The organism is Oceanobacillus sp. AG (assembly GCF_009746545.1).
Lineage (GTDB): Bacteria > Bacillota > Bacilli > Bacillales > Amphibacillaceae > Oceanobacillus > Oceanobacillus indicireducens.
Map to the genome: position 1 here is coordinate 57,672 of NZ_WOWT01000008.1, position 57,671 is coordinate 115,342.

At 39.5% G+C, this 57,671-nt stretch carries 57 protein-coding genes; 9 read left to right on the top strand and 48 right to left on the bottom strand.

Going from position 1 to position 57,671, the window contains the following annotated elements; translation table 11 throughout:
* Positions 1-414: 414 nt before the first annotated feature.
* The 9 genes from cccB to GN217_RS05225 form a co-directional block, all read right to left on the bottom strand.
* Complete coding sequence (gene cccB, locus GN217_RS05185) at positions 415-777, bottom strand: cytochrome c551 (RefSeq protein WP_156855598.1); 363 nt, start codon at positions 775-777, stop codon at positions 415-417.
* 163 nt (positions 778-940) lie between these two features.
* Positions 941-2,042 (bottom strand): peptide chain release factor 2 gene (gene prfB / locus GN217_RS05190; protein WP_156855599.1). Its coding sequence is split into 2 segments (ribosomal slippage): positions 941-1,969 and positions 1,971-2,042, totalling 1,101 coding nucleotides; the frame shifts between segments, so codons are not numbered across the junction.
* 467 nt (positions 2,043-2,509) lie between these two features.
* Positions 2,510-5,026, bottom strand: a complete 2,517-nt coding sequence (gene secA / locus GN217_RS05195; RefSeq protein WP_156855600.1) for a preprotein translocase subunit SecA — start codon at positions 5,024-5,026, stop codon at positions 2,510-2,512.
* A 431-nt stretch (positions 5,027-5,457) separates the two neighbouring features.
* Positions 5,458-6,498: a BadF/BadG/BcrA/BcrD ATPase family protein gene (locus tag GN217_RS05200; RefSeq protein WP_156855671.1), complete on the bottom strand. Its 1,041-nt coding sequence runs from the start codon at positions 6,496-6,498 to the stop codon at positions 5,458-5,460.
* Positions 6,491-8,014, bottom strand: a complete 1,524-nt coding sequence (argH, locus tag GN217_RS05205; RefSeq protein ID WP_156855601.1) for an argininosuccinate lyase — start codon at positions 8,012-8,014, stop codon at positions 6,491-6,493. Before argH ends, GN217_RS05200 begins: the two co-directional genes overlap by 8 nt.
* A 26-nt stretch (positions 8,015-8,040) precedes the next feature.
* The gene (locus GN217_RS05210) at positions 8,041-9,777 is read right to left on the bottom strand and encodes an ABC transporter permease (RefSeq protein ID WP_156855602.1); all 1,737 of its coding nucleotides are present in this window, start codon (positions 9,775-9,777) and stop codon (positions 8,041-8,043) included.
* Between the two features lie 4 nt (positions 9,778-9,781).
* Entirely contained in the window at positions 9,782-10,858 is a 1,077-nt protein-coding gene (locus tag GN217_RS05215; protein ID WP_156855603.1) for an ABC transporter ATP-binding protein, read from the bottom strand.
* Positions 10,859-11,056: 198 nt separating this feature from the next.
* Complete coding sequence (locus GN217_RS05220) at positions 11,057-12,118, bottom strand: extracellular solute-binding protein (RefSeq protein WP_370459722.1); 1,062 nt, start codon at positions 12,116-12,118, stop codon at positions 11,057-11,059.
* Between the two features lie 24 nt (positions 12,119-12,142).
* The gene (locus GN217_RS05225) at positions 12,143-13,309 is read right to left on the bottom strand and encodes an ROK family transcriptional regulator (RefSeq protein ID WP_229782576.1); all 1,167 of its coding nucleotides are present in this window, start codon (positions 13,307-13,309) and stop codon (positions 12,143-12,145) included.
* Between the two features lie 410 nt (positions 13,310-13,719).
* On the opposite strand from GN217_RS05225, the gene GN217_RS05230 reads away from it, so the two are divergent.
* Positions 13,720-16,239, top strand: coding sequence for an NEW3 domain-containing protein (locus GN217_RS05230; RefSeq protein WP_232334335.1), 2,520 nt, complete (start codon positions 13,720-13,722; stop codon positions 16,237-16,239).
* Between the two features lie 97 nt (positions 16,240-16,336).
* Here the strand turns inward: GN217_RS05230 and hpf are convergent, their stop codons facing one another.
* The 14 genes from hpf to GN217_RS05300 form a co-directional block, all read right to left on the bottom strand.
* Positions 16,337-16,888 carry a ribosome hibernation-promoting factor, HPF/YfiA family gene (hpf, locus tag GN217_RS05235; protein WP_156855604.1) on the bottom strand — a complete coding sequence of 184 codons (552 nt, stop codon included), beginning with the start codon at positions 16,886-16,888 and terminating at the stop codon, positions 16,337-16,339.
* Between the two features lie 558 nt (positions 16,889-17,446).
* On the bottom strand, positions 17,447-17,800 hold the full coding sequence (gene fliT, locus GN217_RS05240; protein WP_156855605.1) for a flagellar protein FliT: 354 nt from the start codon (positions 17,798-17,800) through the stop codon (positions 17,447-17,449).
* The gene (fliS, locus tag GN217_RS05245; protein WP_156855606.1) at positions 17,800-18,195 is read right to left on the bottom strand and encodes a flagellar export chaperone FliS; all 396 of its coding nucleotides are present in this window, start codon (positions 18,193-18,195) and stop codon (positions 17,800-17,802) included. The genes fliT and fliS overlap by 1 nt, the downstream gene beginning before the upstream one ends.
* 13 nt (positions 18,196-18,208) lie before the next feature.
* Complete coding sequence (gene fliD / locus GN217_RS05250) at positions 18,209-19,741, bottom strand: flagellar filament capping protein FliD (protein WP_156855607.1); 1,533 nt, start codon at positions 19,739-19,741, stop codon at positions 18,209-18,211.
* 12 nt (positions 19,742-19,753) lie between these two features.
* Positions 19,754-20,128 carry a flagellar protein FlaG gene (gene flaG / locus GN217_RS05255; protein WP_156855608.1) on the bottom strand — a complete coding sequence of 125 codons (375 nt, stop codon included), beginning with the start codon at positions 20,126-20,128 and terminating at the stop codon, positions 19,754-19,756.
* 75 nt (positions 20,129-20,203) lie between these two features.
* Positions 20,204-20,434, bottom strand: coding sequence for a carbon storage regulator CsrA (gene csrA / locus GN217_RS05260; RefSeq protein ID WP_156855609.1), 231 nt, complete (start codon positions 20,432-20,434; stop codon positions 20,204-20,206).
* Entirely contained in the window at positions 20,428-20,874 is a 447-nt protein-coding gene (gene fliW, locus GN217_RS05265; protein WP_156855610.1) for a flagellar assembly protein FliW, read from the bottom strand. The genes csrA and fliW overlap by 7 nt, the downstream gene beginning before the upstream one ends.
* A gap of 107 nt (positions 20,875-20,981) precedes the next feature.
* The gene (gene flgL, locus GN217_RS05270; RefSeq protein WP_308425579.1) at positions 20,982-21,875 is read right to left on the bottom strand and encodes a flagellar hook-associated protein FlgL; all 894 of its coding nucleotides are present in this window, start codon (positions 21,873-21,875) and stop codon (positions 20,982-20,984) included.
* Between the two features lie 6 nt (positions 21,876-21,881).
* Entirely contained in the window at positions 21,882-23,366 is a 1,485-nt protein-coding gene (gene flgK / locus GN217_RS05275) for a flagellar hook-associated protein FlgK (RefSeq protein ID WP_156855611.1), read from the bottom strand.
* A 24-nt stretch (positions 23,367-23,390) separates the two neighbouring features.
* Positions 23,391-23,879 (bottom strand): flagellar protein FlgN, encoded by a 489-nt coding sequence (locus tag GN217_RS05280; RefSeq protein ID WP_156855612.1) that lies wholly within the window; start codon positions 23,877-23,879, stop codon positions 23,391-23,393.
* Between the two features lie 44 nt (positions 23,880-23,923).
* Positions 23,924-24,184, bottom strand: coding sequence for a flagellar biosynthesis anti-sigma factor FlgM (gene flgM, locus GN217_RS05285; protein WP_156855613.1), 261 nt, complete (start codon positions 24,182-24,184; stop codon positions 23,924-23,926).
* 95 nt (positions 24,185-24,279) lie between these two features.
* Positions 24,280-24,699, bottom strand: coding sequence for a TIGR03826 family flagellar region protein (locus tag GN217_RS05290; RefSeq protein WP_156855614.1), 420 nt, complete (start codon positions 24,697-24,699; stop codon positions 24,280-24,282).
* A 202-nt stretch (positions 24,700-24,901) separates the two neighbouring features.
* The gene (locus GN217_RS05295; protein WP_156855615.1) at positions 24,902-25,588 is read right to left on the bottom strand and encodes a ComF family protein; all 687 of its coding nucleotides are present in this window, start codon (positions 25,586-25,588) and stop codon (positions 24,902-24,904) included.
* Position 25,589: 1 nt separating this feature from the next.
* A complete protein-coding gene (locus tag GN217_RS05300; RefSeq protein WP_232334336.1) occupies positions 25,590-26,720 on the bottom strand; it encodes an ATP-dependent helicase ComFA in 1,131 nt (376 codons plus the stop codon).
* Between the two features lie 146 nt (positions 26,721-26,866).
* Between GN217_RS05300 and GN217_RS18900 the strand changes: the two genes are divergently transcribed.
* Entirely contained in the window at positions 26,867-27,028 is a 162-nt protein-coding gene (locus GN217_RS18900) for a hypothetical protein (RefSeq protein ID WP_232334337.1), read from the top strand.
* A 98-nt stretch (positions 27,029-27,126) separates the two neighbouring features.
* Here the strand turns inward: GN217_RS18900 and GN217_RS05305 are convergent, their stop codons facing one another.
* The 3 genes from GN217_RS05305 to GN217_RS05315 form a co-directional block, all read right to left on the bottom strand.
* Positions 27,127-27,969 carry a DegV family protein gene (locus tag GN217_RS05305; RefSeq protein ID WP_156855617.1) on the bottom strand — a complete coding sequence of 281 codons (843 nt, stop codon included), beginning with the start codon at positions 27,967-27,969 and terminating at the stop codon, positions 27,127-27,129.
* A gap of 222 nt (positions 27,970-28,191) precedes the next feature.
* Entirely contained in the window at positions 28,192-28,887 is a 696-nt protein-coding gene (locus tag GN217_RS05310) for a response regulator (protein WP_156855618.1), read from the bottom strand.
* A 63-nt stretch (positions 28,888-28,950) separates the two neighbouring features.
* Positions 28,951-30,090, bottom strand: coding sequence for a sensor histidine kinase (locus tag GN217_RS05315; protein ID WP_156855619.1), 1,140 nt, complete (start codon positions 30,088-30,090; stop codon positions 28,951-28,953).
* Between the two features lie 167 nt (positions 30,091-30,257).
* Here GN217_RS05315 and GN217_RS05320 point away from each other — a divergent pair, with 167 nt between their 5' ends.
* Positions 30,258-30,905, top strand: coding sequence for a YigZ family protein (locus GN217_RS05320; RefSeq protein WP_156855620.1), 648 nt, complete (start codon positions 30,258-30,260; stop codon positions 30,903-30,905).
* Positions 30,906-30,960: 55 nt separating this feature from the next.
* Here GN217_RS05320 and GN217_RS18675 read toward each other — a convergent pair whose 3' ends face one another.
* The 3 genes from GN217_RS18675 to GN217_RS05330 all read right to left on the bottom strand — a co-directional run bounded on the left by GN217_RS18675 (position 30,961) and on the right by GN217_RS05330 (position 32,493).
* Positions 30,961-31,116 (bottom strand): hypothetical protein, encoded by a 156-nt coding sequence (locus tag GN217_RS18675; protein WP_188856294.1) that lies wholly within the window; start codon positions 31,114-31,116, stop codon positions 30,961-30,963.
* A gap of 232 nt (positions 31,117-31,348) precedes the next feature.
* The gene (locus tag GN217_RS05325) at positions 31,349-31,837 is read right to left on the bottom strand and encodes a VanZ family protein (RefSeq protein WP_232334338.1); all 489 of its coding nucleotides are present in this window, start codon (positions 31,835-31,837) and stop codon (positions 31,349-31,351) included.
* 323 nt (positions 31,838-32,160) lie between these two features.
* Complete coding sequence (locus tag GN217_RS05330; RefSeq protein ID WP_156855621.1) at positions 32,161-32,493, bottom strand: helix-turn-helix domain-containing protein; 333 nt, start codon at positions 32,491-32,493, stop codon at positions 32,161-32,163.
* A 328-nt stretch (positions 32,494-32,821) separates the two neighbouring features.
* On the opposite strand from GN217_RS05330, the gene GN217_RS05335 reads away from it, so the two are divergent.
* The 3 genes from GN217_RS05335 to GN217_RS05345 all read left to right on the top strand — a co-directional run bounded on the left by GN217_RS05335 (position 32,822) and on the right by GN217_RS05345 (position 36,781).
* Positions 32,822-33,427 (top strand): class D sortase, encoded by a 606-nt coding sequence (locus GN217_RS05335; protein ID WP_156855622.1) that lies wholly within the window; start codon positions 32,822-32,824, stop codon positions 33,425-33,427.
* Positions 33,428-33,665: 238 nt separating this feature from the next.
* On the top strand, positions 33,666-34,595 hold the full coding sequence (locus GN217_RS05340; protein ID WP_156855677.1) for an LCP family glycopolymer transferase: 930 nt from the start codon (positions 33,666-33,668) through the stop codon (positions 34,593-34,595).
* 137 nt (positions 34,596-34,732) lie between these two features.
* Positions 34,733-36,781: a penicillin-binding transpeptidase domain-containing protein gene (locus tag GN217_RS05345; RefSeq protein ID WP_156855623.1), complete on the top strand. Its 2,049-nt coding sequence runs from the start codon at positions 34,733-34,735 to the stop codon at positions 36,779-36,781.
* Between the two features lie 154 nt (positions 36,782-36,935).
* Here GN217_RS05345 and GN217_RS05350 read toward each other — a convergent pair whose 3' ends face one another.
* The 6 genes from GN217_RS05350 to GN217_RS05375 form a co-directional block, all read right to left on the bottom strand.
* Positions 36,936-37,433: a DUF3278 domain-containing protein gene (locus GN217_RS05350; protein WP_156855624.1), complete on the bottom strand. Its 498-nt coding sequence runs from the start codon at positions 37,431-37,433 to the stop codon at positions 36,936-36,938.
* Positions 37,423-37,626 carry a helix-turn-helix transcriptional regulator gene (locus GN217_RS05355; protein WP_156855625.1) on the bottom strand — a complete coding sequence of 68 codons (204 nt, stop codon included), beginning with the start codon at positions 37,624-37,626 and terminating at the stop codon, positions 37,423-37,425. The genes GN217_RS05350 and GN217_RS05355 overlap by 11 nt, the downstream gene beginning before the upstream one ends.
* A 266-nt stretch (positions 37,627-37,892) precedes the next feature.
* Entirely contained in the window at positions 37,893-38,351 is a 459-nt protein-coding gene (locus tag GN217_RS05360; protein WP_156855626.1) for an IDEAL domain-containing protein, read from the bottom strand.
* Positions 38,352-38,501: 150 nt separating this feature from the next.
* The gene (locus tag GN217_RS05365; protein WP_156855627.1) at positions 38,502-40,019 is read right to left on the bottom strand and encodes an FAD-dependent oxidoreductase; all 1,518 of its coding nucleotides are present in this window, start codon (positions 40,017-40,019) and stop codon (positions 38,502-38,504) included.
* Positions 40,020-40,073: 54 nt separating this feature from the next.
* Positions 40,074-41,030 carry a hypothetical protein gene (locus GN217_RS05370; protein WP_156855628.1) on the bottom strand — a complete coding sequence of 319 codons (957 nt, stop codon included), beginning with the start codon at positions 41,028-41,030 and terminating at the stop codon, positions 40,074-40,076.
* A 70-nt stretch (positions 41,031-41,100) separates the two neighbouring features.
* On the bottom strand, positions 41,101-41,628 hold the full coding sequence (locus GN217_RS05375; RefSeq protein WP_156855629.1) for a folate family ECF transporter S component: 528 nt from the start codon (positions 41,626-41,628) through the stop codon (positions 41,101-41,103).
* A 186-nt stretch (positions 41,629-41,814) separates the two neighbouring features.
* Between GN217_RS05375 and GN217_RS05380 the strand changes: the two genes are divergently transcribed.
* Both GN217_RS05380 and GN217_RS05385 read left to right on the top strand, forming a co-directional pair.
* Complete coding sequence (locus tag GN217_RS05380) at positions 41,815-42,114, top strand: DUF2089 family protein (protein WP_156855630.1); 300 nt, start codon at positions 41,815-41,817, stop codon at positions 42,112-42,114.
* The gene (locus GN217_RS05385) at positions 42,114-42,404 is read left to right on the top strand and encodes a hypothetical protein (protein ID WP_156855631.1); all 291 of its coding nucleotides are present in this window, start codon (positions 42,114-42,116) and stop codon (positions 42,402-42,404) included. Before GN217_RS05380 ends, GN217_RS05385 begins: the two co-directional genes overlap by 1 nt.
* Positions 42,405-42,937: 533 nt before the next feature.
* On the opposite strand, the gene GN217_RS05390 is transcribed toward GN217_RS05385, so the two are convergent.
* From GN217_RS05390 to GN217_RS05405, 4 genes are all read right to left on the bottom strand, one after another.
* Positions 42,938-43,675, bottom strand: a complete 738-nt coding sequence (locus GN217_RS05390) for a Cof-type HAD-IIB family hydrolase (protein ID WP_156855632.1) — start codon at positions 43,673-43,675, stop codon at positions 42,938-42,940.
* 311 nt (positions 43,676-43,986) lie between these two features.
* Entirely contained in the window at positions 43,987-44,445 is a 459-nt protein-coding gene (locus GN217_RS05395) for a chemotaxis protein CheW (protein ID WP_156855633.1), read from the bottom strand.
* Between the two features lie 12 nt (positions 44,446-44,457).
* Positions 44,458-46,464, bottom strand: coding sequence for a chemotaxis protein CheA (locus GN217_RS05400; RefSeq protein ID WP_156855634.1), 2,007 nt, complete (start codon positions 46,462-46,464; stop codon positions 44,458-44,460).
* A gap of 48 nt (positions 46,465-46,512) precedes the next feature.
* Entirely contained in the window at positions 46,513-48,537 is a 2,025-nt protein-coding gene (locus tag GN217_RS05405; protein ID WP_156855635.1) for a methyl-accepting chemotaxis protein, read from the bottom strand.
* Positions 48,538-48,790: 253 nt separating this feature from the next.
* Here GN217_RS05405 and GN217_RS05410 point away from each other — a divergent pair, with 253 nt between their 5' ends.
* Positions 48,791-49,249, top strand: coding sequence for a flavodoxin domain-containing protein (locus tag GN217_RS05410; protein ID WP_156855636.1), 459 nt, complete (start codon positions 48,791-48,793; stop codon positions 49,247-49,249).
* A gap of 307 nt (positions 49,250-49,556) precedes the next feature.
* On the opposite strand, the gene copZ (GN217_RS05415) is transcribed toward GN217_RS05410, so the two are convergent.
* The 9 genes from copZ (GN217_RS05415) to GN217_RS05455 form a co-directional block, all read right to left on the bottom strand.
* Positions 49,557-49,763, bottom strand: a complete 207-nt coding sequence (copZ, locus tag GN217_RS05415) for a copper chaperone CopZ (protein ID WP_156855637.1) — start codon at positions 49,761-49,763, stop codon at positions 49,557-49,559.
* Between the two features lie 31 nt (positions 49,764-49,794).
* Entirely contained in the window at positions 49,795-52,179 is a 2,385-nt protein-coding gene (locus tag GN217_RS05420; protein ID WP_156855678.1) for a heavy metal translocating P-type ATPase, read from the bottom strand.
* Positions 52,180-52,193: 14 nt separating this feature from the next.
* Positions 52,194-52,496 (bottom strand): metal-sensing transcriptional repressor, encoded by a 303-nt coding sequence (locus GN217_RS05425; protein ID WP_156855638.1) that lies wholly within the window; start codon positions 52,494-52,496, stop codon positions 52,194-52,196.
* A gap of 446 nt (positions 52,497-52,942) precedes the next feature.
* Positions 52,943-53,566, bottom strand: a complete 624-nt coding sequence (locus GN217_RS05430) for a DUF1541 domain-containing protein (protein WP_156855639.1) — start codon at positions 53,564-53,566, stop codon at positions 52,943-52,945.
* A gap of 109 nt (positions 53,567-53,675) precedes the next feature.
* Entirely contained in the window at positions 53,676-53,954 is a 279-nt protein-coding gene (locus tag GN217_RS05435) for a glutaredoxin family protein (RefSeq protein WP_156855640.1), read from the bottom strand.
* Positions 53,955-54,221: 267 nt separating this feature from the next.
* Complete coding sequence (gene copZ, locus GN217_RS05440) at positions 54,222-54,428, bottom strand: copper chaperone CopZ (RefSeq protein ID WP_156855641.1); 207 nt, start codon at positions 54,426-54,428, stop codon at positions 54,222-54,224.
* A gap of 241 nt (positions 54,429-54,669) precedes the next feature.
* The gene (locus GN217_RS05445) at positions 54,670-55,560 is read right to left on the bottom strand and encodes a metallophosphoesterase (RefSeq protein WP_232334339.1); all 891 of its coding nucleotides are present in this window, start codon (positions 55,558-55,560) and stop codon (positions 54,670-54,672) included.
* Positions 55,517-56,698 (bottom strand): acetyl-CoA C-acetyltransferase, encoded by a 1,182-nt coding sequence (locus GN217_RS05450; protein WP_156855642.1) that lies wholly within the window; start codon positions 56,696-56,698, stop codon positions 55,517-55,519. Before GN217_RS05450 ends, GN217_RS05445 begins: the two co-directional genes overlap by 44 nt.
* Positions 56,699-56,789: 91 nt before the next feature.
* Complete coding sequence (locus tag GN217_RS05455) at positions 56,790-57,200, bottom strand: YbaN family protein (protein WP_232334340.1); 411 nt, start codon at positions 57,198-57,200, stop codon at positions 56,790-56,792.
* Between the last annotated feature and the right edge of the window lie 471 nt (positions 57,201-57,671).

A 57,671-nucleotide genomic window follows, 5' to 3' on the forward strand; every position in this document is an offset into this window, starting at 1 on the left:
GAACGCGTGACAATGAGTCGATGTGATATTACAGAGGCGTAATAAAGTGAAACTTCATTCAGTGGGGGTTCCTTACCTCCCCATGAATGTTAGTTGAACAGAATCAGGGATTTACGGACTGTTATATCCCCACCCTCACATCTTGGGTTTCCCTCATGTTTAGAAGTGGGGTATTACAGACCGTTAATACGTGATAAAGTGAAACTTCATTCAGTGGGGTTTCCTTACCTCCCCACTGAATGTTAGTTGAACAGAATCAGGGATTTACGGACTGTTATATCCCCACCTTCACATCTTGGTTTTCCCTCATGTTTAGAGGTGGGGGTATTACAGACCGTTAATACGTGATAAATATAGACAAAAATAAAAGTCCGACTCACGAGATGTGAGCCGAACTTTTTCGTTTGTTTGTTATTACTGTTCTTCCAACCAATTCACTAATGCGTCAAGGTCATCTCCAGACACATCTTGTGCTGGCATAGAGCCTGTCCCATTTTCAACAATGTCTTTAATTTCGTCGCTGGAGTATCTACTTCCTACGTCTGTTAAAGCAGGACCTGCCCCGCCGGATAAATCTGCTCCATGACACATTGCACAGTTAGCCTGGTAAATTTCCTCACCAGCAGCAGTATCTACAGCATTGTCATTCTCAGCCGGTTCTTCTGTATTTGTGTCGCCATTGTCTGCTGGCTCTTCATTATCAGCGTTATTTCCGCCACCACAAGCACCAAGAACTAATACTGCTCCAAATAATACTGCTAATAACCACTTCTTCATACATAAATCCCCCATTCATATTGTGTAATAAGTTTATCAATAGTATTATATCCTATTGACAAATTTTTAAAACCCTTTTTAATCTGAAGTCTGTGAACAAAAACCAACATTTTCCTTATTTAACCAAAAACACGGGCACTTTCTTCTTTTTTTATTTTTCCGGTTACTTGATCTGGGAACGTAAATAAGCATCAATAAATAAATCGATTTCCCCGTCCATTACTGCCTGTGTATTTCCAATTTCTACATTTGTCCGGTGGTCTTTTACCATCGAATATGGGTGGAAAACATATGAACGGATTTGACTGCCCCAACCTATTTCCTTTTGTTCCCCGCGAAGGGCTCTAAGTTCCTGCTCCTGTTTCTCCACTTCGAGCTGGTATAGTTTGGATTTTAACATTTTCATTGCAGATTCCCGGTTTTTAATCTGGGAACGTTGGTTTTGACAAGTGACGACAATATTTGTCGGTAAATGGGTAAGACGGACGGCTGAGTCAGTTTTGTTTACGTGCTGACCACCCGCACCACTTGCCCGGTACGTATCAACTTTGATGTCTTCATCTCGCACTTCAATCTCAACATCATCATCCATTTCCGGTGTGACATCACAGGAAACAAAGGATGTATGACGTCGACCTGACGAGTCGAAAGGTGAGATACGCACGAGACGATGGACACCTTTTTCTGTTTTCAAATAACCATAGGCATTATGCCCTTTGATGAGCAAGGTTACGCTTTTCACTCCAGCTTCATCACCCGGTAAGTAATCAAGTGTTTCAACCGTAAAACCTTTCTTTTCTGCCCAGCGCTGGTATAGTCTTAATAACAAGCTTGCCCAGTCTTGGGATTCGGTTCCCCCTGCACCCGGATGCAGTTCAAGAATCGCATTCTTCGCATCATAAGGTTCACTAAGAAGCATTTCCAGTTCAAAATCGTTTATCTTTTCCATATATGTTTCCAATTGTTCATTTAAATCTTGGAATAATTCCTCATCTGCTTCTTCTTTAACCAGTTCGTAGGAAACTTCAAGATCTTCCAGTGTTGCTTCCATTTTTTCAAATGATTCAACTTGGTATTTCAAGCCATTCGTTTCGTCAATGACTTTTTGTGCGGCCTTTTGATCGTCCCAGAATGCCGGGTCTGCCATTTGTTGTTCTAATTCACTTATACGAGCACGCTTGTCATCTAAGTCAAAGAGACCCCCTGAAAGCTTCAACTCGTGAAGTTATTTTATCCAATTCATTTCTGATTTCCGCTAAATCCATGACACATCACCTCATAAAAAGTTTAGTTTAAAGAACAAAGGCTCTAGCGCCCTTACAGGCTAAAAACGCGACGTCCTGTCGCAACGCCTGTACTAGCACATCCTGTGCGTCGTAGCAACGTACAAACTGTGCCTCCCAGGACGGGAGGTAGTTCGATGTTGCCCCATACGTGAGCGAACTTAATCGAACTTCCCCTTTACGGAATGAGATAAAGGAAACATGCCCCTTTTAGGGGTATGCCGCTGTTGGGCTTTAGCCCGTACTTAGGCGGCCCTCCTTTAGTTTTGAGTTGTTGATGTTGACTTATCGATTGGAGGAGTGTGAAGTTTGATAGTTGCTGGGCGTTGGAGCCGGACGTGGCTAGCCCTGGATACCTATGTTACCACAGCATTTTTATTTTATAATTTCTTATTCTAAGGAAAAGAACGAGGTCGGAATCGCCATGTCTCCTACCTCGTTAAAGTTCTTTAGTTTTTACCGTGACAGTTTTTATACTTCTTGCCGCTGCCACATGGGCATGGGTCATTTCGGCCGACTCGGTTTTCTTTTATAACAGGTTTACGTACCTTTTTCTTACCGTCTTGACCCCCGTGAGCTGCTGTCGTATTTTTCACGACTTCTTCCCGCTGTAGGTTCTCACGAATTTGTGCCTTCATGATGAATCTTGCAACTTCATCTTCAATGGATTGAACCATTTGCTCAAACATCTGGAATCCTTCCATCTGGTATTCACGGAGCGGTTCTGTCTGTCCGTATGCACGCAGGTGAATCCCTTGACGGAGCTGATCCATTTGATCGATATGATCCATCCATTTCGAATCGACCGCGCGAAGTACAATAACCTTCTCGAACTCATGGAACTGATCCGGTTCTAACTCTTCCCGCTTCTCATCATAGGATTGTTGTACTTTCTCCATGATGAGTTCTTTCATTTCTTCCGGTTCTTTACCCATTAAATCTTCTTTCTTAATCGCTTCGGGACTTAATAAATTCGCGTGTATATGTTCCATAATCGCATTGATGTTCCATTGATCCTCATCTTCATCTTGTGTATGGGAGTCAATTACCCGATCTACCGAGGAACGTATCATATTCATGATAATTTCAGTTAAGCCGTCTTCAGCATCGATCACTTCAAAGCGCTGTTTATAGATAATTTCCCGTTGTTCACGCAGAACGTCATCATAGGAGAGAATTGTCTTCCGCGCATCAAAGTTATTTCCTTCAACTCGTTTCTGTGCAGATTCTACTGCACGGCTCACCATTTTGCTTTCAATCGGTTGATCTTCATCCATTCCGAATCGGTCCATCATAGCCCGGAGGTTATCTGAACCGAAGCGGCGCATCAATTCATCTTCCATGGAGAGATAGAATTGTGTTACACCAGGATCTCCCTGACGGCCAGAACGTCCTCGAAGCTGGTTATCGATCCGTCTCGATTCATGACGTTCTGTTCCAATTACCGCAAGACCACCAAGTTCAGGAACACCTTCTCCAAGCTTGATATCTGTTCCACGCCCCGCCATGTTCGTTGCAATCGTTACAGAACCTTTTTCTCCGGCTTTTTCAATGATTTCCGCCTCACGGTAGTGGTTCTTTGCGTTAAGCACTTCATGTCGAACGCCAGCTTTTTTAAGCATTTTTGAAATCAATTCGGAAGTTTCAACAGCTACCGTACCGACAAGTACAGGCTGACCGGCTTGATGTCGTTCCTTAATCTCTGCAACGACTGCGCGGAACTTCGCTTCCATAGATTTATAAATCAAATCGGGACGGTCTTCCCGGATAATTGGCTTATTCGTCGGAATAACGATGACATCCATATTATAAATATTACGGAATTCTTCCTCTTCCGTCTTCGCAGTACCTGTCATCCCGGATAACTTGTTGTACATCCGGAAGTAGTTTTGGAAGGTGATGGATGCTAAGGTCATACTTTCATTTTGAATTTGTAGTCCCTCTTTAGCCTCAATCGCTTGATGCAGGCCATCACTATAGCGACGACCTTTCATTTTACGACCAGTGAACTGGTCAATGATGACAACTTGCCCTTCCTCTACCATATAATCATCATCACGATGCATAGCCACATGGGCTTTTAATGCTTGGTTAATATGATGGGTTAAGGAAACATTATCCAAGTCAAACAAGTTTTCGATATTGAAAAATCGTTCCGCTTTGTTAATACCTTCTTCTGTAAGTTGGACACCTTTCGTTTTCTCATCATAGGTGTAGTCTGTTTCTCTATTTAATGTTGTTACAAAACTGTTCGCCTGAGTATAAAGCGATGCAGACTTTTTAGCTGCTCCTGAGATGATTAACGGTGTTCTCGCTTCATCAATCAAGATCGAGTCGACCTCGTCAATGATAGCAAAGTTAAGTGGCCGTTGTACCATCTGTTCCTTATAAAGGACCATATTGTCCCGTAAGTAATCGAAACCGAACTCATTGTTTGTTCCATACGTAATATCACATTGGTAAGCTTCACGCTTCTGTTCTTTCGTGTAGCTGTTTAAGTTTAATCCAACAGTTAGACCGAGAAAACTATACAGTTCACCCATTTCATTTGCGTCACGCTCTGCCAGATATTCGTTAACGGTAATAATATGGATACCATTTCCTGCTAGAGCGTTTAAATATGCCGGCATAGTGGAAGCTAAAGTCTTCCCTTCCCCCGTCTTCATCTCGGCAATGTTTCCGCCATGAAGGGCAATTGCTCCCATAATCTGGGACCTGAATGGGCGCATGTTCAACACTCGTCTTGATGCTTCACGCACTACGGCATAAGCTTCTACGAGTAAGTCGTCCAATGTCTCGCCTTTTTCAATTCTTTCCTTGAATTCTTCTGTTTTATTTTTCAATTCATTATCTGAAAGCTTCTCCATCTCTGGTTCTAAAGCTTCTACTTCGTCTGTACTTTTTTCAATTCGTTTAACTTGGCGCTTATTACCATCGCCAAATATCTTTGTCAGAAATCCTGCCATATATTATACGCTCCTCAATCTAATCAATACCTTAACACTATAATCATAACACTATATGTCAAACCCTGACAACAATCAAAGGCGAAAACAACCGGTTACAATACTGCGTTTTCGATAAAGAGCCAAAGTAATGGGACATAACCAATCAACAGCCATTTTGCAGCCCGACCAGATATTCCAAGCAGTAACTGAGAATGCGTGTTAAATTTCTTCCCGTCGATGAACTCCAATTTGACCGGGTAAAAAGTAAAACAGAAGATTTTACTCACCCACTGTTTGCATTTTTTTATATTTGTAATCTACAAAAATAACCCCTCATACTCAATGAGGAGTTATTCATCTAAATTCAGCTTCCTTTTGAGGTATCAACCTACACGGGAAGACATTTAATTCCTTTTCCGATCCATTTGCCAGCCTGCACTCAATTCCGTTCACCCATTCAGCCCTCTTTGGATAATAAGCTCAATTGGCTTCTTATGCGTATACAGCAAATCAGCGCCTGGCATTGCTTGCTTCACCCTATCTAATAATTGTCCCTTCACAAAATGACTATTTTGCAGAACACCCCCGAGAAGCAGCAATTTAAATGGAACATCCACAATCCCGACACGATTCACAGCAGTGCTGACAAGCTGATAAAGCTCGTCAGCTGATTGTTCTAAAATAGTTCTGCTCGCTCCGTCTCCCTCGTAATTTGCTTTCTCAACTATTTTTGCCAGAGCGCCAACTTGATGAATGGAGAAATCGGGGCTGTATACCCAGTTATAGAGTGCTTCATGATCTGTAAAATTAAAATGCTCCAACACTAGCTCCTGTAGCAGCGTTTTCGGTCCTCGACCATCATGCATTTTTAAAATCGCAGAAATGGCTTGTTTCCCTATCCAATAGCCACTGCCTTCATCTCCGAGTCTGTGTCCAAAACCTCCTGTTCGTACATAATTTTCTTTTCCATCATGTGCAAAAACAATAGAGCCCGTACCCGCAATAAGAATGGCTCCAGGCTGATTATTAGTTGCCCCGAGCAAAACGGATAGTGCATCATTTTCTATAATCACTTTATCTATTTTGATACCGCTCTGTGCAAGCGCCTGTGAAACAATTTCATCTACATTTACTTGATCTATTTTTGTATCAATTCCGGCAAGAGCAAACACACATTTATGAAAGCTTATTTCAACAAAGCGATCTGGATAGTGATATTTCTTTAGGTTATTCACCGCTTTTACGATCACTTCTTTAAGCGTATTAATTGCACCCTTTTTACCTGCAACATGGTAGTTCGCTGTGCCAGACTTCCCTGTACTTAATACATTTCCTGCTTTATCTGTAATCACGGCAATTGTCTTCGTTCCTCCACCATCAATGGCTAATATGGGCAATTCCTTTTGTTCAGCTGGTTGATTTTCCCGTATGGATTTTTTAAAAGTTTTGCTCAAGTCATCACCTGCATGGAAAAAATATTCTTTACTCATCATCTGGCATCAAACTTTTAAGTTTACTGTCAATTTTTTTATTAGCCGCTTCCAATACTTTTCTTTTGCCGGCCAGCCAGGCACTTATTGTGCGTTGCTGCTCATACCTTACTTCAACAGTCTTCTGCATTCTTTCTTTACTTGGCCCGCCTTCTAGTGAACGGATTTTAATAAAATGTTCCGGATCTAATGCATCAGCCAATTCTTCTGATCTCATATTCAACTTATGTCCAATAATCTGCTGTGCATGCTTGTTTAGATGATCCAATGTAAAATATCTCAAGGACTCCTTGTCATTTTCAACTAAGTCCTGTACAGAGGCACTGACAATTTCATGTGCTTTTCTAAAAGATAAATTATTTGAGCGAACGAGTGTATCAGCAAGCTCTGTCACATTGGCAAAACTTTCCTTCGCCCGCTTCAGCAATTTTTTCTTATTTACCTTCATTGTCATTAACACACCTGACAATAAATAATAAATATTTGTTAGCTTCTCAAGCGCGTTCCACATATATGGCTGCATGTCGTCTTCCGTGTCTACAATATCTCCAAATGGAGTATTATGCATCATGGATAAAACCGTTTCCACATCCCCTTTCACACTCGATAACATTGCACGTGTATGTTCAATAGACACAGGATTCTGTTTTTGCGGCATAATGGAACTGATTTGCACATACGGACTAAACAGCTTAAACGCACCAAATTCCTGTGTTCCCCATAATAACAAATCTTGAGTGGAACGGCCTAAATCAATTGCAGCCAATTGGACAGCAGTTGCTGTTTCCCCAATATAATCTGCACCAGAAACAGCGTCCCAAGCATTATCTATTATCCCTTCAAAGCCGAGCAACTCTTGAACTGTCCCACGATTAATTGAAAAGCCTGAAGTTGTGAGCGCTGCTGCTCCCATACTACTCTTATTCACCGTTACAAAAGCAGCCTGCAGCCGTTCAATATCTCTTGTAAGCATGTCAGTCATTGCATTAAAATAATGACCGAGTGTTGTAGGTTGAGCCTGTTGTGTATGTGTATAGCCAATCATCACTGTATCGATATGCTCTTCAGTCAACTCAATTAGACTTTGCCGCAAATGTAAAGCCGCTTCAATCAGATATAATAATCGCTCGCGAATATTCATACGGTAGATTGCGATTCCCATATCATTTCTACTGCGAGCAATATGGAGATTCCCAGCAAGTTCTCCAGCATCTTGAATAAGAAAATCCTCTACCTCGAAAAATAAATCCTCATAAGAGCCGTTATAAAATCGTTCCCCGACTTCTTTTATATCAATTTTATTAAGCGATTTGACTATTTTTACTGCTTCTTCCTTCTTAACTATCCCCTCTTCAACTAACATAATCAAATGTGCAAAATGAATTTGAAGCATTGGGCGAATGGCGTTGAATTTCGCCTGATTATACGCTGGTTCAAGAACCAAATCTTTATATGTTTTCGCTGGAAACTGGTTACCCTCTTTTTCTAAGATTTTTTGCCTATGTAATGATACCACTTTTTTTACATCCTTTCTTTTGGTTATTAGCCAATTGAAGCACCAGATTGATTTGTGCCACCTTTCAGCCTTTCATTTATGAGCAGAACAACAATAATCAAAATTGTTTGCAATACTCCATAAGCGCAGGCTGTTCCAAATTGGAAGGAGTACATTTTATTCCATATACCTACAGACAAAGGCATCGTTGAAGGTGAATAGAGTAAAATAGAAGCAACGAATTCTGTTAACCCTTGTACAAAGGCTAACAACGTTCCTGCTAAAACTCCTGGCATAATAATTGGCAGTACAACTCTTCTAAACGAATGCCACCATGTAGCCCCAAGACTTTGCGCTGCTTCCTCAATAGAATCATCCATCTGTATTAAACTGGCTTGTGTATTCCGGAAAACGAGCGGTAACTGTCGAACAAAATAAGCCAGTGGTAAAATCCAAAATGTACCAACTAATACCTGATTAAAGGAAAATACATTCCCTTCACTGAACGCAGATATCAAGTTTACCGCCACAACAGTCCCTGGCAAAGCCCAAGGAACCATAATTAATATGTCCATAAATACTTTACCTTTAAATGCAAAGCGCACCATCGCGTAAGCAGCTGCTACACCGAAGATAATATTCCCGATCACTGCGACAATACTCATTTGAATACTATTCTTAATTGGTCCCCAAGTTCTTGAATCAGTAAATAATTCAATATAATGCTCAAAGGTATATGACGTTGGAATAATTTGCGTCGTCCATTCACCGTCTACCGCAAACGAAATTAAGGCAATTACCAAGATTGGAAGCATCAAAATAAAAACCCCAATTGTAGATAAAATAGCAGCGATGTATTTTAAAACTGGTGAACTTACTTCCGTTCGATGCACACCCACGCCTTTACTCTGACTTTGATAATTTCTGCGATTTTGATACCATGTCATTAAGATTAAAAAGGCAATGGAAACAAGCGACAAAATAGTCGATTGTGTTGCTGCCATGTCCAGATTTCCATTTGTTCTTGAAAGTGTAATCGCCATTGTCATCACACGCTCAACTCCAAACATAAGCGGTGCTGTATACGAGGCCATAGAAATCATAAATACTAATAATGATGATGCAACCATCGCAGGGGTTAACATAGGTAAAATAATTTTACGCCAAATTCTCAATCGGCCGGAACCTAGACTAGTTGCAGCTTCCTCAATTGATAAATCCAAACCTCTGATTGCAGCCGATGCACTCAAATAGAAATATGTATACATCGTAAAGGTATGCACAATTATAATCCCCCAAATACCCTCCAACGCAAATGGAACATTATCTAACTGGAAGATCGATTGAAAGAGCCGCGGAAAAATCCCGCTGCTTCCATATAAAAAGGAAAAAGATATTGCACCAATTAATGGCGGTAATGCCATCGGAACTAAAACAAGGATAGATAATATTTTTCTTCCCGGAAATTCATATCTATTTAATAGAAAAGCCATCCCAACACCAACGATTGCACAAGTGATAACACTAACTATTGAAATAAATATACTATTATAGAGGGATTCTAAGTTAGCCTCTGACGTAAAAAATCTAAGGTAATTTGTTAAAGACAAGGAGCCTTCCTGATCGACCACACTTTGTAAAAACGTTTTGTACATCGGAAAGATGACGTAGGCTAATAAAACGAAAACCAAAGGTGATATTAAAACATAAACAAAGTATTTCGATTGTGTTATTCTTTTCCACATACTTTGTTTTGGTGCACGAGTTTCACTATTAGTCGTCATGTTATTACCTCTTTTCACTCATAAAATAAATCCCGCTTTCAGGAACATGCAATGTAATCGTATCACCTCGTTCCAAGACTTTTGTCCTTGCATTAACAATCATTACATTTAATTCGTGATCTCCAACTTTCACAATATAATTAATACTTACCCCAGTAAACTCACTCAATTGAATGATGCCGGTTAATGTATTTGCTCCCTCTCCAGTGTTAATCATTTCAGGACGAATGGAGAGCAGCACGCTATCTTCATTTGCATAGTCAAGCATTGGAGAACCATTCTCTCTTAATCCTTTTAGTATGATACCGCCACCAATATCGACCGTGACATGCGTATCTGTCAAGTTTTTCACATCGGCTTTTATAATATTGGATTCTCCTATAAATGAAGCAACAAAATGATTAACCGGTTTATTATAAATCTCCTGTGGTGTACCAATTTGCTGGATTTCTCCTTTATCCATCACCATTATCCGATCGGACATCGACATTGCCTCATGCTGATCATGTGTAACATAAATCGTTGTAATTCCCAGTTCAACCTGTAATCGTTTAATTTCAATCCGTGTTTCTTCCCGTAACTTAGCATCTAGGTTGGATAATGGCTCATCAAGCAATAGAATATCTGGTTCTATTACTAATGCTCTTGCAAGAGCTACACGCTGCTGCTGCCCACCTGATAGCTCTGTTATTTTCCGGTTGCCATATCCTTCTAGATGGACAAACTTTTGTGCCTTTTCTACTTTATTTTTAATCTCACTGCTTGATAGCTTTCTTACTTGCAAACCAAAGGCAATATTTTCAAACACAGTCATATGTGGAAAAAGTGCATAGTTTTGAAACACCATGCCTATATTTCTTTTATTCGGCTTTAAACCTGTAATATCCTCATTATCAAAATAGACTTTACCTTCTGTTGGAAAGTAGAAACCAGCAATAATTCTTAATGTTGTTGTTTTCCCACAACCACTCGGTCCCAAAAATGTAAAAAACTCACCTGATTTGATATGAATATCAACATCTTCTACTCCCTTTGCTTTTCCAAACTTCTTTGTGATATGTTCTAATCTGACACTTTTCATAAACTTCACCTTTCTTTTATAGCGAAACTTCATTAAATGGGAGGATCTTTTCATCTCACTTAATGTTAGTCGAACCAATCGGGCCGTTACTGACTGTTGGAACGCAACTTTTAGGAGATGGGATCTTACTGCCAGCTACACTGAGATAAAAAGCAGGGTGACATATGAGTACATCACCCTACACATTTAAGGCTAAAATTAATTTTGATCTTTAATGTTATTATCCCAATAATCCATCCAGTCCATTTCATTTTCAGATAAGACTTCCCAATCAAGATCAAGTTCTTTTAGCTCAAGTTCATTGTACCAATCCGGCATTGCATCAGGATCAATATCATTCCGTGACGGGATTTGATATGTTTCTTCTGACAACTCTACAACTGTTTCAGAATCAAATAAGAATTCATAGAACAGTTCAGCATTCTCTTTATTCTTCGCGTCTTTAATAATACCTACTGCATCAACTAAAATCGGCGCACCACTCTCTGGGTAAATATAATCGAATGGTTGATTATTTGCATGTGCCTGAATAAGGATATCCTGCAAGTTCCATAGAGAAAGCGTTCCTTCTTGACGAGCAAGTTTCAAGTATAAATTAGTAGGATCCTGTGCATATTCCTTCGTGTTAGCATCAAGCTTTTCCAGCCACTCATAACCCTTTTCAGGATCATTCGGATCTTGACGATAAATCATTGAAGCATATATTGTTCTCATCGTTCCAGATGGTAATACGCCGCGAATGATAATCTCATCTTTCCATTCTTCGTCTAGCAAATCATCCCAATCCTTTGGCCCAGATTCTTTATCTAAAACATCACTGTTAATCATGATAACCTCAGGCAAAAGCATTTCTCCATACCATCTTCCCTCTGGATCCTTATGTTCTGGTTCAATTGCGTCATCAAAGCTTGGTGTAAAAGGCTCTAACAAATCCTCATCAGCTGCCTGCATAAACGCAGACTGTGTGCCTCCCCACCAGAAGTCTCCTCCTGGGTTTGACTTTTCACCACGTACACGTTCCATAATTTCCTGTGCACCCATTGTCAGAACATCTACCTGAATATCCGGATATTCTTCATTAAACATTTCTACAACCTTATCAACTACTGTTTGATCACGTGCAGTATAAACGACAAGATTTCCTGAAGCTTCTTCGGAATCGCTTTCCCCAGTGCCATCTGAAGAATTATCGCCGTCACATGCCGCAAGTAATACTAAAATAAAGGCAGCCATTAATATTAATACGAATTTCTTTTTCAAACTTAACCCCTCCAAATAGAATTGTTATTTTTTATATTTAAAGCCAGCAACATGAAATTCTGCTAAACCAAGATGAAACGCTCCATATATACCGGCTTTAGAACCTAATTCAGTTACTTTAATCTCAGGCATTTGCGGGACAAATCTTTCAATTTTTTGTTTAAAAGCATGTAATGAAGTTTGATTCATATTAACAAGCTCTCCTGATAAAATGACAGCCTGGGGATCAATAATACTAATCAGATTAATCGCTGCTTTGGCCCAATGATCAATCGTTTCTTCCAAAATTTCTTTTATCCTTGCATCATTTTGATGATATTGCAGTATATGAAGTAAAGAATCTGCCTCACACGTTGCTAGATTAACTTCTAACTCTCTTAATCTTTCAGAGACCCCAAATAAACCATAATTTGTTTCAAATACACCCAACTCCTGCTTAATATTATTTTCATCTCCTATCATCATAAAGCCTACTTCTCCTGAAGCAGAGTGCGACCCTTTATAAAACTTTTCATTTAAGAAAAGCCCGCTGCCAATGCCATTACCAATAAACAAATAAACGAAATTAGCGATGTTTTGACCTTGTCCTTTATAAAATTCACCAATTGTCATCAAGTTCACGTCATTTTCAATAATGACATCAACTTTCAGACGTGAAGATAATTCCTTTCTTAAATTCGTATTTCCCCATCGAATCGTCGGTGATGAACGAATCATGTCATCGGAATCCATTTTAATACCCGAAACTCCAACAACCATGCCCAGCACCTTATCCATCGTGACTTTCTCTAACTCTAAAAGTCTTTCAACCCCTTCTTCAATTGAATCTATGATAACCGTTCCATCACTGTGTGGTATGAATTTCTGCTTAAATAGCGTTAGAATTTCTCCACTCATATCACCTAATGCAAAATGTATAGAATCATTTTCTATTAAAACACTAACAACAAAGTTAAAGCGAGAATTGTATTTAAGATAGATTGGCTTTTTACCGCCACTTGACTCGCCTACCCCTGTTTCAAGAATTAACTCTTCATCGAGCAGTTCCCTGACAATTTCTGAAATAGTTGGCTTACTGAGCTTTGTCTTTTTAGATAAATCCGCCCGAGACTGCTTTGGATTACGTCTTAATTCATTGATAATTAATTCTCTGTTCATCATTTTAACTAATTGAGGAGTAGATTTTTTCACTTGCCATCACAACCATTTCTGCACAGCGCGTTCTTTTTTGCTGACTTAAAAACTTAGTTAGTAAAGCTAACTATCAAAGTATGCCCAGTATAATATGGAAGCGATTTCATGTCAATGTCTTTTTTTAATTTTTCAGAGAATAGTCCATCAGGCCTATCCTTCTAACCTATGCTGACACCCTTAAATTTATTCCGTATCAAGCCTTTTGGATAATTTTAATCTAGCAGTAATATCTCATTTCAATAAAAATATCTGTTATCTAGTATTATTTTATCAAGAAAAACATGGAACTTTTAGAATATTTACACCGTTAATTGCTTGTGATAGCGTTTAGCTAAGTTAGTTTTGCTAACTAACTTAGCTTATTTATAGAAAGGAGGCCTTATGCAGGTTATTTGACAATTAATATAATGAAAGGGGTTACAAAATTGAAGAAGACTTTTACTTTATTAATGGCAGTCCTGCTTATTTTACCAACTGTATCTTTGTCTGGATTCGCTCAGAAAAAAACCGAACATGATATGGATTTATGGAATGCAGTTAAACCTCTGAGCACTACTGTAAGTTTTTTAAATACAGGTGCACATCCCGATGATGAGCGCAGTGATTTTCTAGCATACTTATCCAGAGGATTAGGTGTAAAAACCTCAAGCCTGATTGCTAACCGCGGAGAAGGCGGTCAGAATGAAATCGGCAGTGAGCTTGATAATGCACTTGGCATTATCCGTTCAAATGAAATGAAAGAAGCTGCGAAAATAACAGGGGTTAAAGCTTACCATCTAAGTGAAACAACTTCAGATTCTATTTATGATTTTGGCTTTTCAAAGTCTCCTGAAGAAACTTTGGAAAAATGGGGAGAAGAGCTTACTTATGAGCGTCTGATCCGCTTTATAAGAACATATCAACCTGATATTGTCATGCCCTCCTTTCGAGATGTTAATAGTCAGCACGGTCATCATCGTACAATGACAATTTTAAGTGAAAGAGCTTTTACTGATGCTGCAGATCCAAACGTTTTCCCTGAGCAACTTGAAGAAGGATTGGAACCTTGGCAGGTGAAAAAACTTTATTTACCTGCAGAATCACAAGAAACAGCCACTCTTTCCATTGAAATTGGTGACTATGATCCTGTTTACGATATGACCTACCCACAGCTGGGAGAAGAATCGAGATACCTGCATAAGAGCCAGGGAATGGGAAGAGACATCCCAGCCGAACCAAAGCAAACGCATTTAGAATTAGTTGACAGTGCAGTAACGACACAGGAAAATAATTTGTTTGAGGGTATTCCTTATGATTTAAAAGAATGGGCAGAGGTTGTTTCTCAGCCTGGTCTAAGCAACCAGCTAAAAAAGCTGCAAAAAAAGCTGGATAAAATTATCAAGTTATACCCGAACCGAACTGAAATTTTCCCTGAATCACAACAGGCTTTAAAAGAAACACAAAATTTAATAAAGAAAGTGGATAAAGCTAAGCTAGCACCAGATGTAAAGCATGATTTACTTCATAAACTAGAATTGAAAGCCGAACAGCTTACAGAGGTGAGCTTCGTTTCATCAAACCTAAATGTTGAAACTACAATCGATTCACCTGTAATAACACAAGGTGAAAAAGTGCAAGTAACGATGACTCTCTCCAACGAGGGAGATAAAAAAGTTAATCATGTACAAGCTGCATTAGAACTTCCTGAAAACTGGAAATATAATGGGGCTGTTAATGTAAAACATTTGAAGCCGGGAGAAACAAAAACAGCAGTATTTCATTTAGAAGTTCCTGAAGATGAAGCATATTATCATCCTTATGATGAACCTGTAATACAGCCTATCGTGTCCTTTAAGGAAAAAGGAACAGAGACAACTGTTCCTTTAGAACTCGACATTACAGCAGCTGTGCTTCCGGAGCTTGCTGTTAGCGTTGACCCTGAAAGCATAATGGTAAATACCGCAGATGTAAAAGAAAATATACCACTTAAGGTTAGAGTTAAGAACTATGACATAAATTCACGAGATGCGGAAGTAGCATTAAAATTGCCTGAAGGGTGGACAAGTGAACCAAATACAACAGAGGTTTCATTCACAGAGCGTTTTGAAGAACAGGAAGTAACCTTTACTGTTAGTCCGCCTGCAGATATAGAGGAAGGCAATTTTGAAATTGAAGCTTATGCGATATCAAATGGAAAAACCTTTGACACAACAGTGCAAGAGATTCAATATGATCATATAAATGATGAATATTTTCTTTATTCATCTGCTGCCGATGGTGAAGCCTTTGAATTGCTTATCCCAGACAACCTTAAAGTCGGTTATATTGAAAGCGGATTTGATAATGTCGCAAATCACTTAATTAATGCTGGCTTTAATATTACAAAACTGACAGAAGTAGACCTAGCATCAAGTGATTTATCTCAATTTGATACTATTGTGACTGGTATCAGAGCCAACTTGTCCCGACCAGATTTAGTCGAGAATAACGCTAGACTTCTTCAATATGTAGAGGAGGGCGGTCACCTTGTGGTTCAATATCACAAGCCAGGAGATAACTGGGATGTCGAAGCTTCAGCTCCTTATCATCTGGAGATCGGCTCACCATCAATTGAATGGCGGGTTACCGATGAAAATGCAGAAGTTACAATGACTCAGCCTGAGCACAAGCTATTCAATTATCCAAACCAGATCACAGATAATGACTGGGACAACTGGGTGCAGGAACGCGGCCTCTACTTCCCGATGAATTGGGATGACCGTTACGAGACATTTGTAGAAATGGCAGACCCCGATGAAGAGGCATTCGACGGTGGTATCCTATTAGCGGATTATGGTGAAGGAACATACCTTTATTCCAGCCTAGTCTTCTATCGTCAAATAGACAGTCAAGTACCAGGGGGATATCGTATTTTCACAAATTTAATCAGCTATGGTGCAGAGGAATAATTCTAATAGAGGCTGGACATAACTAGTAAAATAATAATAAGTGAAAAGGTTCCAAGCGTTTAAAATTTGCTTGGAACCTTCTAATATATCCTATTTCTTACAGTGTTGGTTCAATTAAACCGTATTTACCATCTTTTCGGCGATACACAACACTTGTTTCACCTGATTCTACATTATTAAAGACAAAGAAGGAGTGACCGAGCATATCCATCTGAAGTATCGCTTCTTCAGAATCCATCGGTTTCAAATCAAATCGCTTCGTACGCACGATTTCAAAGTTATCAGATGTATCTTCATTATCCGCAAGTTCTCTTTCCATTTCCGCAAATACATGCTTAGGTGCACCATGTTGACGGGATTTACGGTTGATTTTGGTTTTATATTTTCGAACTTGTCTTTCTAACTTATCTACTACTAAATCGATTGCTGCATATAGATCGTCGTGTCGTACTTCCCCACGTAATAGGAGGTCGGTCATTGGAATTGTTACTTCGATGCGCTGCTCATCATTATAGACACTTAAATTTACATGAACATCAGTTGATTGAGTAGTATCGAAATAGCGCTCAAGCTTGCTGATTTTCTTTTCCACATACTCTCTAATAGCATCGGTAACCTCAATATTTTCTCCACGAATGTTAAATCTCATAAAAGTGTCCTCCTTTAATTCTTTATATATATAGTATACTATGTTTCCCGGTACTTTTCCTCCTCAAACGTTTACGTTGTGTAAATGGTTTCACTGATGGGCAATGGTAAAGCTTGATATAACAATGTTTAGGCTGGAAACATTTTTTTATTAATATTTACAATATCGTTGTACTAGATTCATATTTCGCTAGATTTCCTCTTACACGTAGCAAATTTGTTAACCCAGCTTTCGTCGACAAAGCATATGGCTAGACATGACTTTTTTTAAATATTGTTTTTCCAATGAATTGCTAAGCACTTTCATACAGCGTAAGTGTCTGCTCTTTCACTAATTAAGGCGCTCTAATCGCCGTTCAGTTGCCCGGTGGACGGATGCTTTCCGCGGGCACAGCTGGAGCCGCCCGCGGAAAGCGAGAGGTGTCTGGACTGCGGACCTACAGAAGTACGTTGCACACTTTCGCTAAATGAAAGTGATCGACAATTTCTCTTGTTTATTAAAAGGAAGTGCCATAACTTTAACCTTATGATTACGAAAGGTTATAGCACTTCCTTCTTGTTAATTTTTACGGTCTAAAAAGGTACCGTCTAAGGTGGATACATTTTTATAAGGATTTGTGTAAAATTGTTGGGATTTCTTTTGTTGTTGCATTTGTTTCATTTCTGTCTTTAAATCCGTAAAAAGATTTTGCATTTTCATCTGAATTTTTGGATTCAACTTGGCGATTTCATTACCAAGCTTCATTTCTTCGTCTGAGTATGAAGGAGACAGTTGCTCCATCCATTTTCCCCGTTCCTCAATAAGTTCATTTAACTGTTGAATGACATCATCCCGGTTCTTTGATGTTACGGGTTGTTCCAGTAATGTTGTCAACTCTTTAGTCAATTCATAGACTTTCTCCAATACTTCCATTAGACTGTTGGCCTTTGGGAATATTGTTGCTTACGATGCTGAAGGAGTACTTGTTTCCATGTATCTCTGAATTCAGTTACAAGACCAAGAACATTCTCTAGCTTTTCAGGGCTGTTATCGATATTCGCAGCTGTTAATTCATTAAGCATAAATTCATAAAGTGGCTGGAATTGCTTAGATATCTCCACTTTTGGATCTAATGTAATTAATAGTTCACGAATTATATTTTGCGCCTTTTGAATATTTCTGTTCTTCGCTTCATAGTCATTTGCATCCATATCTTTCATAGCTTGTTTCACAAACTTTATGCAACCATTGTAAAGCATAAGGGTTAATTCCCCGCCAGATGCTGTATTTACTGCATTATTTTGATAGGTTTGATATGCTCTATTCATCTTGTATCACTCCTTATTGGTACATATTACCACCGAAGTCCATTAACATCGCCGATTGATTGTTCATCATGGAAATTGCCCGCTCCATTGCGGAGAATTGACGCCAATATCTGTCTTCCACTTGCTCTAAGCGATCTTCAAATGCTTTAATCCGTTTTTCCATCGCTTCGAGTTCGCGCCCCATCGTATACATCTGGTTGGTAAAGGAACCTTTTCCTGCTCGTTGCTCAATTTGACCAATTGTCTTCTCAAGCGAATCCTCCAGCCGATTTAATAATCCTCGGCTCGAACCTTCCGAACTATTGAATAACAGATTTTGGACAGATGTTGCATCTTCTTCTAACTTCTCACGTAATATATTTTCATCAATTTTAAGAAGCCCACCATCCATATAATCTTCCGTTGTCGTAATCCCTATTTGAGCCATTAGGCGAAATGCCCCGTCATTATCAACAGTGGACGACCAGGTCGAGCGGAGACTTGTTAAGGCAGATGGAATAATAGATTCTCTGCGCAATAGTCCGCTTTTCGCCTTTTCTTCCCAAAGCTCGATTTGCCTTTCAGACATTTCTTCCATTTGCTCTTCCGTAAGTGGTGGGAAATCGCGGTAAATTGGTTCTTGCTGTGTTCCGTTCAATGTTGTTATGAGTTCATTATATTTATTGACGAAATCTGTAATATTTTCCACAGCTTTATCAATATCATTTGTAACTGTGAGGGTTGCATTAATTGGTTTATTATTTTCATCTATTCCTGTTACGTCATGGAAGGTAAACGTCATGCCATTTAATGTGTAACGGTTATCCTTTGATTCTAATTCAACAACATCATTATAGGTGAATTTTGCGTTTGTCCCACCCTGTTCCTGATCGTTGCTCATACTAAAAAGTTCCGTAAAGAAGCTGCTTTCACCGCTTTTGAATCCTATCTCAGCTCCGCCAAATTCATCTTCTTTATTCGTATTGTAATCGCCGGTACGTTTCGTCTCCATTACAAATTGACCCGAAGCCTCATCATAAAAGGCGCGGACATTTTTATCTGCAGCATGGATTTTTTTTATAATCGAATCGATTGTATCGTCTTTTTCTATTTTAAAGGACCTTTCCTGCATTCCCGCTTCAAGCCCGCGTTTAGCATCTGCTTCCCCGTACGTATAAAATGTTACAGTTTCGCCATCATTTTCGGAAATGAATTTTTCAATATCTTCCTTAGAAGCATTTCCCGTATTAATTGCATTAGAAGCAAGTTGCGTAACAGCAATCTTATAAGCACCATTTCCCGCCGCTGCAGATCCTGTCGCCGTTACTGCCCCTTCCATAGAAGATGCCACTTTCTTTGGATTAATTGTATTACTATTCAATCGCATATTTTCAATTAATCGTTCCAGTTCGGCAATCTGCTTATTAATGTCACGGAAAGCGTCACGTTGCCATTCCATTTTCGTCCGTTGCTGCTGGAGTTTATTTAACGGAATCCGTTCCGCATTCATCAAGTCTCTTATCATTGAATCTGTATCAATACCACTGGCCAAGCCACCTATACGCATATGCTCACTTCCTTATATTTTTTCATCGACAAGTAATCCCATGAATTCCGCCATCGCCGCATACATATCGAGAATTTTCTTTGGTGGAATTTCCTTAATTACTTCATCCGTTGTTGAATCAACTACCGTCACATAATATTTATCAAGCTTATCATGTAATTCGAACTTCAAATTGCGGCGAGATGGTTCTAAAAATTGATTGAGATTATCAACCGCTTCTTCCACCGCATCTCTTTGCATTTTACCGTATTTTTCAATTTTTACATTTGAATTTTCTTTTTGTTGGTTTTCTTTCGTAGCTATTATAGGTCTATCAACTGACTTCTCTTGTTTAAGTTGAATGTTGCTCTGAATGATTGGCTGAGATCCGATCTTTTCTATCGCCATCCCTATTCATCCCCCTCATATATATCTACTAGTAGTATCGGCATGTTTTCGAAGTTTTGAAGGGGAATTTACAAATTACTTGTCCAATGTGTTGTCGTTCATTAGCTCAAGCAAATCGAGCGTAAGATTGGCTGCTGCGTTATTCTGTTCCTTAATATCCAAATAAATTTCTTTTCGGTGAATATCTACAGATTTCGGTGCTTTAATCCCGAGCTTTACTTGATCTCCTTCCATCCCCAGCACCTTGATTTCAATATCGTCCCCAATTTGGATTGCTTCATTTTTCTTTCTCGTTAAAACTAGCATGTTCTAGCTCCCTTCTCGTCTGGGGCAATCGCGACCTTGGAAGAATACGTATGGTCACTTAAAATATACTGTTTACCGATTAATTGCTTCGTATTAATAATGATTGGGGCTCGTAAATTCATCGTACTTTGCGAGAATGGTTTATTCAATGTCACAATCGCGTAGACTGCCACATCCTCCTTAGCTGTAATTTTTAATAGATCGAGCAAATCTTCATCCAGCTTTAATTCATACGCCTGATAGAATAGATATGGATTGGTAATTACAAAGGCAAGATTACTCGTTTTCGTTGATTGCAGTAATTGAAATGCTGCATTATTCGGCAATTCTAAAATAATGAATTCTGTTTCTTCCGGGAAGCCCGGGAGGCCATTTGGAAAGTTGATCTTTTTCCTTTCATCGATTTCTACAACACCTAAATATTTCGTATCAAGTTTCATTAATATTCTTCCTCTCATTCCATGGTTTGGCGACCGTTGTTTTGGGACTGGTTTCTTTCATAGAAAAAAACCCAAAGTCCTTTCATAGGGCTAAGGGCTTCTATTATTTATCTAAGAAAATCAACGAGACTTGGTTGAATAATCCGTGAACCACTGGCAAGTGCCGCCTGGTGAATACTTTGTTGCGTAATCAAATTTGTAATTGCTTCCGCATAATTCACATCTTCATTTGCGGATAAAGATCCGGTGGCTACGATTTCTTGCTGTTCTAGACGGTTCTCTACCAATTCCAACCGGTTCATTCGCGCTCCAAGGTCGGCCTGGGCATTGATTACATTATCAATAACTCCGTCTAAAGCGGCAATGCTTTGGTCGATTTCTCCGTCAGCATTCCCACTCTTCAAGCTTTCGATGAACGAATCAATTACTGCAAACATATCCGCTTCTTCGTCAGTAAATATCTTATTCCCATCGCTGTTCACGGTTATGTTCACACCAGCTGCAATCTCGATTTCAACCGCATTTTCATCAAAATTAGGAACGACTTCCCCGTCTACAATTTTGACAGGCGGTTCATTGGTTTTCGTACCATTAAAAATATATTTATCATTTACTTTTGTATTTGCCACATCGATGAGGTCTTGTTTAATTTGTTCGGCTTCTTCAGCTATATTTTTTAGCTCGCCTTCACCATATGTGCCATTACTTGCCTGGACAGCGAGATAACGAAGTCGCTGCAAACCACTATTTGCCTGTTCCAATGCGGCATCTGTATTGTCAAACCAATTTTGCACTTCACCGGTATTCCGCTGATACTGTTCGATTCGGTGCAATTCCGTCCGGTAGCCAATTCCCTTCAAAGCTGCAACTGGATCTTCGGATGGACGGCTGAACTTCTTCCCCGTATTCAACTGATCAAAATATTTATCCATCTTTGCATAGCTTCTATTTAAATTGCTTAATAGATTATTTGAAATCATACTTTGTGTAACACGCATCATTATGACCTACCTTCCTACAAGCCCCAAATTATTAATAATACGGTCCAATAATTCGTCCGTTGCCGTCATCGAACGAGCCATTGCGTTGTACGCATGCTGAAACTTAATCATGTTTGTCATTTCCTCATCCAGCGAAACGGAACCGATGGATTGTCGATCGTTTTCCAGCTGGCTGACTAACACGGTTGTATTCCTTCTCATTCTTTCAGCGTCCTCTACTTGAACGGCTAATGAACCAGTTATTTGTGAGTAAGCTTCTTTTATTCCTGCCTCATCAAACACTTTTGCAAGCTCTAGAGCATTCTTCCCGTCGCCTTCTCCTTCAAGCGCTGCAGCGATCAATTTAGGGTTATCAATAATATCTTGATTTACAGCCATATTGCCATCCTCATCAATCACAAAGAAATCAACTGGTCCATCAGTCTCTCCAATTGGAACTCCTTCACGATGAACCTCGTTAAATGCATCGATAAAATTATCCCGTAGTGCAGCCAAATCTTTAAGACCTTTCAGGAATTCTCCTTCATTTTCTCCACTGCCGTAAGTATCAATCAGAGATTGCAATGCCCCAGCTTTTCCCGTATCCAATTTTAGGGGGGCACCGTCTATATCAAGCTGAATTCCGCTAATATAAGAAAAGCCATCACTTTCTGCTTCTTCAAGGGAAATCGACTGGTACGTTAAGTTTGCTCCGTCAACAAGCTTATAACTGTTCTGTATATTTCCATCTGCATCGGTGAATTCCTCTGTCTTCACTTCAATCACTGCAAGACCTTGGGCGACGTCACCAACATGCTCACTTGATTTCTCGTAACTCACTTCAATCGGGATGATTCCGGATAGTTTGTCAATAAGCAAGTCACGCTGATCATATAAATCATTCGGAACATAGCCATTGATTTCAAGTGCTTTAATCCGTGTATTCAAGTCACTAATCTGCTCTGAGATCCGGTTGACACTTTCCACGGCATGATTCATTTCCGTTTTTAAATCACTCCGTATCTGCGTTAAGGACTGATTAAGATAATTAAATGTTTCGCTTAGGGCCTTTCCACGCTGAACAACGACGGAACGTGCACCGCCATTCGTCGGATTCACCGCAAGATCCTGAAGCGCACTCCAGAACTGGTCCATCACTTGGGACAATCCAGTATCATCCAAGTCATTCAATACATCCTCCATGCGTCCAAGAGCGTCCGCGCGTTTTTCCCAATACCCTGCTAAGCTATTCTCTCCGCGGAACTGACCATCGAGAAACTGGTCGCGTATCCGCTGAATCGAACCGGCTTTTACCCCAGTCCCGATTTGGCCAGGAATCCCCGTTCGATTTTTTGAAGCGCTAGGCATCGCTATATCAGTCACATAATTCACTCGTTGTCTCGAGTAACCTTCTGTATTTGCGTTTGCAATGTTATGACCAGTTGTATGTAAAGCAGATTGCTGGGCAAATAATGCTTGTTTTGCCATTTCCAATCCGTGAAATGTACTCATTTGCTGTTACTCCTTTATCTTAAGTTATGCCTTCGAATCAAATATGGATCGATTTGGTTGTTCAACATCAGGTTTATCCATATTCGAGTAATTCATATTTTTTAGAGACGGACTCATTAAATCCAATGACATTTGTACAAATTGCATGGATTGGTTAATGAGGGCGATGTTCAATTTTTCCTGAGCTTTCAGTTCAGTAATGACCTTCGTTAATTCAATCGTCACTTCTTCAAGCTCTAGCCTCTCCGTTTCGTTCGTCATTTGTTCCAGTATGAACGTAATAGTCGGTTCTGCATCAGTTATCTCTTCTGCTTCGATCCAATTATTTACAAGTTGAATGCGTATCTTTTCCACCTGCTCGATCTTTTGCACAAGCTTCCGTTCTCTGGTTAAAAGAGGTTGCAGGCTATCGATGTTCCCAACTTTGATACCTTCCATTTTTTCAACAGATATGCTGAGCAGTTCCCGATGCAGGCCTACTAATTCAGTTAATGCTTGTCTTAATTCATTCATGGACTAATAGGTCCTCCTTTGAATGGACTTGTTCCCCATTAAACTTACTTCTTCCAAAACTCGAACATTTTCTGTGCAGCAACTTCATGGTCCACTTTGTATTCTCCATTTTCTATCTGTTGTTTGATTTCCTGAACCTTTTTGGAACGGTTATTATTCGGCTGACCTTTTTCCTGAAGCTTAAGAGCTTCCTTGGAAATTTGTAGCTCATCCGAACGTTTTGCAGTTTTTTTCATTTCTGTCTGTTTTTGGAGCTGTTGTTTATAAGGATTGAAATTCAGTTGATTCGGTCGATTGATTTTCATTCCTCTTCCTCCTCCCATCTATCTATAACGAGCAATTATTTTATACTTACACCTATTAATAGTATCGGCATCTAATCAAAGTTATGAAGGATTATTTAGTTTTTATCCTTATTAAAAGAAAAATAGACGTTTTCTCGTTCTCTTTCTTCACGTTCTTGTTTTGTCCGTTCCTCTTCTTCGACTATAGCAAGTTCACTCTTCAATTCCTTTTGACAATTCTCACAAAGCTTACCAGTCGTAATACCTCTACCACATCTGTCACAAGGATAAGCAAGGTTTGGAAAATCTGTCGGCAACAAACGTCTTTCTTTAACAAATTTCATAATCATTTTTTCTTCTACACCCGTAGCTTCCACAATTTCAATCATCGTTGCTTCCCGGTTCTTTTTCTCACGTAAAAAATGATATACGGTCTGGAATGCTTCTTCCTCTTTCTTATAGCAATCCTGACAAATATCGCGAATCGTCATTACATAGACTGCTCCACAACGGGAACAGTTAGCTAATTCTGCCATGAAAAATTCCCCTTTTTCTTCGTTCTTCTTTTATCACGCATTAACGGTCTGTAATACCCCCACTTCTAAACATGAGGGAAGTCCAACATGTGAAAGTGTGGGATATACAGTCCGTAAATCCCTGATTCTGTTCAACTAACATTCAGTGGGAGGAGGTAAGGATCCCCCACTGAATGAAGTTTCATTTTTTATTATAGCATTTTTATCCACGAATGAGCGTTAATGCATAAACTTGCGGACAACCTTGTTTTATTAATAGTTCGCTGGCATGCCGTAATGTAGTTCCTGTTGTATATATATCATCGACCAAAAGAACAGGAGTTTTAATTTTTTTGGTGAGTGAAAAAGGATTTTTAGCTGTGACTCGTTCTTTACGATTCTTCTTGGATTGCTTTTCACTATCTATTCGAATAAAGGCAGACTTTGTTTGAACCGGCAAGAAATCGGCAAGCATTTCCGCTTGATTAAACCCGCGCTCTGCTAATCTTTCCTCACTTAAAGGAATAGGGACGGCTATTAAATCTTTCTTTTTCTTTCCGAATTTTTTAAAGAACGCTTTCCGCAAATAAGGACGGAATAATTCTCCCAATACATAATCACCGCGGTATTTCCATTTTGCAATAACCTCTTGCAGGAAAGGATTGTATTGAAAAACAGAATAATTCAATTGAAGTGGATCACCTTGTGCACGTTTTTCCCAACGTTGGCAGTCAAAGCAAGTCTCTTCCGCGGTTTCTCTGCTACATTTCGCACAACGACTCGGGGCATCCTGCAAGAACGTTAGGTTCGTCACACAAGAATCACATAGTTCGGATGGTTGCATTAGAGACAAGAAATTATTCCAACCTATATTTCTACTTTGTTCTGCCTCACACCATAAACAGTTCATTCTAAAAACCTCCTCGCTTATTCATTTGTTTGATCGAATAAATGGCAGCAAGCATTGCCTCCGTTTTCCCATCGTGGAAAAACATCACTTCCCCTGTTGGATCATTCGCATTTCTTCCCGCTCGACCGGCTATTTGAACGAGGGCTGCTTCATCGAATACATCATGCCCAGCATCAAGAATCGCAACATCAACAGAAGGGAAAGTTACACCACGTTCGAGAATAGTCGTTGTCAAAATGACTTTTAATTTTTTGTCACGGAAAGACATGACTTTTGCCTCCCTGTCCGGGTCTGCAGCGTGAACTGCATCTAATTCATCAGGATGGTTGATGAGCTTGTGTTCGAGCATTAAATTCGTAAATGGAGTTTTCAGTTGGTTGGTCAATTCTACTGTAGGAAGGAATAAAAGGAGCTGTCTTTCTGGGTTCCTCCTGTTAAGAAGCCAGCGGAAGAGCGGATTAGAGGCATTCTGTTTCGGAAGTTCTTTATTTAGTGCAAGCCACATTTTTAATTGTGGAACGGGAAGTGGATGGCCATGATAGCGAACTGGGACGAAAACATGCGCTAATTTGCCTCGGCGGGCCTTAGTTTTCAGAACTTTCCTAGGGGTTGCGGTGAGATAGATTGTTGTACAAGTTGATTTGCGAGAGCGCTTCTCGGCAAATGGAAGAGCTGGATCGGCGTGAAAGGGAAAGGCATCAACCTCATCAATAACCATAACGTCAAACGCATCCTCGTAACGAAGAAGTTGATGGGTTGTTGCAATTAGAAGTTGTGCATGTTTATGCTTATCTTTACTGCCACCGTACAACGCTTGGATTGGGATATCCTGAAAGGCTTTCTCGAGCCGAGGCTTTAATTCGCGGACGACATCTGCTCTCGGTGTCGCCAAACAAATACGCATCCCTTCTTCCAATGCCTTGGAGATTGCCGGGAAAAGCATCTCAGTTTTCCCTGCTCCGCAAACTGCCCAAGTCAGAATTTCGTTCTCCCTGTTTAAAATGGCTTCTGTAATTCGTAAAGCAGCTTTCTCTTGCGCCCTAGTTAATGTTCCATCCCATGAACACGGATTTTCATGTTTCGGCCAGACTGCTGGTGGCCCATTCCAATAATAAAGGTCATCACATTCCATTAGTCTCCCCATATCGATACAGCTTCTACAATACAAATGGGTATTTTCACATTTTTTACAGGGTATTTTAGCAAATTGGCGGGCAGATTCATTACCACAGCGCATGCATTTCGTTCGGAGAAATGATTTTTGAAGGGCGGGTTTTGTTGCTAAGAGGTTTTCTGATAGGAGGTGGCGAGCAAGCTTGTCTTCAATGGGAAGTTCTTCAAGGCGGAGCAGTTTTCCATCTAAGAGGGCAGCAAGTTCATGTAGAGGAGGAATTGATTGTTGCTGGATCATTAGCATCATCCCTTCTTCAATTATTTTAATTGTTAGTATATATCATAAGCTTCTGTAACTCAATCCATAAAAAACAGCCGTAAAAGACTGTTTTTTTGGATTGCGTATAAAGCTTTTAACCAACTTCTTATTTCTCGTACCAGCCGACTCCGATCGCTTTTTCGCCGAGGTGAGTACCGATAACTGGTCCGAAGTAGGAAATGGACGTTTCGATATTTGGATATTTTTGTTTGAAATCTTTTTCCAATGCTAGAGCTGCTTCCTCGTCATTCGCATGAATGAAGCTTACCTTCAAGTCTTTCCCTTTTTCCGCTTCTGCTTCAAGCATGCCAATAAGGCGGTTCACCGCTTTCTTACGGGTGCGGATCTTTTCAAATGGGACAATTAATTTATCTACAAAGTGAAGCACTGGCTTAACTTGCAGTAAGCTTCCGACAATAGCTTGAGCATTTGAAAGTCGTCCACCCCGAGTCAAGTTCGTTAAATCATCGACCATAAAATAAGCACGCATCGATTGTTTCATTTCATCCAGGCGGGCAATAATTTCTTCCGGTGTTTTATTTTCCTTGCTAAGCTTCACGGCTTCGTAAACATAAAAAGCTTGGACAAAACAACTTGCTTCTGAATCATAAGCATACAAATCAATGCCTTCAACCATTTCACCAGCACTTAAAACAGCCTGGTACGTCCCGCTGATTCCGCTGGATAGATGTACGGAAATAACAGCATCATAATCCTCAGCAAGCTGTTCAAGCTTCTCCGCGATATAACCGATGGAGGGCTGGGATGTTGTCGGCAGTTCTTTATAACTTTTCAGCTTCTCATAAAATTCTTCTGTTGTAATATCAATTTCCTCGCGGTAAGATGTATCATCAAATACGACGCTCAATGGTACCATATGAATGTTTAGTTCTTCACGGGTTTTCTCCGGAATATAAGCTGTACTATCTGTCATGACAGCAATTTTCATCGTTTACCTTCTCCTTCATTTCACTATTTTTATTTTTAAGTATGTATTCTATAATCCCAAATGTATGACCTATATTTTACATGAAAATCGGAAAAAATTCATTAAACATCAACATAATTTCCCAAATAAAAAACCCTTGTTTTAACAAGGATTTTTTAGGTTATATATGAAACCATAAAAATATCTCGTAGGTGTCTAATGTTGCTAGCGATAGCCTAAGCTTTACAATACCTCTACCCAGCCTTTTTTAATTGCCGTTACGACGGCTTGGGTTCGGTCGTTAACATTCATTTTTTGCAAGATATTACTAACATGGTTCTTTACTGTCTTCTCACTTATATATAAAGTTTCTGCGACTGCGCGGTTACTCTTTCCGTCAGCAAGCAGTTGGAGTACTTGACATTCACGCTTCGTAAGCAAATGAAGTGGTTTACGGTATTCAACAACTTTATCACCAGCACCTGCTGCAACGCTATCCGTAGCAAGACGACGATACTCCTTCACTAAATTATGGGTAACTTTTGGATGTAAGTAAGATCCTCCTTCACTAACTACACGAATCGCTTCGATTAAAGAATCAGAATCCATTTCCTTTAAAAGATACCCCTGTGCACCAGTTTTTAATGCATGGGTAACATAAGCTTCATCATCGTGAATGGATAAGATGATGACTTTCGTTTCCGGGAAATAGCGGACTAAGTCAGCTGTAGCTTCAATTCCATTAATATTCGGCATGTTGATGTCCATCAAGACAACATCTGGATTATTTTCTTTAACAAGCTTTGCCGCTTCTGTACCGTCATCTCCTTCTGCGATTACTTCAAAGGATGATTCAAATTCTAAAATCCGCTTCACTCCTTCACGAAATAACTTATGATCATCGATTAGTACAATCTTAATTACATTGTCATTTACCATCTGTACTTCCTCCCAAAAATCATTTAATTGTCGATTTGTTTTATTCGTGAATACTTCGGTGTCTTATTCTGCTGCGCCTGGAACGCGAATGATGACAGTCGTTCCTTCATTTTGTTTTGAACTAATGTCAATTTCTCCGCCCAACATGTCTACACGTTCCCTCATGCCAACAAGACCAAAAGAATTCTCGTTCTTTATATTTACATCGAACCCTTTTCCATTATCTTTAATAATCATGATGATATTCTTTTTCTGAATTTGTAATTTCACTTGAATAAGTGTCGGATTGGCATGTTTAATTGCGTTTTGAACAGACTCCTGCATCAACCGGAATAAAGCAACTTCATATTTATCATTCAGACGCTTTTCTTCCCCTAAAAAGACAAAGTCGATGTCAATTTGGTGGAAGTCAATAAGATTTGCAATATATTTCCGGATTGTCGGTATCAGTCCTAAATCGTCAAGTGCCATCGGACGTAAATCATAAATTATTTTTCTTACCTCATAGAGTGATGAACGGATCATTTTTCGTACACTTTGAAGCTCATCTATTGCCGCCTTAACGGAATCGTCATGCAATACCCGCTCGATAATTTCCGAACGGAGCAGAATGTTTGCAAGCATCTGGGCTGGACCATCGTGGATCTCACGGGATAATCTTCTACGTTCTTCTTCCTGCGCTTCAATGATTTTCAGACCGAATGCCTGTTTTTCTTTTGCAGTTTCAATCAGCTCATTAACTTGGAAGAAATCATCTGCAAGATATTGTTCGACCACCGAAATCTTGCTTGTAATCTCTTCCGCCTTATTAATTGTATCATATAGATTAACGAGTCGGCGCTCGATATCGTCGCGTTTTTTTCTTAAGTCTGCTTCTTTCTCCCTGTACACCGTCATCTGTGCTTGTAATTGATGGGTTTCCTTGTAGGCCTGATGAATATCATTTTCCGTGTAGCGAACGAAATCTTTACTTACCTCTGCTAGACGCTTCCGGGAAGCCCGCATGTCGATTTCCAAGCGATCGCCTTCTTCTATGTACTCTATTATAAGTCTTTTCGTTTCCTCCAGTTCTTTTTTTAGGGTATCATATTCGTGACGAGCCTGTTCACTAATATTAAAAATTTCATTCTTACTACTCTTGACTACACGAATCATTTCATCGATGACCTGATCAATTGCTTTTTCACTATTTTTGATCAACATCGTTACCACCACCCTGTATGTTATAATATACGCGATACATTTCATTTTTCATGGGGTCTATTCCCTACTTCCACGTTTTCAGAACTTTTTACCTAATATTATCTACCGATATGAAGTACTCTATACAGGGATAAGATTGCCCAAAGAAGATTGTAAGGAGTGATTCAATGCTATCACACTATTTTACCGTAAAACAAGAAGGACAGGACGAAATAATCATTCAGAAATCCCGATTTATCGGCTATGTACGTCGTGTCGAAACGGAAGAAGAAGCTCAATCGTTCATCCAGGAAATTAAGAAGAAGCATTACGATGCTACCCATAACTGTTCTTGCTATATGATCGGAGAAAATAACGAAATTCAAAAAGCAAATGACGATGGAGAGCCAAGCGGGACTGCTGGAATACCCATGCTGGAAGTATTGAAGAAACAGAATCTGAAAGATACTGCAGTAGTCGTGACCCGCTACTTTGGAGGGATTAAGCTCGGTGCAGGAGGTCTGATCCGCGCATACGGAAATACGACAAGCCAAGCAATTAAAACGACAGGAATTGTAAAACGAGTATTGATGCAAGGCGTGTCCGTTACGGTCGACTACGGTCTGCTCGGTAAATTGGAAAATGTGCTAAGACAATCTGATCATGTTCTCGAAACGATAAATTATCTGGAGAATGTTGAATTTATCGTTTATGTCGAAGCTGGGGAAAAGGATAATTTCAAAGATTGGATGATAGATTTAACAAATGACCAGGCAGATATCCACTTTACAGATGAAAAATATCTAGAAATCGATGTTGAAAGCACAACAGAATAATTTTCTATTAAAACAAAAAAGCTCCATTCATTTATTAGAATGCAGCTTTTTTTCTTTACTTGACTAAAGGATGTTGAGATTTCACACCAATATTTGTTGTAAGTTCATTTATTAATGTGCGAATTAATTCTTCAGACGTTTGAATCTTTTCATTTTCAGTTTCGTCGATTATTTTTCTTAACATATTCTTGTACCGCTCTTGCTCACCCATAACTCTATTCCCGCCTTTTCATTGCTTTCAATTCTAGTGTTTTTGAAGTCTAGCGTTGTAACAGTTGTCATTGTAAGCTTTCTCTAGAGGTTGGTGAATCAATGTTATAGCTTACGTACTAGCTTTGGGGTTTTTCTAACTTTTCATATAGGACATTATACAACTTTTTTCATAGATTTTCATCTTTTTTCGCGAATTTTTTTGAGATATCTTAGGGAAAGCTTATTAAAAGCTATTTGGACAGGCTCCTTTTACGAATGATAGTTAGGAGAACCACAGCAATTAAACCACCCATGCTGTCAAGGAAAACATCCCCAATATATGGTGTACGGTTCGGGGTGAACCCCTGATGGATTTCATCCATAATAGCATATGCAACGGTTAGTAAAAAGGCAAGTAATAATTGGATTTTAAATCGCAGACTCGTTGTCCTAGCAAGTGCAATCTTAAACAAACAAGTAAGGAAGAGAAAAACAAATACATGGGCACCTTTTCGAACGAAGAATTCTACAATCCCCTCTACACCATGAGTTTCGATGCTTACAATGGATCCGTTATATGTAAACCGCACCTCATTTACCAATGGTTCGAGAAACCCCAAGTTCACAGATTCACCTAAAAATGGTTTCATATCCTGCTGTTCATATGGCGTAGCGGAAGAATAGAAAATAATGCCCATCCAAAGAACGGGAAGCAGCCAATACCAATATTTTTTATCCAATCGGAAAACTCTCCAATCTATTCACAACGTAACAAAGGTGGAAGTTCCCTTACAGTAAGTTTCCTAGGTCTGGGAGTGTAAAGTTTAATATTTTCTCACTCGCCGTGCTGCAAACTTACTTAGTGAAGAAACATTCCTCGCAAAGCAGCAAGAAGTAATTCATTTGGGCTTTGCTTGGTGCGGGGAAAATATGGCTACTCTTGGCACGTCAGTTATCTAGAGCATATTTATTTTATAGTATTCCTTGCAGTAAAAAACCATAGTATAGGAAGATACCATGGTTTGCAGACTTTCTTGGATTAATGTAGAGAAAGACGGGGTGACTACTCTGACTCTTGTTCTTTTCTCCATTTATTAAACTCGAGATATTCTTTAAATTGTTTCTTGGAAACTCCTGATTGCATTGCTTCCAACACAATTTCAAGCCATTCCCGGTCCAGATCTTTAATTTCGACTTCATCACTATTATAGAGAAGTTCATTGACAGAAACTCCTAAAGCTTCACTGACTTTCTCAATAAATTGAATGGATGGGTTTGTTTGCTTATTCCGTTCAATCGAACTCAAATATGATTTGGCTACCCCAGCTTTTTCTGCTAATTCTGATATGGACATTTTTTGTTCTGTTCTGAATGTTTTAATTCGTTCACCAAGCAAACCCACTCACCTACTTTCACTCGAATTATATCATATAATAGGTGAGCCTTCTATCCTTTGTTTATTTTTTTCGGTCACGGAGAGATCTTAACCAACGCTTACCTTATTCAATTCGCGCAGTGAAGCTGTCCGTTTATTATGTTGCGCTCATCAAATGTATGATTTAAAGTCTTCTTCGCGCATTAGTGCAGAGCAATTTTAATCAGTGCGGAAGTTGAGTATTATAGATAGTGTAGGTTCCTATCTTTACAATTAACACAAATTAAAACTTTTAATTTTTTTGTAAGCGAGCTATACTAATGTTAATGTTCAGAATGAGGTGGATTAAATGAAACTTCTTTCTTATTTGCTCATGATTGCCGGAATTGTTGTTCTATTCTTTGGTGGTTATCAGTGGTATACAACAACTACTGCCCAAAGTGAAGCTACAGCGGAAGCTCAAGCAATGATCGATGAGCGCGATCTTTCCCGCAAGACAGAAGCAGATGAATTTGATGCAAACGCTGCGGCAGAAAATTATGATCCAAATACAGGAGAACTAGCTGGGATTCTGCATATCCCTGCACTTGAAGCTGATTTACCTATTATTGAAGGAACCCATGAAGATGATCTCGCCCGCGGTGTTGGGCATTACCGGGGAACAGCTTATCCGTTGCAGAATGAACAGATTGTTCTTTCCGGTCACCGGGATACAGTCTTTCGTCGGATGGGTGAATTAGAGATTGGTGATCATTTAGTGCTTAAGATGGATTATGGTGACTTTACCTATGAAATAAAAGAAACGAAGATTGTCGATGCAGACGACAGAACAATTATTGTTCCACACGGCGAAGAAGTGCTTACCCTTACCACTTGCTATCCTTTCAACTTTGTCGGCTATGCGCCAGACCGTTACATTATGTATGCATATCCTGTAAAAACCCAAGATGAGTGAACGCATCTCGGGTTTTTATTTTTGTTCTATATTGCCGCCAACATATCCCCACATATTTTACCAATTTTCATGTAAATTCTTATGGACGAAATGGACTAATTCGGCTATAATTTTATACAGTAAAAGAGCTTAGAACTGGTTAAGGACTTTATGTCCTGTTTTCATGAGAAAAATCGCTTTCTCTGTTAACAGAGAAAGAGAACATTATACATTAGAGGAGAATTTACAAGTGGCAAGAATGCAGAGAAGTAGTGGAAAAAAGAGACGGAAATGGCCATATTGGGTTGGTGGAATTTTATTATTGTTTATCCTTATAATCGGAGGGGGAGCTTTTTATGTTTATAGTCAGCTTGGCAGTGCTGTAAATACAATGCATACCCCGCTGGCAAGAGACGAGGACCCGGAACGCCAAAAGGAGCTGAAAGGATTACTTGATGAAAAAGACTCGATAAATATGTTATTACTTGGAGTCGATGAACGTCCTGGTGACCGCGGCCGATCTGACACCATGATTTTAATGTCCTTGAATCCGAAAACAGACTCGATGATCATGCTAAGTATTCCAAGGGATACGTATGTGAATATTCCTGGTCGAGGAATGGATAAAATCAACCACGCTTATGCTTTTGGTGGAGTAGAGTTAGCGGTGCAAACGGTGGAAGAAACGTTCGACATTCCGGTTCATGTATATTCACGTGTAAACATGGAAGGATTTAAACAAGGTATTGACGCGATTGGCGGAGTGACAGTGCATAATAATCAGAGCTTCTCCCAGGGCGGCTCCGATTTTTCTGAGGGAGCGATTCACTTAAATGGTGAACAGGCACTTGATTACATTCGTATGCGTAAACAGGACCCACGTGGAGATATGGGGCGGAATGACAGACAACGGGCAGTAGTTGCAGCTGCTATGGAAAAGGGTGCAAGCTTCTCCAATATCACTAAATTTGGTGAGATCCTTGATATTTTAGGCGGAAATGTTCAAACCGACCTTGACATGAAAAAAATCCAGAAGCTTTTCACTGGGTATCTAGGAACAAGACATAATATAGAAACACTTGAAATTGAAGGTTCTGGTTCAACCATTAATGGTGTCTGGTACTATGTCGTACCAGATTCAGAGTTCGACAGGATTAATTCCGAGATCCGAAATCATATGGAAAGTTAAAAAAGAACGCCTAGGGGGTCTCCTCTAGCGTTCTTTTCCTAATTTGTGACATTTTTTCATGGTTTTTTCTCTATAAACGATACTTACATGATGATATACTAGGTATATATGACGAATCAGGGGGCGGAGTTAATAAAATGAAGCGAACTTTTCTATTAATTTTTATTGTCTTAGCTTTAGTTGCGTGCTCCAAGGAAGACGATGTTTCACCAAATGAACGTTTTTCTACTTTTACTTCCTATTGGAGTGAACAGGAATTTGAAAAGCTTTATGATATGTTCAGCAAAGAAACGAGATCGGACTTTTCAAAAGAAGAGTCCATCGAACGATTTAAAAAGATCTATGAAGATTTAAGTATTAAAGATATCGAGATTACGTTTGATGAACTTTCCGATGAAGAAATTCAAGCATTAAAAGAGGAAGAAAATCCGAGTGTGGCCCTTCCATTCACAGTTGAAATGGAATCTCTCGCAGGGCCGATCAGCTTTGATTATGAAGCTACCCTCGTTCAAGAAGCTATTAGCGAGGAAGATGATGCCGAATTAAACTGGTTTGTTAAGTGGGATGCTGGTTTTATCCATCCGGAATTACAGGATGGCGGGGAAATTGGAATTGAATTTGTAGAGCCACAACGCGGTGAAATTATCGATAGAAATCAGATTCCGCTAGCATTGAATGATACCGTTTATGAAATTGGTATTAAGCCAGAGGATTTAGAGAATCGGGAACAATCGATAAAACAGATTGCTAGCATTTTAAATATGGATGAAGAAAAAATTAACGAAGCACTAGATGCTGCTTGGGTTGAGGATCATTTATTTGTCCCCATTACAACAATCCTTCCGACAAATGAAGACACTTATAATCAACTAATGGCTATTCCCGGTGTGCAGCGAAAGGAATTAACCGGTCGAATATATCCTGGCGGTGAAGCAACTGGGCATTTGGTTGGTTATATCGGAAACGTTACAGCAGACTTTCTGGAAAAAACAGACAGTGATGAGTACGGACCAAATGATCAAGTTGGCCGTCGTGGTTTAGAGCAACTTTACGAGGAGCAGCTGAAGGGTAAAAAAGGTGTCACTGTTAGCGTCCGTAAAGAAGATGGAAATGAAGTGACCATTGCTGAAAAACCGGTTGAAAATGGAGAAACCATTCAACTTACTATTGATATTAATGTTCAAGAAAAAATATTTGACAGCTATGGGGATAATACAGGTACTACAGCAGCGATCGATCCTAAAACCGGGGAGACACTCGCACTTGTGAGCGCACCTTCCTTTGATCCGAATGAAATACTATATGGAACTTCCGGCAACACATGGGATAAATTAGAGAATGATCCAAAACAACCTCTTCTCAACCGGTTTGCCGCAAGTTTTGCGCCGGGTTCCGTTCTTAAACCAATAACGGCAGCTGCTGGCATCCACGCAGGTACCCTGGATCCTGATGAAACGTTTGAAATTGAAGGGTTACAGTGGAGTAAGGGGGAAGAATGGGGAAATTACAAAGTTACACGGGTATCAGAATCTAATGGTCCTGTTGACTTAAGAGATGCCCTCCTCCGTTCAGACAATATTTACTTTGCCATGCAAGCAGTAGACATGGGAAGTGACGTTTTTACAGAGGAATTTAAACGGTTCGGCTTTGAGGAAGAACTTCCTTACGAGTATCCGATCGCAGGTTCAACCCTTTCAAACAGTGGTGAATTAACGGATGAAGTCTTGCTTGCGAACTCCAGTTACGGTCAAGGAGAACTGGAAATGAGTGCCTTGCATTTAGCCACTGCGTATACCATGTTTTTAAATGAAGGGAATATGTTGAAACCTACCTTACTGCTTGAAGAAGAAACAGGGCAAATCTGGAAAGATGAGCTTATTACAAAGGAAGATGCGAAGTTGATCGATGATATTCTTCGTGCAGTCGTTACAGATGGAACGGCACAACAAGCGAAAGATGCGAATGTTCCACTTGCAGGAAAAACGGGAACGGTCGAATTAAAATTGACTGCCGAAGCGGGTGGATCCATCAATAGCTGGTTTGTCGGATATCCGCATGACTCACAAGATATTTTAATCGCGATGATGATGGAAAAAACGGAAGATAAACCGAATGGCTATACCGTTGAAAAATTTGTCGAAGTGATTAACCAGCTTTATTCAGACCAAGATGATCAGGATGAATAGCAAAAGCGTTTAAAAAGGTAGCGACAAACGAAATCTTACTCCTGCTCAACGGATAAGGTATTTGATTTAAAGATATAATTTATAGGCCATGGAAAACGCAAAGGATTTTGGAATCCTTTGCGTTTTTCTTCGTTTTAGTGGTCTGAATGTAAAATCAAAAGTGTTTCTGTAATTTAGATTTTGAAAACCAATACATCATTGACCCGAAAAATAAGCCACCTATCCCCCATATTAATACTTTTAGCCAACTTACGTCTATTTCACCCGTGGACAAATAAGGGAATACATATTGCATAAAAATCAGCATGAATAAACCCCATAGAACACCCCCGAAAGTAGATGATTTTTTCAGTCGTTTCTTCTTTTCCTCGTATTCTTCGATGGAAGCACAATCCGTGTCATCCAATTGTTTTTTTCTTAACCTTGACATAATGATACCTGCATAAACCATGTTAATGATGAAAAGTGCTGGTGTTAAAAACGATAGTTTATTATGAATTGTATCAACTATAAGACCTACAACCATTAACAACATAGTCAAATACCATAATAGCATTCCAGATAGGGCTAATTCTTTATAAATTTCTTGTTGTTGGTACTCATCTCGGTCATCTATTGCACCAATAAATCGATTGATTAATTTATTTCTCATTGTCTATCTCCTCCCAAAATAAAGTATTTAGGTCAGTTTTTAGTTCCTTGGCTAAACAAATACATAAAGATAATGAGGGGTTGTATTTATTGTTTTCAATTAAGTTAATGGTTTGTCTTGCTACACCAACCTTTTTGGCTAACTCAATCTGAGTTAATTTCATTTGCGTTCTATACTTTTTGACTTTGTTCAAGCCAAACACCCTTTCAAATCACTATAAGTACATTATATATGACATTTAATTTTATGTCAAATATATATGACACTATTTAAGATAGATAATTTACTTGCCAAATATTCCAACAGATCCTCAAAATAAAAAGTAGCAGAAACAATCCAATTGTGAATTGTTCCGCTACTTTAGTTGCGAATAACCATGTGATTCCAATGGTTATTTACTTATTCTTATTTGCACCTCAAAAGAAAACCCGTTAAGAATTTTCTCTTCCAGCTTATTCATTATTGATCCATATTCTTTAAGACCGTTGCCATTGCTTTAAATGTTTCTTCATCCCTCTCGTCCAATGCTTTATCAATAAGCCGCAGTATGTTTTGGCGTTCTAATTCTGCAATAATTGCTGTATAATCTTCACGTTCTTCTGCTTCTATTTCATTTTGGGCACTGAAGTAATATGGCCTTGCAATATCATGGATTTGTTCCAGGAACTCAGGTAAAGTAATGAGCTTCACCATTGGGACATTGACAATTTCTTTTCCATTCTGAAAAGCAAATACCGCATCGATATTCTCAATCTTTTCAGTGCGGCGGTTAACGCGAATTTCATTTGATTCCACAGGGATAAATTGATAAACCTTGTTCTTAATAATGACCGAAAAATATTGATAAGCCAAAATAATCCGAACAAAGTTCTTCTCATTCTTAATGTAATAAGGTTTCAACATTTTCAACGTTACCATAACTTCACCACCCTTTTTTAATGTCCTATCCTAATTTTCAGTTAATTAATTGTAACCGATTTCATTAAAAAACACAAGGGTAATTTACTAAAATATTTTTGCAGAATAAAAAAAGTACAGACCCGATCACCATTCAGGTCCATACTTTATTTATTTTTTTAATGGTTTTTCCGCGGGGCCTTCGATTACTTTCCCCGTATAATCGAATCTAGAACCGTGACAAGGACAATCCCAAGTTCGCTCCCCTTTATTCCAGTTGACCTCACATCCTGCATGCGTGCAAGTCGTGTCAACAATATGAAGGTTCCCTTGCTCATCCTTGTAGGCTCCTTTTCTTTGACCATCCAACGTCACGATTGCCCCTTCATCATTCGAAAGCGACTCCGGGGTTCGCTCCGGTCTTTCAAGCTTTCCTTTTACAAGGCTCGTTACGACTTTCTTATTCACTTCCACGAGGGATGGGATACTTGCTTTTGCATGGAAGCGCGATGGGGTGTATAACTCTTCATATTTATTTTTCTGTCTAAGCACATAATCACGGAAAAGTTTTGCCGCAACGACGCTGTTTGTCATTCCCCATTTACGGAATCCGGTCGCAACAGTCACATACGGATGGTTCGGAGTGAGTTCTCCAATATAAGGCACTTTATCCAACGTTATTAAATCTTGGGCCGACCAACGATAAGGAATATCCTCTACTTCAAATAATTGGTCACCAAAATCTCGCAACGATTCATAGAGCTTATTCGTATCTGTTTCCTTCCCTGTCTTATGGGTCATCCCGCCAATCAGAACCATATCTTCCCCACCGATTGTTACACTTCGGAGCGAATGTACGGGTGGGTCGACTTGAAGATACATCCCCCCAGGAAAGGTTTTTTTCATTTTTGCCGCGATGATATAAGAACGTTCAACATCCATACGAGCTGCGTATAACCCGAGTCCTTCATGAAATGGAAAATGGCTCGCGACAAGTATATGTTTACTTAAAATCTGTGCACCATTCCTCATAACAACCTTTTGATTTTCACCTTTTTCAACTTTCACTGCGGTTGTATGCTCATAAATCCTCACATTTTTTTCCTTGATGATATGAAGCAGATGTTGTAAAAATTTTACCGGATGAAATTGTGCCTGCTCCTTCATGATCAAGGCATTCTTAATTGGAATCCCAAGCGGAATATCTGTCGTGAGAGTACCGGGAATCCCTAACCGTTCATATGCTTTAGCTTCTTTTTCCATTTTAACAGCATATTCTTCAGTCGTTGCATAGAGGATTGCGTCTTGTTCTTTGTAATCACAAGCAATATTCTGCTCTTCAATGGTTTGTTTTATAAATTGCTTGGCAGCTTCGTTGGATTCATAATATAGTTTGGCATTTTCCACTCCAACATTTGTAATTAATTCATCATAAATCAAACCATGTTGGGACGTAATCTTAGCTGTCGTGTGTCCCGTCGTGCCGTTCATCAAACGTCCGGCATCTATTATTGCGATGCGCAGTCCTTCATTTGCTAATAGATACGCTGCCGTAATCCCTGTAATTCCTGCGCCAACGATCGTAACATCCGCTTTGATATCCTCTTTAAGTTGAGGATATTCTGGGAGTGTGTCATTATTTTTTAACCAGTAGGATTCTGGATATTCTGGAATAGTATGGCCCGTCATATGCTTTGTCCTCCAACTTGTCTGTTTTGCTTAGTTTGCCCAAGGATTGGAGTTTTAATCAAGTTTCGCCTGGAGGTTGTTGACTCTTTCCGTTATTTCCATCTGATCGAACGGTCTCTTCGTATCTTGTTCGACGATTTCAGCACCTTCCATTTGGAGGGCAGCCACCCCTTTTTTCATGTAGCTCTTATATTGCTTTGTCAGGTTGTCAATTTCTTCTGCATATCTTTCATCCGTTCCTGGTGTAACGGTTTCTTCATATAAATCAATGACTTGCTCTCTCGATTTGTCAATTGGTTCAAATGCGTGCGGGTCCGTACTATCAAATAAACAGAACTTTAGTTCCGGCACAAGTACCATATCAATACTATTCGGGTCAAAGCTGCAGTGATATAATTCAAGATCCAACCCGCGCTCAAGACATGCTTTTACAATTCTTTTCATAAATGTCGATTTGCCCGTGCCTGCCCGACCTTTAATGTGATAAATCAGATCAAGTTCTGAAATCAGATTAGGCACTTCATTTACGACACCATCCATTGTGTTCGTGCCGAAAAATCTGCGGTAAATATAAGGCTCACGAGTTTCATTCACATGATCCGGAAGCACCGGAAGCAGCTTATCGATATATTTCTTTGCTAAATCATCTGCCTTCTCGAAATCCATTTCCTTGATAAAAACTTGCTCGAGTTCATCATGAATACGCAACCCTTTTTTAAATAGATCATATGCTTGATTTGTAAATGGACATTCCCGATTACCCAAGATGGCGAGCTGTTTATCCCTGAAGATCACCCCTTCAAGATACGCTGCACTGATTGGACTTTTCAATACTTCAATCGGAGTGTCGTCTTTATTCTGTTCGATTAATTGCTGCAAAATGGCTGTATTCACTCTATAGGACGGATTGTCGAGCTGAACCACTTCGTCTATTCCGTGCAAATTTGTCGCTAAGCTGTCAATATAACCTTCTGCTGTATTTCCGGAAACATAATATTTTTTAAGCTTCATGAGAATCATCCTTTACTAGCCTGATATCTTTAGTTTATGCATGTTAAAATCCCAGGTGATAATCGATTGACTATAGTTTTAAGTCTACCCTACTAATCGATTTTAATAAGGCATATAACAATCCTACTTCAATCGGATAAAGAACAATCGCCTTCACCATCCGCGGTCCAGCAAAAAGGGGGCTCCCAAACATAATATTCAACCAAATCGGTGTTAGGATTAATGTAATTACAATGGTAACAACCAAGTTAGCTAACGCAACCCGACTGAGTGTGACGGGTTTCTTATAGAGAAACCATCCAAATAATAAGCCAATTAATAATGAATTAAATGTAAACCCAGGGAAAAAGAATCCCGCTGGCCGTAACACAAAGCCAATAATATCAGCAACAACAGAAGCAATTCCTGCATTCACTGGTCCATAAAGATAGGCAAGTACTGCGATCGGCAAAAAGGCAAAGCCAATTTCCAGCAAGGGACCAAATGCTAAAGTGAATTGATTTAATACTAAATTGATTGCAACTAGTGCGGCTGTGATTGTTAACATTTTCGTCGGGGTCTTCGTCTCTACCCTCGACATTTCTTTATGTTCCTCCATGTTCACACACTTCCTAACTTCGAAATAATAAGATAATCTGTCCTCGTATCATAACTCAAATTCATTCGTTCGCCAACTGCTCTGCCTCGATCTCTCATTGTATATTTAAATAATATTTATTTTTTCTTTAACTTTATTTAATTTTATGTTAAGATATATTTAAACAATAAAAAATGAGGTGAAAGGATGGAAATGAATAACGTTCCTGCCTGGATATTAGCTTTAGAAACGGAAGACATCGAATTCATCAAAAACTTTGTCATCCACTCCGGTTCCTTAAAAGAAATTTCCAAGCTCTATGATGTCTCATACCCTACTGTTAGAATCCGGCTCGACAGATTAATTGAAAAGATTAAGATCAACGAGAAAGTAGAAAACGAGGGCTTTATCAAATTTATTAAACAACTATCGATTGATGATCGGATCAACTTAGAAGAGGCGAAATTAATTATTGATAAATATAAGCAAGAAAGGAATGAAGTTTAATGTTTGGTTACGGAATTTATGATGTATTTATCATTGCAGCTTTTCTCGGTATACAATATTTCCTTTCAACTAGGAATAATCCCTATTGGGGCGCTCTAATACCCGTTGTTTTTACAACTTGGATGACCATCTCGTTAATCAATGGCAGTATTAATAGTTTATGGTTCTATTTCATCATCCTGATTATCGGACTGCTCTTTCTATTAGAGCAATGGGATCAGGGGAGAAAGTCATTAAAGAAAAAACATGAAAAAGAATTAGAAAAAATGCAAGCACATGATTTGAATTAAATTTATAAATGAGATACTTTCATTTAGCGTAAGTGCGTGCACTTCCTTCTGGAGGTCCGCAGTCCAGACACCTCTCGCTTTCCGCAGGCGGCTGGTGAGCCTCCTGCAGGAGTCTCGAGGTGTCTGGACTGCTCCGAGAAAAGGCGTGATTTGGATTGCTGTTTAATATTCCAAAAGTACAATCCTTATCATAACGGAATAATTTCTTTTTAAAATAATCCTTTAGACCAGTTCAGTTGCCCGGCGGACGGTGACTCCTACGGGAAAAGCACGAGTCCGAAGACCCCGCAGGAAGCGGTTTTCTTCCGAGGAGGCTGAGGCCGTGCCCGTGGAAAGCATCCGTCCGCCGGGCAACTGAACGGTAACTAGAACGCCAATAAAATGAATGCTCAAAATACTTACGCTGAATGAAAGCAAGTGGCAGTTTGTAAAAATAAACGTGTCTAGTGATTCACTTTGTTGACTACATAAAGTGTCGAATAAAAGTAAGGCGACTCTTCATGTTGAAAGAATCGCCTTTTCGTATCTTAACTTTATACATTTAATACAAACTTCTCAATTGCTTCTCCTACTCCGCCTTCATTATTCGTAACAGATTCATAGTCGGCAACTTTCTTAATCGCTTCCTGGGCATTTCCCATTGCAACACCGACTCCTGATCCTTGAATCATCTTAATATCATTCAGACTATCTCCACAGGCAAGCACATTATCCATCGTAATACCGATTCGCTCGCATAAAAACTCCAGTGCATCCGCCTTGGAAACTCCTCTAGCGTTAACTTCTATATTCATCGGTAGCGAGTTGGATAACTCAAGTTCCTCAAACTTGGAAAATTCTTTGATAAGAATATCAAGTTTCCGCTGATCGTCCGTATGACAGCCGAATTTCAGCCATTCATACTTATTGAAATCGTTCGGGAAATTTCCATTAAATGCTCCCTCTGTGGAAATCATCCACATTTCTGCTCCTACTTGTGTAGTAATGTTATAAAGCTTTTCGATCATTTCCGATTCCAGTTTTCTTCTTCTGAGTAATTCCTTCTCCATCGTCCAAATTTCCGCACCATTGGCAGTAATAAGATATGAAGGCAATTCAAGATCAACTGCGTAAGGGTAACACGTATTAAATCCGCGACCCGTACTTAATACGACATGAACATCTTTTGCAAGTGCTTGCTCTATTGCTTTTCGGTTCCTTTCCGGTACTTCCTGATTGTCATTCAGCAATGTACCATCCATATCTAATGCAATTAATTTAATATCTTTCATGATGCTCCTCCTTGCTCGGCTTTTATTTTTTGTCATACAGGAATGTAGTTATAGAAGGGATCAGAAGTAGTCCGATTAGTAGAACAACATTTCAATATTATAATAACCGACTATAAAGCCACCGACTAATGGACCTGCCATTCGTCCCTAATGGTTATTCCTATATAAATAAATATGGGACTTCCCATTTATAATACGGTTCGTAAACCATTGTACCAAAGGTTGAGCGAAAACGATAAGGAAACGGGACAGGGGGTCAGAGCGTTTGTCCCTAACCTGGGACAAATGCTCTGACCCCCTGTCCCACTTTTCTACTGTAATACTTCTTTTAATCCCTCTTTATCTTCCATATCAAGCATTTTAGCAATGTCTAAGAGGAGGATCAATTGTTCATTGACTTTTGCAACGCCTTCGAGGTAAGTGGCTTGAACTCCCGAAATGATTGAAGGGGCGTCCTCTATATTATTTGAATTAATATCTAGCACTTCTGTCACCGCATCTACTATCAGGCCAATTTGCATACCTTCTAATGTAATGACGAGAATCCGTGTATCATTCGTATTTTCCGTCGTCGTTAAACTTAAAGCGATTCGCAAGTCAATAATTGCTGTTGTTTCGTCGCGGATTTCCGTTACACCCCGAATGAATTCCTTCGTTTGCGGTACCTCTGTGATCTGCTGCAACCGTTCAATTGATATGACATACTGGGCATCTACAGCATAGGCCTGCCCATGTAATGTGAATAATATATATTTACGAGATTCTTCCATTCCACTCCCACCTTACTTTATTAATGCGTTCGGATCAATTATTAAAGCTACTTGTCCATCACCTAAAATTGTCGCTCCTGATATGGCAAATACATCTCCTAAGTAGTCCCCTAGGGATTTCAAAACAAGTTCCTGCTGACCAATCAAATGGTCGACGACAAGTCCAGTAAGTTTATCTCCTTTTTTCATTACGACTACAGCCTGCTCTTCTTCCACTGCTTCAAGTTCCGGGATTGCCAGTACTTCCTGTAAATCAAGTAATGAAACAATTTGCCCCCGGAAATCCATCACTTTTTGACCGTGGGACGTCATGATTTGCTCTTTTTGAAGCAATACGGTTTCAATAATCGATGAAAGTGGAATCGCGTATGTCTCTTCTTGGGATTTCACGAGCAAGGTTGTAATAATCGAGAGGGTTAATGGCAATTGAATGGAAAATATACTCCCCTCCCCTTGCGTCGACTCAATAGAAATCGAACCGCCAAGAGATTCTATTTTATTTTTTACAACATCAAGCCCGACACCACGACCAGATACACTGGAAACTGTTTCAGCTGTACTGAATCCGGATTCGAGAATTAATTGACATACTTCCTGTTCAGACAATTGATCCGCTTCTTGTGCTGTTATTATTCCATTATCGATAGCCTTCTTCTTAACTTTATTTAAATTAATTCCTGCACCATCATCTTCAATTTCAATAAAGACATGATTCCCACTATGGAATGCTCGCAAGACGACATTTCCTTCTTCCGCCTTCCCAGAATTTCTCCGCTCTTCTGGTCGTTCGATTCCATGGTCCACCGAATTACGAATCAAGTGAACGAGCGGGTCCCCGATCTCATCAATTACCGTTCGATCAAGCTCGGTATCCGCACCAATTATTTCCAAGTTGATCTTTTTTTCCAAATCGCGGGCAAGACCACGTACCATACGGGGAAAGCGGTTGAATACCTGTTCAACTGGTACCATGCGCATTGCTAAAATTAAGCTTTGCATATCAGATGATACTCGGTTCATATGCTCTACCGTTTCCGTTAGTTCTGGATTCTTAATCCCATCTGCTACTACATTTAACCTGCTTTGATCAATGACTACTTCTTCAAACAGATTAAGTAAGTCATCAATCCGATCTAAGTTGACACGAATCGTTTTTGCAGGCTGATGATTAGAGACTGCTGAATCCGCGTGCTCCACAGGATTGCGTTCATTCAATTCTTCTTTTACTGCAAATTCCTGTTCTTCAGCTTGGACCTCCTCTTGATGGAAACGTACCCGATTTATAACGACATTACGAATCTCTGAAACTTTTAAAATCAAAGGCTCAAAATTCTCAGGGGCTTCCTTGGAAAGAAAAATCAACTCGAAGGAATTGTCAAAATTACCTTCCTCGATATCTTCTGTCGCCGGAATTGTTTTAATGACTTCCCCTTTATCTTCCAAAGCTTCAAAGACCATGTAAGCTCGAGCGCCTTTCAAAATCGATTCATCGGAAAGCTCTACGATGATCTGATAAGCAGCAAATCCTTGCTCCTCCCCCTGTTCAATAATAGTCATCTGAAACTCATCCAGATTAACAGGGACGGTAGCAGTATCTTCAGGCTCCTCTACTTTGTTCTGTTCTGCTGTAGCTGCTGCTTCCCCTTTTTCGAAACGATCAAGGCGAGCAACTAATTCTGTGACATCCTTCTTCCCATCCTGGCCATTACTTATCGCCTCGACCATTTCCTCCAGGTATTCGATGGCGATAAAAATAATATCAATTACTTCTGTCGTAGCTTGTAATTGTTTGTTGCGAATTAAATCAAGAACATTTTCCATTTTATGTGTCAATGAAGCGATGTCTTCATAACCCATTGTTGCGGCCATCCCTTTTAATGTATGGGCAGAACGGAAGATTTCGTTCACTAATCCTTCATTTTGCGGTTCATTTTCTAATCTTAGAGTATGGTCATTAATCACTTGAAGATGTTCCCTGCTTTCATCCAGAAAGACATCTAGATATTGATTGGTTTCCATCACGTACATCCTTTCCAAAGCTCGGTTCCGTAGCCTTTTTGCAACGGCTTAGTTAATTTTAAAACGATCAATTTCCTCATTCATTGTATTTGCAATTGCTTCTAGATCTGTAGCTAAATTACTCAACATTTCCATCGAAGCAGTTTGTTCTTCTATGGATGCGGAAATTTCTTCTGTTCCTGCTGCTGTTTCTTCACTGATTGACGCGTAATTTTCCGTATTCTGAATGATTTCTTTCTGCATTTCGACAATCCTGTTCGTAAGTTCCATAATCTGTTCGGTCATTTGACTATTCTCATTCACGGATCCAGATATCGCAAGGAAGGCTTGACCTGTATCACCGACACTTTCGCTTTGCTGTTCGAATAATTCCATTGTGTTCTGCACAAGCTCAACCGATTGCTCTGTCTCCTCTTGCATTTCCTCGATGATTGCTGCAATATCTTTCAAAGCGTCCGCCGTCTCTTCAGCAAGCTTCCCTACTTCACTAGCTACAACTGCAAAGCCATGACCATGCTCTCCGGCGCGGGCGGCTTCAATTGATGCATTCAATGCAAGTAAATTCGTCTGGCTAGCGATAGTTGCAATCTTATCCACAATTGTATGGATGTTCGTGGATTTTTCATTTAATTGTTCGATCGCTGTCATCACTTGACTTGCAACTTCTGCAGTTTCAGCAGATCGTGTTGCTAGTGCTTGAATCGATTCCACACCTGTGCTGGAAAGCCGGCCCATATCTTGCGCCTGGGTATACATTTGCTCATTCTTTTCTTTAATTTCCTCAATCATCTTTGATAAGGAATGGAATGACATTGTATTCTTTTCATTTAAGTCGGCTTGATTACTCGCACCAGCGGCAATCTCTTCCATCGTTCGAGCAACTTCATTTGCGGACGCGGTATTTTCTTCTGTACTCGCCACAAGATTCTCCGCAGCATCTGCAACTTTATTCGAACTATAAGCTATTCGGTCAATCACATTCCGCATTTCACTTACCATAAAGTTGAAACTTTTACTTAACCCGCCAATTTCATCATTTCGATTAAGAACTTTCGTTGCCGTTAAATTCCCTTTTTCCACTCGTTTCATTGATTGTTGAAGGTCACGAATCGGCTTAATAATTCGACTCGCGATAATTGTTGCAGCACTAATTGCAAGGGCTAATACAACGAGCAGGGTAATAAATATCGGCAACATTACCGCACTTGCCTTATCTCGAAATTCACTTTGATTGATGACTCCTGCAATAATCCAGTTTGTTGTCGGGTTTTTGATAAAACCGATCGTTAACTCTTCTCCACCTACAGTCGTCTCAATCATACCCTGATCCCCCGCAGCGATTATCTCTTGAAAAAAAGCTTCATCTGCTATATTTTCTCCCATTTTTGATTCATCAGGATTCGTAATGTAGTTCCCAGCCTCGTCCAGAACAATTGCATACCCGTTATCTCCAATTTGAATATCATTAATCAAGCGAAACAGGGCTTGCGTATGAATGTCAATTCCAGCTACTCCCACAAGCTGATTATATTCATAAAAAGCTTTCGCGGCTGTAATTACAATATCTCCTGATAGAGCATCTTCATAAGGTTCTGTCCAAATGATTCCCCCATCTCGTTCCACCGCTTCTACATACCAACCCCGATCTTTAGGATTGATATCTTTTATCGCATCATCATGAGGAAAAATTATTATATCTTCACTGTCATCGTAGCCTGCATAAGTTGCCATCAGATCTTCACTTGCTAAACTCGACTCTTGTAAATAAGAAAATAATTCAAGGTAATCATCCCCGCCATATTTACGGATTGTTGAACTGGACGCCACGCGGGTTAAAGCGTTCTCCATATGACCAAAATACATATCAAATGTATGATTCACACTGTTCATTTGCTGTTCCACATTTTTTGATAGTTCGTCTGTTGTCGTTCGAACACTGAAGTTGTAACTGACAAAGGCGACGATACCTACAGCGAGAACGATTAGAATGACAAATGGAATCGTCAATTGCATACGGAGACCGGTCATAAATTTTTGCCGCTTATTTTTCTTCTTGGTCTGTTCCTTCTTCAATCACTTCACCCTTTTCCCTATGTATTGATTACTATGTTATGAATTTCCATAAGTCTACCTATCTTATATCGGCAGCTTTCTACATTACTTAAAAGTTCTAAGCAGATTTATATGACCAAAAAGACCTAATCCTAATTTCCTCCTACTTTTATTATTGTAGAACAGATGTAAAATTTTTTCTAGAATGTCCTTTTTATTGAAACAAATTCTATCTATACGTTAAGATTGAGGGTGGAAGGTGGAGGAATTTAAAATGGCAAATGTATTACTACTTTATATTTCCACAACTGGAAATACAGAAATGATGGCCGAGGCAATTGCCGGCTATCTTGAATATAAAAATCATGATGTAGAAATTAGAACGTTCGACTTCGATCCAATCGATGTTGATGAATTATCCGACTATGATATCGTCTTCATCGGAACCCATTCTTCTGATGATGGCGAAGTCCCCTTTGAAGCGGAAGATTTCTATGATGAACTAGATGAAGCCGAGTTTGGAAACACAGTGTTCGCTGTATTCGGTTCCGGAGATACTGCCTATGATGAATTTTGTTTGTCTGTCGATTTAATGGGCGATAAGCTTAATTTTCTTGGTGCAAAGCTTTTACCAGAACGTTTTAAAGTTGATCTGACACCATCTAACGAGGAAATTGAGAAGATTGAGCAATTTGCGGAAACCGCCGTCAAACTTGCAGAAAAAGAAAAATAGGAACTGGGACAAAACCCAGTAATTAAAGATAAGTGGTACGCGCTAGAAAATGGTGAGTATCACTTTTTTATGCACAAAAAAGACAACCTCTGATAAAGTGAAACTTCTCAGTGGGGAATTCCTTACCTCCCCACTGAATGTTAGTTGAACAGAATCGGGGATTTACGGACCCTTCACATCTTGGGCTTCCCTCCTGTTTAGAAGTGGGGGGATTACAGACCGTTAATGCGGATAAAGTGAAACTTCATTTCAACAAAAAAACAGCTGATTTTCCACTTTACAGAAAACCAGCTGTTGCTTCTTATGTTTAGGCTTCCACATCATAGCCTTGTTCTTCAATGGCTTCTTTCATGGCATCCACATTTACTTTTGATTCGTCAAAAGTAACGTCTACTTTGCCTGCTCCTAAATTAACTTCAGTTGCTGATACGCCATCTAATTTTTTTAATGCACCTTCAACAGACATTTTGCAATGACCACATGACATGCCTTGTACATTTAATGTTTTTTCCATTATTTTTCACCTCCTTTAAATGAGTCCAACTTTAAAGTTTCACTCGTTTTAAGCGAAGGGAGTTCGAAACAACACTTACTGAACTTAACGCCATGGCTGCACCAGCAATCCACGGAGCAAGTAATCCAACCGCTGCAACTGGGATTCCTGCTGTATTGTATCCAAAAGCCCAGAATAAGTTTTGGCGAATATTTCGGATGGTTGCATGACTGATTCTAATGGCTTTCGGTATGAGTAATAATTCTCCACCAAGAATCGTCAAGTCGGCCGCTTCAATCGCCACTTCTGTACCAGTTCCAATGGCAATTCCGATATCTGCAGTCACTAATGCAGGTGCGTCGTTCACACCGTCACCAACCATCGCTACTTTTTTACCCTCATCTTGAATTTCTTTGACCTTATCCGCTTTTTCTTCTGGTAATACCCCGGCAATCACTTGGTCGATTCCTACTTGTTTTGCAATAGCTTGAGCTGTTCTTTCGTTATCCCCTGTTAACATGATAACTTCTAAACCTTGTTCTTTTAACTCTCTAATTGCCTGAGGTGCTGTTTCTTTAATGGTATCAGCAACCGCAACAATTCCGCGATAAGCTCCATCAATCGCAATTAACATCGCTGTTTTACCATCCGTTTCAAATTCAACTAATTCCTCTTCATTACCTGCCATATCAATTTGATAATCATTCATTAATTTTCGGTTTCCAACGAGAACTTGTTTTCCAGAAATCTTAGCTTCAATACCATGGCCAGGTATAGCATCAAATTCATCCACTTCTACAAAGTCAATATTCTTCTCCGTTGCATAGGCCACAATGGCTCCTGCAAGTGGATGTTCTGACCCTTTTTCTGCACTAGCCAACAATTGTAGTGCTTCTTCATCACCAGTAAAGTCCGTTACTTCGGGTTTCCCTTTTGTAATTGTTCCTGTTTTGTCCATAACAATGGCATTTAACTGATGTGTTCTTTCTAAATGTTCTCCACCTTTAAACAAGATGCCACTCTCTGCTGCCCTTCCTGTCCCTACCATGATGGAAGTCGGTGTTGCTAAACCTAACGCACATGGACAGGCAATAACAAGTACAGCAATTGCTGCAACTAAGGCAGATTCAAATTGACCAGGTTGGACAAAGGATATCCATACGATAAATGTAAGAATGGCAATTCCTACAACGATTGGTACGAAATAACCAGAAATGACATCAGCCAATCGCTGAATCGGTGCTTTCGATCCTTGGGCTTCTTCCACAACTTTAACAATTGATGCCAAGGCAGTGTCTTTCCCAACCTTTGTAGCTTCCATTACAATCGAACCATTTTTGTTTATCGTTGAGCCGATTAAGCCAGCATCTATTTCTTTTTCAATTGGAATGGACTCCCCTGTAATCATCGACTCATCTACAGATGTTCTTCCCTTTACAACGATCCCGTCTACAGGTATCTTTTCTCCTGGTTTTACAACTAGTCGATCACCAACGACAACTTCATCCACTGGAATCATGATTTCCTCGCCATTTCTTATCACGCGAGCCTCTTTTGCTTGTAAATTAAGTAAAGAGGATAGTGCATTCGTTGTCTGGCTTTTTGCTCTTGCTTCTAAATATTTACCAAATAAAATTAACGTGATTAATACAGCACTCGTTTCAAAGTATAAATGCGGCATATATTCGGGGTTGCCAATGGTTTTGAATGCTTCGTATAAACTATAGAAATAAGCAGCACTCGTACCTAGCGCAACAAGCACATCCATGTTTGCTCCACCATTACGAAGGTTCTTATATGCGCCAACATAAAATTGCCAACCGATGATAAATTGAATAGGTGTTGCTAAAGCAAATTGGAACCACGGATTCATGAATATATCCGGTATCGTCATATTAAATAAATGAACTAACATGGTTACTAATAGTGGTGCAGCTAACACGGCTGAAATGATTAATTTCGTTTTCTGATGTTTTAGTTCTTTTTCTTTATGTGTTTGCTTTTCGGCTGTCTCCGCTTTAGACTTCGCATCATACCCCACATTTTTGATTTTTTCAATCAATGTTTTAACATCTGTAAGTCCTGGATTATATTCAATCGATGCAGTTTCTGTTGTTAAGTTAACTGTTGCGTACTTAACTCCCTCTTGCTTATTCAATACCTTTTCAATACGGTTCGAACATGCTGCACAGGTCATTCCAAACACATCTAATTCAGCATTTTCCATTAAAACACCATAGCCGACATTTTCAATTTTCTTCGTAATATCTTCTATCGATGTTTGATCCGGATCATATTCTACAGTTGCCTTTTCTGTCGTTAAATTAACCTGGGCATCCACACCGTCCATTTTATTTAAAGTTTTTTCAATCCGGTTGGAACATGCAGCACAAGTCATTCCTGTTACCCCAAGTGTAGCATGATTTGTTTCACTCATCATAGATCCCCTCCTTACTTCGAAAACTGTTTTAATACTCCCATCAATTCCTCTATCGTTTCTTTACCTTCCCCTTGTTTGATCGCATCACTGACACAATGGTTGATATGCCGTTCGGTGATAGCAAAACCGACATTCTTTAAGGCAGATTGAATTGCGCTTATTTGTACTAAAATATCCATACAATAGCGATCATCTTCCACCATTTTCTGTATTCCACGAACTTGACCTTCTATTCGTTTTAAACGGTTAATGACTTTTTGCTGTTCATCTTTTGTTCTTGGTTTACTTGGGTGATCATGTAAGAATTTATCCAAATGAATCACTTCCTTTTCTTTTATATTTATACTATACCCCTGCATAGTATATTTGTCAATAAAATATCTCCTATTTTGTAAAAAATCCTTGGAAATATTAAGATCAAGCTCCAAGAATAAAAACTGGAGCTTCTTTCACGCTACGTCTATTTATCCACATCAACATAAAGTTCTTATAAATACCGCCCCTAAGTAGGGGATAATTTTAAAGGGATATATCTACTCACAGAACGCCGCTGAACTTATCACGAAATGGTCCTTCACGCGCTGTGCAAGTAGAAACATCCCTTCGCTTAATTTATCACGTATTAACGGTCTGTAATACCCCCACCTCTAAACAAGAGGGAAACCCAATATGTGAAGGGGGTAAACAGTCCGTAAATACCTGATTCTGTTCAACTAACATTCACTGGGGGAGATAAGGATACCCCCAATGAAGTTTCAATTTATTCCACCGGTGAAAGTTCTGCTTCCGTTACCCATTTATGATTTTCCACTTCCTTACCAGTCTCCGCATCCGTGTAGCTCACCATATAAACGGTTGTTGGTTCTGCTGAGTCAATTGTCGCTGTGGCGCCATCCATTCCTTCCATATGATCCGCATTTAATACTACTTCATCGCCAACTTCAAATGGTTTTTCCCCAGCATTTTCAATTTCCTCATGAATAACCCATTTATGGTTCTCTACAGGTTCTCCACCAGTTGTTGTGGTGTAGGAAACGGCATAAACGGTTGTCTCAAATGCACCTGTAATGATTGCTGTGGCACCATCCATTCCTTTCATGTGATTTGCATGCATAACGGCTTGGCTTCCAACCGGATAAGTTGGATTTTCTGCAACCTCTAAATCTTCCGGAACTTCACCTGAACTTGAGTGATCCATCTCTGAATGATCCATTCCCTCTTCCATGGAATCAGACTCTCCTTCATTCAAATCCCTGTTTTCATTTGACTCACTTTCTGTGCCCGCATTATCTTTAGATGTCGTTTTATCATTTCCTGCACAAGCCGTTAAAACAAAAGCAAACATTAATGAAACAAATCCAATTAATAATTTTTTATTTTTCATTTTCCTTTCCTCCACTCGAGTGAATTTAATGTTACAACGATTAGATTCCAAAATTCAGAAAGGAGGGAATCAGCGGTTCAGCCAATATCTCCTTTCTGATTTACATAAACTATCCAACTTCTAACAGCTTGTTAATTTCCTCTTTATTCTGCTCAAATCCTGTCATGCCTTTTGTATTTCTTCTCAAGCCTAAAATGGAAGTTTCAGAAAATACAATTCCAGGAACAATCCTGCTTCCTGTTAGCTTTTTCAACTCTTTTTCTTTAGCTGGTTGTTCTTCTAAATCATATTGTTTGTGTGGAATTTGATGCTTTTTCAAGAACTTCTTTAAGTCTTGGCAATCCGAGCAAGTAGGTCTTGTGTAGATTTCCAAATGATAGTTTGCCATCTGTTAATTGACCTCCTTTCGATCATTGTGACTATGATCCATTATCTTTCCCTCCTTTTAAACTTCTGAATTTTCATGTTGGTTATTTTCCAGAGATTAATCCATATCCAGAGGAAAAAACGATTAACTAAAATGGACCTGAGTTTTTGACGCTTCTGTAACATAAATGAATTTCTTTAGGTATGTTGTATATGCTGTTGCATACCGGCAAAGGGTATATTTTTTTTAAAAAAAGAAGATCATGCTATGGAAGCACGGCCACCCTTCTTAGGCAACATCGTAGTCTTGTTCTTCAATTACTTCTGTAATATCTTTCAAGTCCACCTTTTTTGGATCAAAGGTTACGTCTACTTTCCCATCTTGCAAATGAACTTTTACAGTTTCTACTCCATTCAGTCCCGCTACACTTCCCTCAATAGAATTTACGCAATGTCCACAAGACATACCTTGTACATGAAGTGTTTTATTTGCCATTTACATTACCTCCTAATTTTTTATTCGCCATTATATTACCATACCCCCGTTATGTATTGTCAAGTAAAAAATTCATTTCATTACTTTCGAGATAATCGTCTTGAATTCTTAGTTTCTGGATCCTTTTACTCTAATCGTTCTATAACACTATGAATGGTAAAATAGTGCTGGGAGATGGAGAAAATCCCAAAAAAGATTCCAAGCAAATTTTTTATTGCTTGGAATCTTTTTATTTACGGTTTTAGCTAGTTGTATTCCAGACTCCTGTTATTTCGATAAGACTAATCTGACTTTGATTCAGAAAACGGACGGGTATCATACTTGTACCTAATCCACTGTCTACATAAATATATTTACCTGAGTTCCATTCAAAAGTCCCTTTATCAAGTTCTGGAAACACTCCTCCTCCTGGCGAAATTATTGCGCCAATGAACGGCAAGCGAACTTGACCACCATGCGTATGACCGCTTAATACGAGGTCCGCGGGAAGATTTGGGTACGTTTTAATTACATAGGGAGAGTGGGATAAAAGGATCGTATATCTTGTTTCGTTTATATGTCGGAACGCTTCATCAACATTTTCATGGTGTGTGGATGAATCATGAACGCCAACGAGGGTAAGCTGAATACCCGCAACCTCGATCTCAATATTTTCATTCCCTAAAATGGTCACGTCTCGTTTTCTTAATTTCTTCATAAACTTTCTTCTTTTTCTATTTCCCCATTCATGGTTCCCTGTGACAAAGTAAATCGGCCTGTTCATTGCAATCAGCTGATCAAGAAAAGCAAATATCTGTTTGAAATTCCTTGTTCTGCGGTCGATTAAATCTCCTGTTAAAACAATAATATCCGGTGATAAGCTATTAATTTTATGAATTAAACGTTGATGGATATTCCATGCCCTTTTATTATGCATATCGCTTAGCTGAAGAATTCGCAATGATTGATTGGCCCGGAACTTATTCGTTTTAAATGCTACCTTATTTACCTTTACATGATTCGTATCTTTCCATGCTTTTAAAGATATTAAGATCGCAAAAATCGTAAAAATTCTCCATACATATTTGAGCAAAATGTCACCCGATTCCTTAACTTCTTTTAATAACCATCGCGATTCCTTGACCGCCTCCAATACAAAGACTGACAAGTGCATATTCCTTATCGCTGTTTCTTAGTTCATAAGCCGCCGATAATGCTAGACGAGTACCGCTTACTCCAACCGGGTGTCCTAAAGCAATTGCTCCACCATTAACATTCGTTTTTTCCCTGTCGAGTCCAAGTTCCTTTTCTACGGCAAGGTATTGGGCTGCAAAAGCCTCATTCACTTCAATTAAATCGATTTTCTCAAGTGGCAATCTTGCTTTCTCTAATGCTTTCTTAATCGCCGGAACCGGTCCGATACCCATAACCGATGGATCGACCCCTGACACAGCCCAAGAAACGATTTCAGCAAGCGGCTGTAATCCATGCTCGTTTACCGCTTGTTCCGACGCAATGACAACACTTGCTGCTCCGTCATTAATCCCAGAAGCATTGGCAGCAGTTACGGTACCATCTTTCTTAAATGATGGACGTAATCCACTGATTTTCTCTACTGTCGTATCCGGTTTAATATGTTCATCCTCGATAATGGATTCATTTTTCTTCCTTAATTTGACGTCTACAGCGACAATTTCTTCACTGAAACGGCCGGACTCCCTCGCCTTTCTTGCCCGTTCGTGGGAAAGAACTGCGTATTCATCCTGTTCTGTTCGGGAAATATGATATGCTTTAGCAAGATTTTCTGCCGTTACACCCATACCAAATCCAGTATATTCATCAAATAATGTGGATAGAAGCATATCATGGAATTTTAGTTCACCAAGTTTCCCACCGCCAAACCTTTTTTCGAAATTCGAATAGGGTGCTTGGGACATATTTTCTACCCCACCAGCAAGGACGATTTCTGCATCGTTCAGTAATATTTCCTGTACACCGGAAACAATGGATTGCAGCCCGGAACCACAGAGTCGGTTCAGAATATAGGCTGGGACTTCCTTTGGTACTCCTGCTTCCAGCCCAATATGTCTTGCGATGTATGCTGCATTCGTCTCGGAATGAATAACATTCCCATAGATCACATGGTCAACATGATCTGGTGCAACATTCGATCGCTTTAGCGCTTCTATCGCTGTTACGGTTCCAAGCTCTGTTGCTGTTACACCAGCGAAAGAACCACCAAATGCTGTAAAAGCTGTTCTTGCTCCATCAATTAAATAAACTTTCTTCATGATTTTTCCCCCCCTCTTCTTTCTTTGTACTACGGATGCCAAATAAAAACAAGCAGGATCGTCAGCATACCACTGATTTTCCCGCTTGTTTCTATTTATCCATAACGAACGCTATTTCTTCCGGTTTTATTGTTTTAATATGATAAATGAAGTAGTAATGCTTGACGAGTCCTAGTGTAATCATGATGATCCGAATAAAAAGAATATCAATCATCACTACGGAGAGGATAATGAAAAAATCGGCAATAAGATTGATCCGAATTTTTTCCCATCTCGTCATGTATCTTTTAATGAAGTAGCGGTCTACATATTGTTTATAGAAAGATGTGCTCTTAAACCATCGGTCCAAACGTTCCGAGCTCTTTGTAAAACAATATGAAGCAAATAGGAAGAAAGGTCCTCCTGGCAATACTGGTAAGATTGCCCCAGCCACTCCAATCCCGAAAGAAATGAGTCCTAATATAATATAAACCCATCGTCTTAAGTTACTGATAGCTATCACCTTATTTCAAAATAACATCTCCTCCTATTTTACCATAGAATTCATCCTTCTTTATGAAATGTTTATGAAAGTTATTGTTCATCTATGAAAAATACAACCTAGTTAAAAAACAGTCATTCACCGCCCTGCCCCAACCAAACAGCAAATCACTTTCATACAGCGTAAGTATTTTGCGCGTTCTCCAGACTAGCTCTCTAATCGCCGTTCAGTTGCCCGGTGGACGGATGCGCATCCTAAGGCACAGCCGAAGCCTCGACGCACAGGACGCGCTAATGCAGACGTTGCCACATACGAGAGCGTTCTTAGTCTGTCTCGGAAGAAAAGCACTTCCTGCTCAGGTCTGGACACGTGCTTTTCCCGTAGGAGTCACCGTCCTCCGGGGCAACTGAACTAGTGAGGACGATTTTTCTAAATGGAACTTATTCAACCCCTATGAATATTGACTGCTGGAATATAGATTAGAGTTCTAAA

What these genes read in the sequence shown, in the direction of transcription:
- fliD (WP_156855607.1), bottom strand. Translation starts at nt 19,741, where the DNA reads ATGCGTATAGGTGGCTTGGCCAGTGGTATTGATACAGATTCAATGATA.
- GN217_RS05320 (WP_156855620.1), top strand. Translation starts at nt 30,258, where the DNA reads ATGCTATCACACTATTTTACCGTAAAACAAGAAGGACAGGACGAAATA.
- GN217_RS05350 (WP_156855624.1), bottom strand. Translation starts at nt 37,433, where the DNA reads ATGAGAAATAAATTAATCAATCGATTTATTGGTGCAATAGATGACCGA.
- GN217_RS05315 (WP_156855619.1), bottom strand. Translation starts at nt 30,090, where the DNA reads ATGTTGATCAAAAATAGTGAAAAAGCAATTGATCAGGTCATCGATGAA.
- GN217_RS18675 (WP_188856294.1), bottom strand. Translation starts at nt 31,116, where the DNA reads ATGGGTGAGCAAGAGCGGTACAAGAATATGTTAAGAAAAATAATCGAC.
- flgK (WP_156855611.1), bottom strand. Translation starts at nt 23,366, where the DNA reads ATGAGTACATTTCACGGATTGGAAATGGCAAAACAAGCATTATTTGCC.
- hpf (WP_156855604.1), bottom strand. Translation starts at nt 16,888, where the DNA reads ATGAGATTTAACATTCGTGGAGAAAATATTGAGGTTACCGATGCTATT.
- cccB (WP_156855598.1), bottom strand. Translation starts at nt 777, where the DNA reads ATGAAGAAGTGGTTATTAGCAGTATTATTTGGAGCAGTATTAGTTCTT.
- csrA (WP_156855609.1), bottom strand. Translation starts at nt 20,434, where the DNA reads ATGCTAGTTTTAACGAGAAAGAAAAATGAAGCAATCCAAATTGGGGAC.
- GN217_RS05410 (WP_156855636.1), top strand. Translation starts at nt 48,791, where the DNA reads ATGGCAAATGTATTACTACTTTATATTTCCACAACTGGAAATACAGAA.
- GN217_RS05300 (WP_232334336.1), bottom strand. Translation starts at nt 26,720, where the DNA reads ATGGAATGTGATGACCTTTATTATTGGAATGGGCCACCAGCAGTCTGG.
- GN217_RS05365 (WP_156855627.1), bottom strand. Translation starts at nt 40,019, where the DNA reads ATGACGGGCCATACTATTCCAGAATATCCAGAATCCTACTGGTTAAAA.
- fliW (WP_156855610.1), bottom strand. Translation starts at nt 20,874, where the DNA reads ATGAAACTTGATACGAAATATTTAGGTGTTGTAGAAATCGATGAAAGG.
- GN217_RS05280 (WP_156855612.1), bottom strand. Translation starts at nt 23,879, where the DNA reads ATGAATGAATTAAGACAAGCATTAACTGAATTAGTAGGCCTGCATCGG.
- GN217_RS05420 (WP_156855678.1), bottom strand. Translation starts at nt 52,179, where the DNA reads ATGAGTGAAACAAATCATGCTACACTTGGGGTAACAGGAATGACTTGT.
- GN217_RS05435 (WP_156855640.1), bottom strand. Translation starts at nt 53,954, where the DNA reads ATGGCAAACTATCATTTGGAAATCTACACAAGACCTACTTGCTCGGAT.
- GN217_RS05210 (WP_156855602.1), bottom strand. Translation starts at nt 9,777, where the DNA reads ATGACGACTAATAGTGAAACTCGTGCACCAAAACAAAGTATGTGGAAA.
- flgL (WP_308425579.1), bottom strand. Translation starts at nt 21,875, where the DNA reads ATGATGCGTGTTACACAAAGTATGATTTCAAATAATCTATTAAGCAAT.
- GN217_RS05400 (WP_156855634.1), bottom strand. Translation starts at nt 46,464, where the DNA reads ATGGAAACCAATCAATATCTAGATGTCTTTCTGGATGAAAGCAGGGAA.
- GN217_RS05430 (WP_156855639.1), bottom strand. Translation starts at nt 53,566, where the DNA reads ATGAAAAATAAAAAATTATTAATTGGATTTGTTTCATTAATGTTTGCT.
- copZ (WP_156855641.1), bottom strand. Translation starts at nt 54,428, where the DNA reads ATGGCAAATAAAACACTTCATGTACAAGGTATGTCTTGTGGACATTGC.
- GN217_RS05390 (WP_156855632.1), bottom strand. Translation starts at nt 43,675, where the DNA reads ATGAAAGATATTAAATTAATTGCATTAGATATGGATGGTACATTGCTG.
- GN217_RS05295 (WP_156855615.1), bottom strand. Translation starts at nt 25,588, where the DNA reads ATGAACTGTTTATGGTGTGAGGCAGAACAAAGTAGAAATATAGGTTGG.
- fliT (WP_156855605.1), bottom strand. Translation starts at nt 17,800, where the DNA reads ATGGAAGTATTGGAGAAAGTCTATGAATTGACTAAAGAGTTGACAACA.
- GN217_RS05370 (WP_156855628.1), bottom strand. Translation starts at nt 41,030, where the DNA reads ATGAAGCTTAAAAAATATTATGTTTCCGGAAATACAGCAGAAGGTTAT.
- GN217_RS05340 (WP_156855677.1), top strand. Translation starts at nt 33,666, where the DNA reads ATGCAGAGAAGTAGTGGAAAAAAGAGACGGAAATGGCCATATTGGGTT.
- GN217_RS05360 (WP_156855626.1), bottom strand. Translation starts at nt 38,351, where the DNA reads ATGGTAACGTTGAAAATGTTGAAACCTTATTACATTAAGAATGAGAAG.
- GN217_RS05385 (WP_156855631.1), top strand. Translation starts at nt 42,114, where the DNA reads ATGTTTGGTTACGGAATTTATGATGTATTTATCATTGCAGCTTTTCTC.
- GN217_RS05450 (WP_156855642.1), bottom strand. Translation starts at nt 56,698, where the DNA reads ATGAAGAAAGTTTATTTAATTGATGGAGCAAGAACAGCTTTTACAGCA.
- GN217_RS05305 (WP_156855617.1), bottom strand. Translation starts at nt 27,969, where the DNA reads ATGAAAATTGCTGTCATGACAGATAGTACAGCTTATATTCCGGAGAAA.
- flgM (WP_156855613.1), bottom strand. Translation starts at nt 24,184, where the DNA reads ATGAAAATCAATCGACCGAATCAACTGAATTTCAATCCTTATAAACAA.
- GN217_RS05215 (WP_156855603.1), bottom strand. Translation starts at nt 10,858, where the DNA reads ATGAAAAGTGTCAGATTAGAACATATCACAAAGAAGTTTGGAAAAGCA.
- GN217_RS05335 (WP_156855622.1), top strand. Translation starts at nt 32,822, where the DNA reads ATGAAACTTCTTTCTTATTTGCTCATGATTGCCGGAATTGTTGTTCTA.
- GN217_RS05310 (WP_156855618.1), bottom strand. Translation starts at nt 28,887, where the DNA reads ATGGTAAATGACAATGTAATTAAGATTGTACTAATCGATGATCATAAG.
- GN217_RS05380 (WP_156855630.1), top strand. Translation starts at nt 41,815, where the DNA reads ATGGAAATGAATAACGTTCCTGCCTGGATATTAGCTTTAGAAACGGAA.
- GN217_RS05230 (WP_232334335.1), top strand. Translation starts at nt 13,720, where the DNA reads ATGAAAGGGGTTACAAAATTGAAGAAGACTTTTACTTTATTAATGGCA.
- GN217_RS05395 (WP_156855633.1), bottom strand. Translation starts at nt 44,445, where the DNA reads ATGGAAGAATCTCGTAAATATATATTATTCACATTACATGGGCAGGCC.
- GN217_RS05375 (WP_156855629.1), bottom strand. Translation starts at nt 41,628, where the DNA reads ATGGAGGAACATAAAGAAATGTCGAGGGTAGAGACGAAGACCCCGACG.
- GN217_RS05200 (WP_156855671.1), bottom strand. Translation starts at nt 6,498, where the DNA reads ATGAGTAAAGAATATTTTTTCCATGCAGGTGATGACTTGAGCAAAACT.
- secA (WP_156855600.1), bottom strand. Translation starts at nt 5,026, where the DNA reads ATGGCAGGATTTCTGACAAAGATATTTGGCGATGGTAATAAGCGCCAA.
- fliS (WP_156855606.1), bottom strand. Translation starts at nt 18,195, where the DNA reads ATGAATAGAGCATATCAAACCTATCAAAATAATGCAGTAAATACAGCA.
- GN217_RS05290 (WP_156855614.1), bottom strand. Translation starts at nt 24,699, where the DNA reads ATGGCAGAATTAGCTAACTGTTCCCGTTGTGGAGCAGTCTATGTAATG.
- copZ (WP_156855637.1), bottom strand. Translation starts at nt 49,763, where the DNA reads ATGGAAAAAACATTAAATGTACAAGGCATGTCATGTGGTCATTGCAAA.
- GN217_RS05345 (WP_156855623.1), top strand. Translation starts at nt 34,733, where the DNA reads ATGAAGCGAACTTTTCTATTAATTTTTATTGTCTTAGCTTTAGTTGCG.
- flaG (WP_156855608.1), bottom strand. Translation starts at nt 20,128, where the DNA reads ATGGCGATAGAAAAGATCGGATCTCAGCCAATCATTCAGAGCAACATT.